This window comes from Nostoc sp. (assembly GCF_036917135.1).
In the GTDB taxonomy this organism is placed as follows: domain Bacteria; phylum Cyanobacteriota; class Cyanobacteriia; order Cyanobacteriales; family Nostocaceae; genus Nostoc.
On record NZ_JBALEA010000076.1, the window covers coordinates 115,344 to 173,014 of the forward strand.

A 57,671-nucleotide genomic window follows, 5' to 3' on the forward strand; every position below is an offset into this window, starting at 1 on the left:
CTGCTAAAAGAAAAGCGAATAAAACTGAACAAAACTGTTTTTGTGAAGGATCGCTCAAGGGAGAGCGAATAATTTTTAGCAGTCGCAGTAGTTGTACTCCCAGAAACAAAAGAAATAAAACCAGACCTACAATTCCTTCCTCAACTAGTGCCCGAACATAATCATTATGTGCCCAAGCAAACATAGGTCCAAAAGCATTTGTTGTTTGGAGTCCATAGCCAAGCAGGGGAAAATGTTGCCAGTGCCCGACGAGTGAACTCCATTGAGCAATTCTCCAATTAAAGCTATTGTCATCGGACGCAGCAAGCAAGACGGCACGCGATACATCAATATCTGGATTGAGCAATGGAGTTTGTGTAATAGAAGTTAGGCGTTCTCTGCCGTAATCGGTACTTGCAAATAACCCAACCATGACAGCAAGCAATAAAATTCCTCCAAATATTTTGGCAAAATTTAGGCGAGGAATGACCAGTGTAGCAATCAAAACTACCAGCATCGCAATGCCTACTAATACCTTAGTAGTCACCAAATAAAACACGAGTATACCAAGCAAAATAAACCAAGGAAGGCGTTTTTGGGCAATGCTAAGTTTCCAGTAAACTAAGCCGATGAAAAAAATTAAAAAGGTTACAAATGTGTTTGCTAAACCTAATGTTCCATTAATGCGAAAATCATGCTGATTAGGATTAACCGCAAGAAACGATGGCAGAAACTGGCCAGGAACGACAAGTTGCAGAAAGGCTGTTGAGAGTGGGATAACCAGCGCGAGAAAGAGACTGTTAACGATTTGCTCCGGATGCAACCGTTCTTTCAACTGAAGTGTCAGTAGGTAAGACATCAACCAAGACAAAACTCGCACCCACTCACGAACCGCATCTGACAAATATGCGCTACCCAATCCTAAGCCATCTAAAGGAAGCAGAACAACCCATATTCCTTGAATGACTAACCATCCTGCGAAAAAGCACCAGAAACTGTCGATATGTACAGTCTGTTTGGATAAAAGGCGAACAATCACATAGATTAGCGTCAAGGCTGAAATTCCAATCGCAAATGCACCAGTCAGTCCTTGATCTGAAAAAGGATCAAGCGTACTTCGTAGAATTAAAAGCCCAATAACAGTCAGCTCAAAGTTTTTGAAAAAGAAGATAATAAATGCAATAACAAATAGAATTAGACCGACATAGAGAGGGTTAACTCCAATGAGAAAGCCGGCCACAATTCCCATCAATATGCCAATTAATCCAATCCAATACCTTGAATATGCCATTTGTATTTTTCTGATTGGCCTAAGCAGTTTTTGAGCAGTTGTGGTTTACTATTTAATGAAATTAAAGTCTTTTATTGCTAAACTTCCCAATGTCCGCGACTGCCGTCGGGTAAACTCACTAACTGACTGATTACCATCTGGATTCACTACACCCTGTACCTGTTGCCACATTTCTTGCTGTGCGATCGAAAGATCATACGTCTGCTTTCCTGTTTTGCGAACATGATACCATTGAGTTTTATTACATATTTTGCACCAAAAAGCTTCTAACCACTCGTCCTTCAGAGGGACAGTGGACTTCTTCGATAGCAACAATAAAGCAGTCTTGCGACTAACTCCACGTTGTTGAAGCTGAACCGAGAGATCGGCAAATAAGAGATATTTTTGGCTAACGCTATCTAAATAAGAACCATCGATTGAGCAGTTGATTTTGCGTCGTTTTGAACGTTTCCGGTTGAGATCACATCTTTGCTGCATTCGATTTTACTCCACAGAACTTGGAATGGGCTATTTAACAGTATTAAATGGGTGGAAATAAATAAGCAAGATTATATAAACAAAGGTTAAGGAAGAAATTACGATGATGCTACGCGCCATCGGCATCTACAATCTATTTACTTTTTTACACCCACTGTCGATAACTTCATTGACGATTTTGGCAGTCAGAGCCGGATCAATAAGTTCTAAGTATTTCTGAATATTTACTTCTTCAAAGTTGGGGAGAAATTCCATTGTCATAATATATATAAATTTTGGAAAAAAACACTATTTAATTACAGCAGATTTTTCTCAGTATTTTCCTGGCAGTAGCGCTGTAGTCTACTTTTGGCTCGTACATATTTGCGTTAATTGTCAGCAGCTAATGCCTTTTTGTTGAGGTTGTTCAATATCTCAAGCAAACTAATAGTTTTATCAGTCGCAAAATCAACTGAAATTGCTTGATATTATCCTGACAGCAAAAACACGATTACTCACAATTTTATCCCTTGTTTAGAGGCTCTCCATTGTTTGGTTAACTTACTTTGGTGTTATTACTGATGCAAATATTGATTAGTAATCTAATATTCAACATCATATTATGTAAAAAGACTTAATTGAATAACTTTACAAACAATTCATACATGGCAGTATATTCCGATATTTTGAAAAGACAAGATAAATTAATAGTTTAAGAGTAAGGAATAAGTCAACCAGTTCTCATCACAATACTGCACCCACCAAACCCACGAATTCAATCTACTATGCTCTGTCACCAGTTTTGCACTTTATTTAATCCTCATTCCTAAGTAAGTGATAAAAACTACTAACCTGATGGAATATAAATATCTTTAACTACTTAAGTAAAGATACTGTAAAATACATGTATCGCCTAACCAGAGATGTTAGATTATGGGAAAGCAAGGCTCATAAGTTAAATCGGGGTAAACACGAAATTATGTAAAGCTAGATAAACAGTATAGATTATATCTACCCAGGAATACTTAGATTCTAATTCCCGAAGCTGCGTACAATATAGATGCTCATTTAAGGTTGTTTCGCACTCGTGAGTCAGAAAAAACCCTAATCAAAGGTTATATCTGTTGATGTTTCGCAGAAATAACCAGATTAAAGGTAGATGGCTGAATATTTGAAAAATAGCAGATGATTTAAATTGGATTGCACAAATACTAAAATAAAAAAGTTAGTTTAGCAGAGATGTTAGGAACTAGTAGAGTGAGAGAGAAAACCAAGCTTTGTTGAAATTGGATTCACAAAACCTCATTGTTGAAAAATTTATCATAAATTAAGCATATCTTGATGCTTAGGAGTGAGCTTTGATGGTCATTTTGATCTCAGTTTCTCCAACGTAACCTTCAATTTTTTTGCGTTTTTGCTGAAAAAAGGAGGTCGAATGACAGAATTCGTGTAACAAAAATTATTGGTTATTTAAACTTATCTAAACAAGTATTTTGGTGTTTCCAGCACTAGGCAATTGAAAAACTTTAAACAAATTTGGACATGATAAATAGATATGAAAAACAAGAAGTAGTAGTTGCAAAGCAATTGCACATTTACTCGGATCGATGTTATTTGCCTGAAGGGATACAACATATTCCTATGTTGTATCCCTTTTGGGGCAAAAGCGATGAAGTCTCATTGAATCCCATGAGCCGTCGCTACAACACCTACATTGATGCTGCTTCTCATTTATTCAAGCTGACTCAGCTAGAAAACGCTCAAATAGCACTGCTGCCTTTTGATTGGTCAAAATTTACCACTCATCCTGAGTCTTTAAAGATTGTTCAACAAATGTCTCAAGAAACAATGAGCCGAGGTATTCCGCTCGTTGTTTTTTACTTGGACGATGCGACCACATCTGTTAAACTCGACAATGCTTTAGTCTTTCGCACATCTATCAATCGTTCAACTCGTCTGCACAACGAGTTCGTCATTCCCGCTTGGAGTGAAGATTTTGTAGAAAACTACTGTCAGGGAAAAATACCATTGCGGAGCAAGTCTAGTCAGCCAATTGTGGGCTATTGCGGTTATGGCTCACTTGTGCAGCCGAGGAATCCGATCATAAATCAGCTACGTTTGCAACTTGGCGCAACTCCGAAAGCAGCTGACATTGTATCGAAATTTGGAATTGAACTTGTAAAACACGACTTACCCTGGCTATATGGTTCGCGGATTAGGGAGCAAGCATTGTTCATTCTTTCTAAGAGTCGAGGCTTGCAATGCAACTTTAGAATTCACGATGTGCTTCATCACACCGAAAAACTGACTCTGCCTCAACGTGAGCAATTTGTCGATAACATGCTCAACAGTGACTATATTCTCTGTACTAGAGGCGGCGGCAATTTTTCCTATCGTTTCTACGAGACCCTTAGTTGTGGTCGAATTCCGGTCTTCATCAATACTGACTGCGAACTACCATTTGAGCAATATATTGATTGGAAGCGCTATTGCGTATGGGTTGAAGAAGCCGATTTGCCCTATCTAGGCGATCGCATCCGCGAGTTTCACGCTCGATTGACACCGCAACAATTTCAAGACCTTCAAATTGAATGTCGGAAACTCTGGTTAGAGTGGCTTTCCCCCGAAGGCTTTTTCGCTAATTTCCATCGTTACTTTTAGAACATAATCGAACGGCTGTTACAGAACATTTATTATGACACGCATCCATGCTATCTGTTTAGCTAAAAACGAAGGCGACGTGATCGCTGAGACTTTGCAGTTTGCTAGCAACTTCTGCCATAAAATCTACGTTTTTGATACGGGAAGCATAGATGATACCTGGCAGCAAGTTCAAAAAGCTGCTAATAACGTAGTTGTTCCATTCCGACAAGAAAGTGTCCCGTTTTCTGATGGTCTACGCGCTCAAGTTTTTAATGCAGTGCGCGATAACTTTACGATCGGCGACTGGTTATATATTCTTGATGCTGATGAGTTTCTGGCAAAAGACCCACGTCAAGCAATTCGCATTGCAGAACAAGAAGGTGCCCAGCAAATTAATACGATTCAATACAACTTCCACTTTACTGAAGTAGATTGGCAAAGATATCAAAAAGGATTAGAGTCGCGGGAAACACCAATTACCCAGCGACGCCGATACTACCGCTTTACCAATATTGAGCAACGCTTGTTTAAGATCGACGCAGATTTAACGTGGACTGAACAGAGCGATGCAGGTAATCCCCACGGCTATATGGCTCCGAAAGGACAGAAAAAACTTAAAAAGTGTTCTTATAAAATTCCTAATTGCCACTATCAATATCGCGATCCGGAGCAAATACAATTGCGGTTGAAGACACGCCGATCTGCCAGGGATGTTAACCCACATAATTTCATCCACTATTTATCACTGGATATGGATATGAACTGGGAGCGCTACATCGCTTCTAGTAAGGAGTTGAACTACTACAACAACGATCGGATCTTCCAGATTCGCCTTGATGAGCGAATTGCCATTTTCAAAGAAAGATTTGGCACCCGCGACTTTTTTCGCTTTGATTTTCTAGCAGGTTGAGGCAACAATAAGATTCTATGTTTACTTGGCTTCGTCAGCAAAAAAATACGCTTGTAACTCGATGGGCATTGCGAGGTTGTAGTTCGGTTGGTACTGCGCCAAAATGTTGGGGGATTCCCCTAATCCAAAATGCTGGACAGCTAATCATTGGTGATGACTTCAGTATCTGGTCACATTTGAATCGTAGTCAACTGGAGGTTGGTGCTGATGGTGTGTTGCAAATTGGCAATCACGTTTTTATCAACACCGGCACCACGATTTCAGCCAAAGTTGAGGTCATAATTGGCGATCGCGTCCAAATTGCCAATGGCGTATCGATTCTAGACAGCGACTTTCATGGATTAGAAGATCGGCATAGTCCTTCCCCGGCGGAACCGATTCGGATTGAAGAAGATGTGTGGATTGCGACAAGAGCGATCGTGCTTAAAGGTGTCACAATTGGACGCGGAGCCGTAGTTGCAGCAGGTGCAGTGGTAACTTCCGATGTCGCGCCTTACACTTTGGTAGGTGGAGTGCCTGCTCGTTTGATTCGCCCTTTACAAAAGCCAGCCTATCAGCCTTTGTCTTTGTAGTCATGCCTAATTTTACTATTATCATCCCGGTTTACAATGCCAGCGCTTATATTGAGCAGTCTTTGGCTTCAGTTTTTGCTCAAAGCTATGGTGATTTTGAAGTAATTGTTGTTGATGATGGTTCAACCGACGATACGGTTGATCGAGTACACAAGTTCTCCCATCATCAGTCGCTGCGTTATGTCTATCAAAGCAATGCAGGACCTGCTGCGGCTCGCAATACAGGCTTACAACTAGCAAAAGGAGAGTTGATTGCCTTTTTAGATGCAGATGATCTATGGCATCCTCGCAAACTTGAAGCTCATTTTGAGCGAATGCAGACGAATGGCAAAATTGGCTTGAGTTTCAACTGGTTTGAAGTTTTCTATGATCGTCCAGAAGGCGATCGCTTGATGCCTTGGTTTGCACCACCGACTAAATCTACCCTGCAATGGCAAGATTTTCTCATCCGTAACTGGACAGGAACCAGCAGCACAGTTGTAATTCGTGCCGATTGTCTCAAAGGTAAACGGGGTTTTGATGCTCGGTTTCGCACAGGTGAAGATTATCAACTCTGGTTAGAAATTGCTCAAGATGGATGGGAAGTTAGTTTTATTGCTGATGCTCTCACCATTTACCGCAAGCGTCCGAGTAGTCTCACCGTCGATTATCTCCAGATTGCCCTCGATGAACTCTTGGTGATGAAACAAGGCGTTCAAAGTGACAATCCCAGCGCTAAGGCCGCAATCAATCTAGCGATCGCTCGTCGCCAAGTAGATGTGGCTTGGGCTTACTTCCGCTCAGGTAAAAAGCAACTGGCTTGGGAATCGCTCAAACAAGGCTACCGAGCAATTCCGGAATTTATTGTTGAACGTCTGACACGCAAATGGTTACATCGTCCCCGCAATCTTCTGATTTCTGCCAAAGCGCTATGAATACTGACCTGCCTTTAATTTCTGTTGTTGTCCCGATTTATAACGAGGAACAAGAACTTACTAACCTGCTGGATTCGCTGATGGCGCTCAACTGGCCGCCCGATCGCTTAGAGATTTTGGGCGTTGATAACAATTCAAGCGATCAAAGTTTGAGTATTCTACACACTTATCCAATTACAGTGCTGCAAGAGCCAGTACCTGGTCCTTATGCAGCGCGCAACACAGCTATCCGCCAAGCTAAAGGAGAGTTTATCGCCCTTACCGATGCCGATTGCATTGTCAGTCCTAATTGGTTACTAGAACTTTGGCAAGCATTTGATAACGCCCAGGTTGGTGCTGTCGGGGGTAGTTTAGTACCACGCACGATTACCAACTATGTCAATTACTTTGAAGGATGCGTTTTCAAAAGCCCAAATCATAGCCGAGGAACGGCTCGGATTCAGCCCTATGTGGTGACGGCTAATGTTATGTATCGCAAAGCGGTTTTCGATGAACTCGGACTGTTTGATCAAGAAAATTTTTCTGGGCCAGATGTTGAGATGAGTTGGCGGGTAGTGCAATCAGGACACTATACGCTAAAGATTTGCGAAGAAGGTCAGGCAGTCGTGGAGCACTCCTACCGCACACAACTGAAAGATTTTACTTACGTTTTAGAACGAGATGCCTATGGCTGGTTTTTTCTAACTGCAAGTCATCCCCAAATGGCTCCAGTTCCACAACCACTAAAGTACTTCATCAAGTTTTTAATTGGTTTAGCCGTTTATCCTTGGACAACGATCGCTCGCGTGATTATCGCTCCGATTAAGCGATCGCCCAGATGGGAATTACCACAAGATTTGCTCCGCCTGGCTGTGTTGTGGCATCACTTTGTGGGCACTTGGACAGCAAAACTAGCTTATCAAGGACGACAAGCGCCACGCCTACTTCGTTAATTAATCATGTTGAGATTACCACCAGATATAGAAAACGCCGAACATTGGATAGTTATAGAAATCAGGGAAATAAGTATCTTATGAATCCTGTCATTAGTATCGTGATTTGCAGTCACAATCCTCAGCCTGCCTATCTCGACCGAGTTATAGAAGCGCTCAAAGTTCAGACACTTCCTCGAACACAATGGGAGCTGCTCTTAGTTGATAACGCAAGTCTTTTGCCCTTGGCAGACTCCATCGACCTCAGTTGGCATCCTCATGCTAGACACATTCTTGAACCCCAGTTAGGGACAGTCTTTGCTCGCTTCCGGGGTTTAAAAGAAAGTCAAGGAGCTATTTCAATATTTGTGGATGATGACAATGTTTTAGACCCAAGTTACTTGCACCATGCGCTCAAAATTTCCGAGAATCATCCGCATTTAGGTGTTTGGGGCGGACAATCAACTGCCGATTTTCAAGGTGGAACACCAGAAGACTGGACTCATCCGATGTGGCCATTACTGGCAATCATTCAGTTTGACAAAGACGCTTGGTCAAACCTAGATTTAACCGAAACCATGCCTGTAGGGGCGGGTATGTGTATTCGGAAGCCGGTGGCGCAAAAGTACATTGATTTAGTACAGTCAGATCCGCGTCGCTTGAGTTTAGGGCAACGCGGTGAATTATTGCTGCGCTGCGAAGATTTTGATATTGCTTTAGCTGCGTTAGATGTGGAGCTAGGATTAGGTCGGTTTTCACGCTTAAAACTCGTCCACATCATGCCGATCGAGCGTCTGAGTGAGGGCTATTTGCTCAAGTTGGTCAAAGGAATCGTTTATTCTAGAGCGATCATGGATTTTTTAAGAAACAGACCACAAGCTCAACTTTCTTGGCGTACAAAAGTCCGCTATTTCCTCTCCTCTTGGCTGATGAGTCCACGCGATCGCAGGTTTTTGAAAGCAACCAAACAAGCTCAAGACCTGGCGGCGAAGCAAATTCAAAAAATGCAGGTCGATCCAGATGATTCCAGTGTGGCTCTACCCGTTTATCAACACGTAAAAATTTAGCGATCGCTAAATTTTTAGGATTCAATCATGGACAAAATACCAGTTTTGATTTGATCTCACCTTTTCACATTACTCCGATCGCGATCGCAAAATCGCCTTCATTAGAATGGAACCTACGCCCAAAGTTTCAGTTATCATTCCTGCTTACAATGCAATGAGTTTTCTGCCCCAGGCGTTAGATACTCTCTTCAATCAAACTTTTCAAGATTTTGAAGTTCTAATTATTGATGATGGAAGTTCAGACAATATTGCAACTTGGGCTGCTGAAATCACACATCCAAATGTTAAGCTCATATCTCAAGCTAATCAAGGACAGTCAGTAGCACGCAATAATGGAATTCGATTGAGTCAGAGTGAGTACATCGCCTTTCTAGATGCCGATGATTTATGGGAACCGACTAAACTCGAAAAACAAGTATCTGCTTTTATTAATAATCCTGAACTCGGATTAGTTGATACTTGGGTATTTGTAGTTGATGAGCAAGATAACATTCTCTCCAAAACCGAAATTTATTATGACGAAGGTAATGTTTGGCTACAAATGCTGGAATTGAATTTGGTAATGTGTGGTAGTTCTCCGATGGTTCGCCGTGAATGCTTTGAAACTGTTGGATACTTTAATCAAACCATTAAAGGGCCTGAAGACTGGCATATGTGGACGCGGATTGCGGCTCACTATCCATTTAAGATAATTTGCGAACCCTTAGTTCACTATAGACAGCATCCTCACAGTACCAGTCGCAATCTGGAGTTAATGGTTTCAAACATAATTAAAGCGATCGAAGATCTGTTTGAATCTGTGCCACTACAATTCCAGTGGAAAAAACGCCGAGCCTATGGTCGGGGATATCTTTACATGGCTTCCCTAGCTCAAAAAAGCAATAACTATCGTCAAGCAAGTTACTTTTTCTGGCGCGCCCTTTTGACCTATCCTCAGTTTTGTTTTTCCAAAGATAAACTTTATTTCATCATTAACAATCTGATTCATTGGGGGCTAGAGTATCAGAGCAATCACAAGGTCAATAGATTGATTGAACGGATTCCAGATTATCGTTCTAAAAAACAGTTTGAAAAACTTAGTTAACTATTAAGACTTCACGCTCAATAGGGTTGTTATAGTTATGGGAAAGCAAAAAGTTTATGATGCTATCGTCGTTGGTGCAGGAGCCAGTGGTGGTTGGGCTGCGAAACAACTTACTGAAGGAGGAATGGAGGTTTGCTTGCTTGATGCAGGTGAAACACCCCGCCAGAAAGAATGGTTGATTTTCAAGCAAGATATTTTACGTAAATTGAAGTATCGAGGTAAGGTTGATCAGCGATCGCTCTCGCTCCAACGCCAACCGATTCAATCCAAAACATTCGCTTGGGAATGGAATTATGAAAATTTTGTCGATGATATCGACAATCCCTACACCACCCCAGAGGATAAAGCGTTTATCTGGCTACGCAGCCGACAAGTTGGTGGGCGCATGGTTGTTAAAGCTCATGGGCGACAACTTTATCGGCTCTCAGACTACGACTTCAAAGCAGCCAGTCGTGATGGATATGGAGAAAATTGGCCAATCAGTCATCAAGACCTGGCTCCTTACTATGCTCGCGTCGAACGCTGGGTGGGTGTGCGAGGAACTCTCGAAGGAATTCCCCACCTTCCTGATTCAGTCGTTCTTCCCCATAGAGTATTGAGCGATGGCGAAGAACTTTTCAAAATTGCTGTCGAAAGTCGATGGAGCGATCGCCGAGTTATTCCTGGGCGCTTTGCACCGCCACCATCTACTGTCCCAATCGCTCAAAAAACCGGGCGACTGAAGCTGCGCTCAAACACTATTGCCAGCCAAATCATAGTCGATTCTGATACAGGTAAGGCCAAGGGAGTGGCAGTCATTGATCGTTATACTCACAAGAGTTACGAAATCTATGCCAAAGTCGTGATTCTATCTGCCTCATCGATTGAATCGACCCGTCTACTGCTCAATTCTACAACTCGTCAGCATCCAAACGGGTTAGGCAATTCTTCAGGTGTGCTGGGTCATTATCTGATGGATCATCTCAATTCCATGCTAGTCAGTGGCATCATTCCCAACCCAGAATCCTTTGCACGCAACCAGCCGACAGGTGGGTTTTACGTTCCCCAGTTTCGCAACATTGGTGATCGACATCCTAACTTTATTCGCGGTTACGGAATACAAGGTTCGGCTGCGCGCGAAGTTCCTGAAGACTCTGATCGAGTCCCCTTCACTATGACTGCTTTTGGCGAAATGCTACCTCGATTTGAAAACTATGTCACACTAGACCCTGATCACAAAGATGCTTGGGGAATTCCTGTTGCTCATATTTCTTGTGCCTTTTCAGACAACGAAGTTGCAATGGCTCAAGACCAGCTACAAACCCTCAAAGAAATGGCAGAGGAGACTGGGTTTTTAGTGGAATCAGAAAGCCGTACATTAGCTCCTCCTGGCACCGCTTTTCATGAAGTTGGAACGGCACGTATGGGAAACGACCCAAAGACCTCTGTGCTGAATCGCTTTAATCAAAGCTGGGATATATCGAATTTATTTATTACCGATGGTTCCTGCTTTCCCTCACAAGGCTGCCAGAATCCAACGTTAACGATTATGGCTTTGACAGTTCGTGCTTGCGATTACATTTTAGACCAGTCCCGTAAAGGAAATCTGTAAGTTCCACGGACATATGAAATCTCAAACCTACAATCTACTTGCAGTATCGCCTAGTGAAAAAGTTCCCTGTATTTCGGTGGCAATTTGCACCTATAACCGCGCCGATCGCCTGCAACTTGCCCTAGAAGCCTTATGCCATCAAACCTTAGAAGCATCTCGGTTTGAGATTTTGGTAATAGACAATGCCTCAACGGATAGCACCCACAGCGTCTGCCAAGCCTTTGAGACATCTCTGCCCCATTTACGCTATGTTTTTGAGCCGATTCAGGGGTTATCAAAAGCACGCAATACTGCTCTCCAGGAAGTGAAGAGTTCTTACATTGCTTTTCTTGATGATGATGCCATTCCTTGTCCTGCTTGGTTGGCTTCGTTACTGCACGCATTTCAAACTGTGCAGCCTGAGCCTGTTTGTGTGGGTGGATTGATCCGCCCACTTTGGGAGTTACCTAAACCGGATTGGGTTCATCCCACGATGGAGAGTCTATTTACGATCCTCGATGGCGGCGATCAGCCTCGCTGGTTCCGCCCCAATGAATTTCCTTGGGGTGCAAATGTAGCTTACCAGCGTGATGCGCTCTTGAAAATCGGCGGCTTTCACGAGAAGCTAGGGCGCAGAGGTAAGAGTCTACTTTCCGGCGAAGAATATTTACTCAATGCTACTCTCCAGAATCAGGGAGGGGGTTTCTATTACCATCCCGAAGCCGCGATCGAGCATTGGATTCCTAAAGAACGCATTGATCCCGAATGGTTAGTGCGGCGCAACTTTTGGCAAGGGCGCTCAGTTGCATTGATCGAAAATATGTTGGGTAAATCGAGAATTCGACAGCAAATCAGTAGTTTGTGGAGACTCCTGCTAGCGTTGCTTGATTCTTGGAAACTTATCAACCCGTTTGAGTCAGCTTTGCAAATCCGTATTCCGCTAAAGATGGAGTTATCCCTGCGTTGGGGATATTTTGTAGAAACTTGGTTGCCTCCTTCTACTTGAGCGATCGCTGATTAAATTGTTTAGCGTTCATTGTCACAGATGATTTTGACTGCTTACTGACTAAGCAACTATTGTCAGTTTAACCATTCATCCAGTTTAAGAATTTATTGTGAAAATTAGAAGCCTTCGATTGGGTCGCCGCCAACACCGCAAAAAAATCCGATGGAATTTCCCAGTGAATTCCCACTGGCAAAGCATGGAACGCCTGGTGCAGATGGGTATGAACGTTCCTCGCCAGCGTCTTTACTTGGGAATGATCGCAATGATCTTAGCGGCGCTGCTAGACGGCTTAGGCATCGGTCTCACAATTCCCTTTTTGCGGCTGCTGCTCAATGAGGGAAATGGCATTCACTTGCCTGCGGGGATTTTGCCAGGTGTTGATCTCTGGGTAAGTCAACAGCCTAAAGCAACGCTGATCGAACTTTTGGTGTTGACGATGCTAGTATCCCTTGCCCTAAAAAGCTACTTTAGCTACATGGCTGAGGTTTTAACTAGCGTTTATCGCGAGAAACTCATCGCTTTATTTAGAATGCGCCTTTACGAGAAATATATCAACGCGCCGATCGCATTCTTTGACAACCAAAAGTTAGGCACGTTGTCAAGCACCCTAGGAGAAGTGATTAGCATTAACATTATGCTGTCATTTCTGATTTCATTGATCACTGCTGGTTTTATTTTAATGGCCTATCTCGGAACTATGGTGCTGGTTTCGTGGCAACTGACGCTACTAATTGTCCTGCTAATTGGCAGTGTGGGCTTAGGGTTAAACCAACTGCTGCGTCGAATTAGAAAGTTTGGTAAAGCAGTAGTTAATGCGCGACATGATCTTAACATTCGCATTCTCGATACCTTGGCGGGCATCCGCGTTGTAAAATCTTACGCAGCAGAACGCTACGAGTTAGATCGCTTTGAACGCATCTCCAATGAAGTCACAGACACTAGCATACTAGTTGCTAAAAAAGTTGGACTAGTCGAGCCGTTGACTGAATTTTCCACTATGGCAGTAGCTATGGTGATTTTAATCGTCAGCTATGTACTGCTGATTTCACGAGGGTTGCTGTCAACCTCCGAACTAATGGCATTCATGCTGACGCTGATCAAAGTTGTGCCAGTCACAAAACGGATTAATACCGCGCGCGGCGCAATTCATCAATATCTACCTTCGGTGAGTATTGTGTGTGACGCACTGTTTTCTACGCAATCTGAGCAACCTCAGTCAGGCTTACGCAATTTTTCTCATCTGCGCGAGGGAGTTCAGTTTCGCAAAGTCAGCTTTGGTTACAATGATCACACAACCATTCTTAAAAATATTGATTTAGACATTCCCTGCGGTCAGACTATAGCGTTGGTTGGCTCGTCTGGAGCCGGTAAGTCAACGGTGGCAGCACTTTTACCACGTTTTTATGACGTGACAAGAGGTACGATTTATATTGATGGCGAAGATATTCGGAATTATGATGTCGCGTCGTTACGGCGGCAATTCGGAATCGTCAGCCAAGACACATACATTTTCAATGCTTCGATTCGCGATAACATTGGCTATGGTCTCGAAACGGTAAGCGATGATGCGATCCTCAAGGCTGCTTCTTTAGCCAATGCGGATGAATTCATTCAGCAATTACCGCGTGGTTATGATACCTTAATCGGCGATCGCGGTGTACAGCTTTCGGGTGGTCAGCGTCAACGTCTCTCAATCGCACGCGCAATTCTACGAGACCCAGAAATTCTCATTCTTGATGAAGCAACCAGCGCACTAGATTCTCAGTCTGAACGGCTTGTCCAAGAAGCCATTGAGCGCTTACGCCAAAATCGAACCGTCATTGTCATTGCCCACCGCTTGTCTACGATCCGCAATGCAGATTGGATCATCGTTATGAAGAACGGTGAAATCGTTGAGGCGGGCACTCACGATCAACTGTTCAACAATCGCGGCGTTTACTGGTCTTTTCATAACGTGCAATCTATACCGATGTCATCATAAACCCATAGATTTGGGTTTCCTTTTTGTTTTCTTTTTAAGTAGTAAAGAACAAATTTAATGCCAATTTTAAAGAGGAAAATGAATAGGTCTTTTTTCAAAAATACAATGGGATTCCTCTAGAAGCCGATTCCCAATCCAAAATCCAAAAGGGTATAAGTTATTGGACATCTAACCTACAATAACAGTCTTACTCTTGTGCTTAATTTCGTGTTCCATTGAATTCTCCACTCACTGTATTATGCACTTATCTATAAATAAGACAATGCAATCTGCGATCGCCCGAATTACATTTGTTGCCTCAATGGTTGTGCTGGGCAGCTGTTTCGCTCAAAACTCGCCCTTGATAACGGTTAATACAGCAAATGCCTCCCTTTCAGGTAAACTTAGTTTCACTCAAGCCCAATATAATGAAGCTATAAATTGGGATTTTGCGGGGGAAAATGGCAAATTCCAGTCCAATCCTTCTTTACCCAGTGCAGGATATCCCTGCGGAGTACCTAATGGCAACGGATGGAAGTTTGGGATTAGCAGTAATGAAAATGTTGGGGTCCTTGTTGCAGGAAGGGGGCTGCAATTAGCAGGCGCTGGTTATGACCAAGTATACAATGCGTGTACTGGTCCCAATACTCGTAAATCTATGCCTAATGCTCGAATCGAGTTGACTGACATTGTTGTAGACTATTATTCAATCAGCCAAAATACATGGGTCAGGGCAGTCAAACAGGCTGTAAGTGGTTCTGCCTTTACCGAAGACTTTATAAATAATGAGTCCACCGGAGCTGATTACAGAGCCGAAGCACAAGAGCATAACTCTGTGCGGTCTGGGATTGGCAATGCTGCTGGTAACGCTGGAGGTACCACTGGTCGTTTTGTACAGGATGGTTCAGTTGGCTATAACTTCCATGGCTTCGCCTATAGGTTTAATATTCGCTGGTCAGACGTCAAGGCTGTGGTCGTTTCTCAAGCCATGCGTTGTATTCCCCATCAGGGTACTGACTTAAGCGATTGCAACAAATTGGGGTACATCGCGAATGTCGGTATTGATTCTTGGGCAACCACTACAAGTCCCTTTAATGGATTTGCAACTCACGGTGGAGTAAGCTCAGGGAGATTTAAGCCAGTTACCACTGATTGGCAAATATTTACCAATTACACCGGACCCAAAGATTTTGTGGGTATTACGCCTCCGCCCGTGCCTCAGTTCTAGACTATAGCATTTCTCATTTGGATGCAGTACGCTTTTACCCCACCCTCACCGCAGTCCTACGGTCTACACACATCGCTCGTCTTGCAGCCTATCTTCAACATGGACATAAAAATCTTATTGGTATCCAGTTACTGTGGCGAGGTTAGTTAAAATTGTAAGACCTCTGGCAACACTTGTCGGTTACAACCTCTAAGGAAGGAACTAAAGCCCCTTAAAAAAGCGGCTTTGGTGGATCTAATAATTTTGTTTCATTCCTTAACCAAGCAGTATTGCTACCTCTGGTTACTCCTCTTGTTAAAACCTAGATAGCAGATTTATGAGAAATAGCTTAAGGGAATGTAAACTACTCAATGAGACTACTAGTTAAATGAATATAAATTGAATTCTTTCATGTAGTTAATCATTAAAAAAATGGCAAAGAAAATTGTTATCGCTGGCACAGTTCGCAACTGTGAAAAAAGTTTACACAAAACATTTAAAACTTTAGATAAAATCTCAGTATTATTCGATCAATGCCAATTTATAATTATTGAGAGTGATTCTAACGATAAAACTGTAGAGATGTTAAAGGGTTATCAAAGAAAAAATCCAAATATCATGATAGTTTCTTTAGGCTCTTTATTGAAGGATTTACCATTAAGAACACATAGAATTGCCTATTGTAGGAATAAGTTTTTAGAAATAATCGAGAGTTGTCATAAGTTAAGAGCCTTTGATTACCTGGGCGTTTTTGATATGGATGGGATTAATAACCTTCTTAGCCCTAAAAGTGTTTTCAGTTGCTTTCAATATGATGATTGGGATGTCATGACTGCAAACCAACTCATAAACTATTATGATATTTGGGCTTTGAGACATCCAGAATGGTGCCCAGGAGATTGCTGGACTGAAATTAACGCTTGCAAAGATATATTTGGATATATCCCTTGTGAGAAGTTATTTATTAAAAGACGGCAAATATTTATTCCTAAAGAGACACCACCTATCGAAGTTGAATCTGCATTTGGTGGATTTGCACTTTATAAGATGAACTCAATTTTAGGTTGTAGATATAGCGGCGGAAATGAAAATAATGAAGTTTGTGAACATGTTGAATTTCATAGACAAATTAGAAAAAATGGAGGGAAAATTTACATTAATCCTCAACTAATTAATTCTTATGGAAACACACCATATGATTCCTGGTCAGATTTGATCCGCCCGAGAACTATAACCTATTTAATGAAGTCAGGCTTAATTAAAATGATCGCATAACGCTCTATAGAAATCAAAATAGTAATCTACTTTAAACAGTTCTATTTGCCTATAGATACTGGCTTTGTTAAGGTAGGCGAAAAAACCATGTTTTTATCCTTCAAAAGTAATATTTAGTTATCACGATACACCATAATAATTCTTCATATCAGAGACTCATGCGTAGACCTGTTGTAACAGTTTTTTATCAGTTTGACCCGTGGAGTAAGAGCTTAGGTGGTATCCAGACTGTTATTCGTTCTTTCATCAAGTATGCACCTGACACTTTTGAGGTGCGGCTAGTCGGAACCCAAGTAGAGAAGCGGGTTGAACCCGGAATCTGGCAAAAAATGAATTTGATGGGTCGAAATATTCAGTTCATGCCTTTATTTACACAGCCGAAAGAAAACGGCAAAAGTTTGATTCCAGACTCGGTTCGCTATACTGCTGCATTGTTTCGTCGTTCCCTCGCGTCGGATTTTATGCACTTTCATCGGCTAGAACCGACGTTAGCAACGCGGCACTGGTCAGGAGACAAAACCCTGTTTATTCACAACGATATTCAACAACAGATCCAAACTTCTACCCAGAAAGGCAGTATCCTTTGGCAGTATTTTCCATCTGCTTATTTTGCGATTGAACGTCAAGTTGTGCCTCAGTTTACCGAAATTTTTTCTTGCAACACTGCTTCGGCAGCCTTTTACAAAGAGCGCTATCCGATGTATGCCGATCGCGTGCAATATTTGCGAAATACGGTTGATGATGATGTGTTCTTTGCACTGTCTGCGACCGAGCGTGTACAAGCTCAACGAGCGATCGCGCGATCGCTTGGTCTTAAAGAGCAGACTCGATTCATTCTCTTTGCGGGTAGACTGCACGCCCAGAAAGATCCTTTGTTACTAATCCAAGCAATGGCAATACTTGCCGATGCCAACGCTCACTTACTGATTGCTGGAGAAGGCGATCTGGAAAACCCGATTCGCGCCGAAATTGCCCGCCTCAACTTGAGCGATCGCATCACGATGCTAGGAGCACTAGCACACAGCGAATTAGCAAAACTACAGCGTGTTGCCAGTATCTTTGTACTGTCAAGCGTCTATGAAGGCTTACCAGTCGTAGTATTAGAAGCGCTCTCTAGTGGTACACCCATCGTCACAACTCATTGCGGTGAAACGCCCAACTTGCTGACGCCTCAATCTGGCGTAGTTTGCAAGGAGCGAACATCTGAAGCGCTGGCTGCTGCTATCAAGCAAGTGCTTGCCTGCCCGCAAAATTTTCCAGTACAAGCCTGTACTGATGCGGCTAAACCTTTTCACGCCAGCGCGATCGTCAAAGATGTTTGTGCCAGAATGATGCAGCGTTGGCAGGCACGCCAAGTACACGAACGATTGTCTGTCTAAAACTGCTGATTTAACTCAGGCTTGAATAGCATTGTCTGGCGTTGCGAAATCATGGGATGATTTCGCCAAGTTTGTCACGAATTTTCAATGGTTTCAACCGCAAATTCATCCCGCATTTATGCAAAGCCGCATTGTTTCTATTCAATAGATTTTCTTTTTACTATTCTTTAAGTCTTTCATCACCATGCAAGTTCAGCTCACAGCCAAGCTAGAAAAGTTAGCTCATGCTATTCAAAAGCGTAAGGTTTTAGGATTGTCTGCCAGGGACAAGCAAAAACGAGGAATTGAAGTCACAGTTCGCTTGATTTCTAACTTTCCAACACTTTGGGAAAGAATCACCGATCAAACTCCCAAAGGATCTTGTCAGTGGGGAAACACATTGTTTTTGGGAGAAGGAGAGGCAGATATATACGTAATCTTAAATACGAGTACGCACGATTATGCCGGAAACCCTTTACCTGTGATTGACTTACCTACGCCAGATAAAGTGTGGGGCTTACACATGGAACCACCGGACTATGTAAAACTGTTTCACTTGGATCAACCGAATGAACATGACAAAATTTCCCGTTTTTATACCAACTGCCCAGATTTATACGAACAAGACCCAACTAAATATGTGCCTTCCCCACCCTACGTTTTGATGCATGTTGATCGTAGTTGGGACTTTCTTGCGAAAGCTTCCTTACCTCAAAAGACGGAAACGCTGTGTATGATTTCTTCGGGTCTCAAAACTCTAGAAGGGCATAAAGCGCGGTTGGACTTTATTGAACGCTTAGTTTCTAGCAATTTAGAGTTCTCCCTTTGGGGAAGAAGCAATCAATTCAATAAATATTCAAATTATCGGGGAATTGCACCAACAAAATGGGAAGTCCTTTCTCCTTGTAAATACTCGATTGTTGTCGAAAACAGTATTGTTCCTTTTTACTGGACTGAAAAAATTGCAGACTGTCTGCTTTCTTTCTCGCTACCGCTATATTATGGCAGCCCAAATATCAACAAGTATTTACCCGAAGAGTGCTATATTCCCATTGATATTCACGATCCAAACTGCTCGGAAAAAATTAAAGAGATTATTGAATCTGGTGAATATGAAAAACGCCTTCCTGCTATCTTAGAAGCTCGCAATAAGATTCTTTACGAGCAAAATTTATTTGCTTTTTTAGATCGAGAAATAAAAGCATATTTCTAAGATATATAGAATCAATAACTTATCCCATAATACTTTTTTGAGTCCAATTTATTTTTTGAATTGGTCTAATTTAAGTGCGGATTAGTATTATTTTCCAAAAGTCCCATTTACCTGAATAGAACATGAAGATTGCAGTTATCGGTGCAAAAGGGTTGCCCCCAGAAGAAGGCGGTATCGAACATCATTGTGCAGAAATTTATCCACGTATGGTTGCTCAGGGTCACTCGGTAGACCTCTTTGCTCGCTCTTTTTACACAAGAATGCCTGCATTTAGACAATATGATTTCAAAGGGGTTCGAGTGATTTCTCTACCGTGTCCCAAAGTGGGCGGTTCAGATGTAATCATTAGTTCAGCATTCGGCGCTATGCTAACAGCTGGAGATTATGACATTGTTCACTTTCATGCTTTAGGACCATCGTTATTCAGTTGGTTAACGCGCATGATCTCACCAGCTAAGGTTGTGGTCACTTGCCACGGTTTAGACTGGCAACGTGCGAAATGGGGAAAACTGGCGCGGTTGTCTATCTTGCTGGGTGAAAAAATTGCTGTTTCCAGTGCCCATGAAATGGTTGTAGTGTCTGGTGCATTGCAATCATACTTTATTAACAACTACAGTCGAGACTCTGCCTATATTCCTAACGCCCCAGCCAGCTATCCTGCTTCTGATACTAAATTTACTTGGACTTCCTCGTTGGGTTTGGAGCGAGGACGGTACATGGTGTTCTTAGGCCGGCTAGTTCCTGAAAAGTGTCCTGATCTGTTGATAAAAGCATTTCAATCACTTCAAAAATCAGGTTGGAAACTGGTTTTAGTCGGAGGAGATGATTCTCCCACCTTTAAAGCAAAGTTGCTCAGTTTAGCTAACAATAATCCAAATATTCTTTTTACTGGTCCACTCTTGGGTGCTTACCTGGCGGAAATTGTCAGAGGTTCGGGGTTGTTTGTGCTACCTTCAGATATTGAAGGATTACCGATGGCAATGCTAGAAGCTATGGCAGAGGGTGTTCCAATTATTGCCAGCGATATTTTGCCTCATAGGCAACTTCTCGGACAAAATCGAGGCGTACTTTTCCGGAAAGGAGATGTTGATTCATGTATTGAGAAGCTAGATTGGGCAATCCATAACACTCAAGAAATTCAAAAATTCGCTGAACAAGCAAAAATTTATGTCAGCGCGAACTATAACTGGGAGCAAATTACAAACAAGTTTATTGATCTGTACAATAGAATCTTAACAAAACCACTTACTGTTCCTACTTCGACACTAGCCTCACTATATACAGATCAGGTAAAATCTGCTACATTAATGGAGTCAGGACTCGGTACGAAGTATTTGGAAGCAGACAGCTAATCTAAATTAGTGAAGATATCCACATTTGGTGAAGTCAACACAGCATTAAAAATAGACACTCTTCTACAATTTATAGCCTTGACTATTTCTCTCAAAAGCTATGAATATTGGAGAATAAAAGCTGGAAGCGACAACAATGCAATCCTCAATCCAGCCGATTAATAGCTTCGATAGCACGAAAAATATTTCTCATAACAGGAAAGATTTCATGAAAAGTATGCCAGTGTTAGCGTTCTCACTAAAACGCAATTTTTGGAGTGCGCTTGCTTCCTTTGCCTCAGTGCTCGTCGGATCATATTTATACTTAAAAATGACCCCACCAGTTTACGAAGGTTCAGCTCGGTTGATTCTTGATGATCGAAGAGTTAGCGTTTCTGATCTGGGACAAGCGTTAGCGGCAAATACAACCTCAGGAAATGCAAACCCGATTGCAACTCAAGCGGAATTAGTTTCCTCGAAGCGCGTTTTAAAACGAGCATTGGAGATTCTATCTCATAAAAAATTATCTCATAAAATTACCTCAATTGATAAAGTTGGTTCTAGACTCAGAGTAAAAATTGTGCCCGCTACCAATATTCTGGAATTGCGATACAAGGATTCAGATCCTGAGTTAGTTGCAGCTATGCTAAACGCGATATCTAACGCAATGGTGCAAGAAAATGGAGAGTCCATTCGTCAACAAGCTTCATCAGTTCGGAAGTTTATTGAGGGGCGAATCCCGGAGCAGCAAGAAAAGCTAGTGCGTGCGGAAACGGCTGAAAGTCGGTTCAAACAAGCTAACAGCATTGTTTCTCTGGAAACTCAAGATACCAGTTTGACTAACAGCTTAACCACTTTGGAAGATCAAGAACGCACATTGATGGCACAACTTCAAGAAGCACAACGAAAAAGTGAACAACTTCAAAAAGTTATTGGCAGCAAAAATATTCAAAGTGCTTATACAGCATCACGTGCTGGTCAAGATGACGAACTTAAAGGTTTGCGAGCTAGGCTTGCTGAACTAGACTTGCAAATTAGTGAGGCTCGGAGTCGTTTCTCCGATCAACATCCATCGGTGATTAACTTGCTTCAAAAGCGAGATGAGATCCGCGCTCTATATAATCAAAGTCTTAGGCGGATTGTTCCTGTTGAATCATCGATTCCTGCAAACGAAGTTGCATCTGATGACTTGAGCCGTAGCTTGATCTCTACGTATATTACAGGTAATATTGACTACAACGCATTAATAGATAAGCTAAAAGTTATCAGAAGCCAAAAAGCTGCTTTGGAATCGCGCGTGACTGAGTTACCTGCTAAACAACGAATTCTCTCTGCTTTAGTGCGTAGGCACGAACAGGAAGCCACAACTCTCAAGTTACTACAAAATAAGTTAGAAGAAGCACGGATCGCGGAAGCGCAACTCGTCAGTAATATTCATATTGTCGGGCTGGCTTCCGTTCCGACTTCGCCTGCAAACCCGAAGCCAATGGTTATTTTGCTGTTAGGAACAACAGCAGGTTTAGTGTTAGCGATCGGTGTAATTCTTTTGGGTGAAATGCTAAATACAAAGATTGGCAGCGCAGAGGAAGTAGAAGATCAGATTAAGCTACCAGTGTTGGGAAATCTTACCGAGCGATTACCAATACAACCGGGTCAGTTAGACCGCTTTTTGAACAATCCAAAAGCAGTTGAACCTTATCGTCGGTTGCTCAAAAAGTTACAACTCAATAACAAAAACCAGCTGAAGTCTATTCTCATCAGTAGTAGTATCAGTGGCGAGGGAAAATCGAGTGTCTCTGTCTATTTAGCAAGTGTAGCAACAATGTTGTCTAAAAGAACACTGCTGATTGATGCTGATTTGACTAATCCATTACAGCACTACTTTTTTAACTTGTCGGCTCAGCCTGGTTTGACTGATGCTGTATGTGAAGAAGCATCGCTGCTGTCTGTGGTACAACACACTGAGATCGAGGGTCTTGATGTATTGACATATGGCGGATTCCCCAATCGTCATGCCCAAGTTATAGAAGCGACGGCGATGAAAAAATTGATTGCGACTGCAATGACCCTTTATGATTTAGTAATTATTTGCACTTCACCTTTACGGGAGTACACGGATGCGATGACCTTAAGTGGTGAGACGGATGGAGTTGTGTTAGTTGTGCGCCCTGACTTTACGCCTAAAGCGATCGCACAGCAAATGATTGATGATTTACAACGCAGTGGTGCTTCGATTTTGGGAACAGTAGTGAATGTGACTCCTGACCCCATAAACCCCTTGCGTGTATCAAACAAAGAGGGTAAGCTCATGATGGAAGAAACGGCAAAACATGAGATTAAAGCAAACAAAGGCGATCACTTCCAACATATTGAGGGACAAAGGTTTTTCTAAACATATACAATATAGTACTTATACTATATTGTATAGACAATAAAATCTCGACAAATCAGTGATTTGATTATTAATCGGAAGATTCTTCAATCATTCATACTTGATAAATCGTAATTCGTAATTAAAGCCAGTTACTAATAACGCAAGTTGCTAGTGACTCTTATAGACACTCACTTGGGGACAGTTAAGCAATAAAATGCCCTCCAAGAAGAGAAAATGAGAAGGACTATATGCTAAACGAAATAATTTCCATATATGCTATCACAGACGATTTGTTAAAGGCGATTGGACATAATGAAGATTGTCGTCGAAAAAGGTGGTTGTAGCACCGGACTGCTTCAAATTAGAAAGCCACTGCGGTGAGGTATCCGGGGCTATGCCTTTTTCGATGAAGTATTCAATTTGACAACGGGATTGGTGACTTATACCGTCGTTGTCAGTCCAGACGTGCCAGTATTCAATTGTTGGTTTGGGTGATGAGTTATTCTGCATAATAATGGCTCTTTTTGATCCGAAATGTATTGAAAGGCGAATTAGAAATTACGAATTACGAAATTCTAACCGTATAATTAGGGACTTCCCATTTGTTGCTTTCAATCCAGAAAAAGGTAGGTTTTTGAGTACTTAGGGACTTCCAGAAAATAAACTATTCCATCAGCAAGAATGATAATCATTTTAAATGAGGGATGAAGGGGCTGCGCCTTCATCCCCCTTTTGTAGTAATTTGAATAATGACAGAGTTTTTGAGTGTGGTAACTGGTGGCTATAGTATTAACTGATTCTCTCAAAAAGTTGTTAATTAAAACTGCATGTCAATTACAGCACTTCCAGCAGCTATGAGGTACATCCTCAAATCTGAAAGCTTTGATAGGAGAGGGCAAGGAGAAAAACTGTATTGCATAATAGCCGGAAGCGCTGTAAAAGGTGCAGCAAAGCGTAAATTTAGCTTACTATCCGCCCTATCATAAGTAGGTGGGCGCTAAAAAACACAACTAGATTAAGAAATGTAAATCGCTTAAAAGCTTACATTCAAAGCGTTTCTGGTGCTTTACATAAGTTTACGTAGTTCGGTTTAATTGTGCCTACCTACTTAGTAAATATAATCCGATAGAAAGGACATGGGCAATACTAGAGAATCATTGGAATGGCAGCATTTTAGATGAAGTGGAGACGGCTTTAAAGTTTGCTAGTACTATGAAATGGAAAGGTTCTCATCCAGTAGTTAAGCTAGTATACAAAACTTATGATAATGGGGTAAAGCTTACAAAAAAAGCTATGGCTCAAATTGAAAAACAGATTGAGCGGCTAACCGATTCTACTCATGAAGTTTTCCCAAATTTAGGTAATTGCTTTATTGATATTTGTTGTAGTAAAACAAAAGTTATTTGATTTTAATAACAGCATTTATTTAGCTACAAAACATACTAATCTTACACTGTTTAACTTCAAAGCAGACACACAGTGTATAGATTCTTCATGCATAGATGAGGGGGAGAAAAGGGGTTGCCGAGGGCAACCCCTTTTCTCCCCCTTAAAATGATTATCATTCTTGAGAAAACCTGTCTCTTGTTTTTCTTGGAAAATTTATTCTTTGGAAGTCCCTTGGCGCAAATATCGTGATTGGCAGTATTGCTCTGCGAACAGTACGACTGTTGCTGCAAGGGAAACTAGTACCATTGCCTGCGATCGCCTGTCGCAGCAAATAAGCAATATCGTTCAGCGAGCGTGATGGCAGGGCAAAGGCATCTAAATATTGACGAGTCGGAATCATAGTGAAATTTAGCAAAACTCTAATCAGATAAGACTTTCAGGAAATTAAATATTCACTCACATGGTAATGATAATCATTTTTTAAAATTCTCATGAAACTCATCTCTGTAAACGTCGGACTTCGGACTGCCGCCTGAAGTGAACTGGAAAGGGAAAACAGTTAGCACTGGAATTTTTAAAGAACCAGTTAGCAAACGGGTGATGCTGCGATGCCTTCGGGGGGCGTAGCCAACGCTCAATTTAGACGGTGATGGGCAAGCCGATCTAACCGTTCATGGAGGAGCAGACAAAGCAGTCTATGTCTATCCCTTCGAGCATTACAATTACTGGCAAGGTGAATTGCCTGATATAGAACTGCCTCTAGGCATCTTTGGTGAAAATTTCACGACTACTGGACTCAGAGAAGAAGAACTGAACATTGGCGATCGCTTCCATATCGGCACTGTCAAAAAGCAATGCGACGCGACAGGCATCTTCGTTTCAGTTTTTGTCTAATAGTGATTAATTACTGACAACTAGTGCGGGTGCGCGATCGTAGTAAACCAATCTTAAAAAAGTCAAAAAGTTATCAGACCAAGGGTTTGGGAATTTTGAATGCCGCAAAATAGCTAAAATATTCTGTGCTAACTCATCACGTTGGACGCTAGACTAGAGTTTGGCATTTGATGTTAGCTGCAATCTTTAAGGACTTGGCTAGCATTCATCGACAATATCAAATAAAACGCGCTGAAAAATATAAAAATTTCCTTAAAATCCTGATGAGGACGATACCTGCTCATGTTTCTTAACAGAGAAAAGCAGGTCGTCTGACCGTTGGGCATCTTAGTATTGAATTTATTACGAGGTATGTTGAGAGCTCATGGTTTGGCCGTTTAAGCCCAAGTTTAAAAAACAAATTGCGCGGATTGAAATTACTGGTGCGATCGCCGGTGCTACTCGCAAACGCGTCCTAGAAGCCCTGAAAACTGTAGAAGAAAAAAAGTTTCCGGCATTATTGCTCCGTATCGATAGCCCTGGCGGTACAGTCGGAGATTCCCAAGAAATCTACAGCGCCCTGAAGCGTTTGCGCGAAAAAATCAAAATCGTCGCTAGCTTTGGGAATATTTCGGCTTCTGGAGGAGTCTACATCGGTATGGGAGCCGAACACATCGTCGCCAACCCTGGGACGATTACAGGTAGTATTGGTGTGATTCTGCGCGGGAATAACTTGGAACGCTTGCTAGAAAAAATTGGTGTTTCCTTCCAGGTAATTAAGTCTGGCCCTTTCAAAGACATTTTGGCTTTTGATCGGCAACTTACTCAACCAGAAGAAATCATCCTGCAAGAGTTAATTGATACAAGTTATCAGCAGTTTGTGCAAACGGTAGCTGATGGCCGTTCTTTAACAGTAGAAGCTGTAAAAAGTTTCGCCGATGGTCGGATTTTTACTGGACAGCAAGCCCTAGAATTGGGTGTTGTAGACCGACTGGGCACAGAAGAAGATGCCCGTCGCTGGACAGCCGAACTGGTTGGTCTTGACCCAGAAAAAACTCTCTGCTATACCCTAGAAGAACGTAAACCCTTATTGAGTCGCGTTCTACCAGGGAGTCGTCAGTTTTCATCAGGAATTGGAGCCGGCATTGATTGGCTCGAATTTGAAATGTCTACTAGTGGTTTACCGTTGTGGTTATATCGACCCTAATATGAGTTAGGAGGAGCCAGTGCGGTCTTGGGGTTTCCCCAAGTGGAGCAACTGGCGTTTATGAGTGAGGAGTTAGGAGTTAAAAATCTTAACTTCTCATTCTCAACTCCTAATTCCTCACTCTTGTGTTTTAAGGAGGATTTTGGCGTGGACTGGCAAATGCGGGCGATTCGCGGAGCAACAACCGCTTCAGAAAATACTGTTGAGGTAATGCAAGAGGTGGTTACAGAACTACTAAATGAACTGGAAAACCGGAATCAATTCCAGCCGAGGGACATGATTAGTGTGACTTTTTCGGTGACACGCGATTTGGATGCTATTTTTCCAGCTGCGATCGCGAGATCGCGTCCTGGTTGGGATAATGTGGCCATGTTGGATGTGCAGCAAATGCACGTTGAAGGCAGCTTACAGCGCTGTATTCGGTTCTTAATCCACGCTTATCTGCCAGCCTCCGCCTCAATTCATCATATTTATTTACGCAACGCCGCCAGCTTGCGTCCCGACTGGAGTTTACCCCAGACTTTACAAACATCACAGCCAGCAGTTAAGTCAAAAGTGTAAATTACTTAAATAAAATATATTTAACAAACAGCACAAAAGTATAATTATGTGCTGACGCGGCTGCTCAACCTACTGCTGATGGGAGAATATTACTAAGTTTGCCGTAGTGATTTGAGGTCTATTGGTGAGGCGATCGCGCCCAAAATCAATCGCATTTATCATAAAGTACTATCCACATCTTTGGAATCACCCTGCTCTTCCTCAATTTCCAAATCCAGAGCAAATATCAAAGCTTGTTTGATTTTTAGTAGTGTTTCATCTGGCAATTTGCCGAGTTTACGTTCCAGTCTTACAGCAGGGATTGAACCTAAACCTTGAATATTAGCGACAGAACCTTGTCGTAAAAACAGCAGTGTAGGCAGTTCAACTTCGTATGCGCTACCCCTATTTTGCATAGTTACTGGTACATACAGAACTAAAGCGCGGGGTGGAGTGGGATCATAGCGAGACACAACGATAACAGGACGCGTCTTGGCTGCAAGTCCTAAATCGACTAGCCACACTTCACCAGGTTTCGGGTTCATCAATCAAATCCAATACTTCTTGTTCAACCACTCTGGAACGAAGAATATCTAAAGCATCCTGATCTGCCAGTTCAATAATCTCTGCAAGGCATTGTCGCACTTGTTGAGCAATGTCAGGTTGCCATTGACGTAGTTTTGTGTCGAGTTCTTGGACTAAAGCATCCATTTCAAGTTTCCATAACAAGATGTCGTATTTGCTTCTATATTAAGGTATATGCTGGCATTTCTGAGATGACGCAAGTTAGGATCAGATCAACAATTAATAATTCGATTGAACAATAACCTCTAAGAGGATGTTTGAAAAGTGGTTGGCTGTGACTTTAGGTACTTCTAGATCCCCCCTAACCCCCCTTAAAAAAGGGGGGAACCGGAATCAAAGTCCCCCTTCTTTAAGGGGGATTTAGGGGGATATAAAACTTTTTATACCGGCAATAGGACTTTTCAAACATCCTCTAAAGTATACTATTGTACCAATTAAAGGTGCGATCGCTTCGAGAGGTTATTTTTATGGTTGTTGAAAAATCTTTTTAGTTTAATTGAGCGTAATATTCTTCGCAACACCGTTGCTATGTTCAAACTTGTTTTGACTTAGCGGTAAAGACTCTTGAGAAAGGGATTCTAAAAATTTAACTGCTTTTAGTAAAGATTCTCCCGATAATTGTTCCAGCAGTGTTATTGCTCTTGAGCGAATTTCTTCAGGTGGAGTCATGGGCAAGTTGACCTCATTTACATCTAGCTTCAACTGTAATCCAATTTTTTTGTCCTCTTCTCTGCCTAAAGTCTTATCCTTACAGGTTTCTCTGTGTTGTAACTCTAGGGGAAACGCACCTTATTTACTAATAAAATCTAAGAGAGATTTAAAAATGACATAGATAATTGTAAAAATCGATAAAATGATCAATAAAATGAATAAATTCTCTCTGAAAGGTATGATTCAGCTTATCTAATGCTAAATCATTATTTATAAATACTAAAATAATTCAATATTTGAGTCTATAAAAGTATGTTTATCTAAAGGAAAAATGAAATTTTCCCTAAAAAGCCAAATTCAAATTTTGATATGTGAGTTTAAGCTAGCTCTAAGACTCTTGATAAATAATTGTTATCCAGCCCAGGGAGAAACTATTTATTTTTTATTCCACGTTTGACACGCTTCTCTTGACCTAAAAGATTGACTGCAATATGTCTGAGAATTGCAAAATTCTGTGGAGGATTATCTTTTCTAATGCGACAGTCATCTTCCTTCAAGGCGACATCTAATAACGGCAGTCGCTACAACGGGGGGAACCCCCGCAACGCGCTGCCTCTCCAATGTAATGAATTCTCAATTCCCCAATGACTGCGAATAGAATTACCAAACTGTTTAGCATTTGATTCCAGGCTACTGATAAAATAATGGGTTTCAACCGTTGTTTCACCATTTAATGAACGGACGGATTCTACCATTCCAACACGATTAAATTTTGACCAAACTGAATCTGGATTAAGCCGAGGTTCCATTAACATTACGTAATTGCGGATTTCATGACGACCATGCCCTGTTTCTTCTGTTTTATATGTGCTATGTGCAATCCCCTCAAACCCTGTAGCTATGCCTGAAGAGAATAGTTTTTCAACTTCATCATAAAGGTTGCCTTAGTTCTTCTTTTCCAACCATCCGCTCCACAAATCACAGCAGATACAGCAATGGTCATGATATCAATTAAATTGTGTCGTTTAGTGCGGTCAATTCGTGGGTCTTCTATTCCCCAAAAATGGTCAGCAATCGTGATTTTTGGTTTGAGCTTCATCTTAAGAACTGGGAGAATGTAATTCTTCTTTCTGATAAATGTGAGAATACCATGTTCTCTGACAAGCAGCCGTCCTGACTTTTCACGCCATCTGTAATAAGTCACTTTGAAGAGTTTTCGATGGCGTAACCGCCCTTCTTGGTAGCGATCGCATAAATTGAGTTTTTCTTTGGGCTGATCTTCTTGTAATTCCTAGTCATTCATCTAAAACTATTGAGAATCAGACTGTGAGAAAACCTACGCTATTAAGTGGGGAAGTGACCGTGAAAATTCAGGCAGCCGTCGGCTGCCTCTAACTCCCCATCATAATGATTATTATTTTCATATTTATTGAGATTTAATTTCCTCAAAGCCTTATGTAGTTTGAGTCTTGGTGTATTTTATCTTGATTCAAGCTCGTCAATATTTAGATGCGTTTGCCCTGCTTACTACAAACCCTCAAAACTAACTTGACAGTACGAAAAATGTGCTTTTTACCTTTATCTATATTTGGTATTTATTATCAATAGACTCCCAAAAAGAATTGTTTTGACGTAGCACTGCTACGTCAAAACAAAGGTTCTGGGTAACGCATATTTAATTTCTGTAGATGTCTAATGCGTAAGTCCTAAAAATTATAAATTTTTGCTTTAGTTCTGAAATCGCTTGCAAAAATACCAATCTCTAAGATTGACAATGTTCAAAGGTGTCCCAACTACGCTCGTTGTAGACATCGCTCCTCTTAACGTCAAGGTATTATGTACTCGAACACCGTGCAGCATACAATCTGAGGTTTTGCATGAAAGTAGCAGTTTTCAGTACAAAAGCCTATGATCGGCAGTTTTTGTCAGCTGCAAATTCTCCCACCCAACACGAGTTAGTGTTTTTTGAACCCCGTTTAAATCGGGATACAGCTATCCTTGCTGCTGGATTTCCGGCGGTTTGCGTATTTGTGCATGATCAGGTTGATGCCCCAACCTTGGAACTTCTCGCCTCTCAGGGAAATCGCCTGGTTGTTCTTCGTTGTGCAGGGTTTAACAATGTAGACTTAAAAGCCGCAGCAGACTTAGGAATTACCGTTGTTCGTGTTCCTGCCTATTCGCCTTATGGGGTAGCAGAACACGCCGTAGGATTGATTTTGAGCCTAAATCGCAAAATTCATCGTGCCTATAACCGTGTCCGAGAAGGCAATTTTTCCCTAGATGGACTGTTGGGATTTAATTTGCATGAGCGCACAGTGGGGATTATCGGCACCGGCAAAATCGGTCTGATTTTAGGGCAGATTATGAAGGGATTTGGCTGTCACCTACTCGCTTATGACGTTTATCGCAATCCCGAATTGGAGGCGCTAGGTGGAAAGTATGTAGAACTACCTGAGCTATTTGCCAACTCCGATATTATCTCTCTCCATTGTCCCCTAACTCCCGAAACCCATCACTTGATTAATACTGAGTCCATAGAACAGATTAAGCCAGGTGTGATGCTAATTAATACTAGCCGAGGAGCGCTGATTGATACCCAAGCAGTGATTGAGGGATTGAAGTCTGGTAAAATTGGCTATCTTGGTGTGGATGTTTACGAACAAGAATCGGAATTGTTTTTTGAGGATTTGTCTGGCGAAATTATTCAAGATGATATTTTTCAGCGTCTAACAACGTTCCCCAATGTATTGATTACCGGACATCAAGCCTTTTTTACCGCAGAAGCTCTCTACAATATTGCAGAAACAACTTTTGCTAATATTACTGATGTTGAACAGGGTCGTCTTTGTGCGAATGAAATTCACCCTTAACTGTGAGCTAATATCAATTCAATACAGCAGATTTCAGGTAAATGAAGTACATAAAACCCAAAACCTTGTGGAGACGTAGAAATACTACGTCTCTAGGTCTATTCGATTAGAGCGCAATCTGCTGTATGAAGCTGCCTGTGGGGAGGTTATGATAGTTTAGCTGAACAAGTACGATTACATTTACATTTAGAGAAAATAATTAAACTAGAATTAAAAAGTTTGCTTGAGGAAATTATTGGTAAACCTGGCCTCGAACTCATGACAAACACAAATTTAGCAACAGGCCGTACTGGAATTATCGTAAATCAAAGGGTTTAAGAACCTGCAATCTATATGTTGTAGCACCCATTTCAGTCCTTCTCTACGAGAGGCTGCGCCAACGGCTACGCTCAGGAACCATCGGGGTTTAAATCCCCCGGAGTTGCTCCTCTTGGGGAGACCCCAGACTTTTGAATTTTGAATTGTTAATGTGGTTTTCAATCAATTACCTGAGGTTCGTAATCCCGAATTTATTCCCAAGGGAAATTTCAAGAATTTAGCTGACTGATGTGGCGATTGATTACCACTTCTAATTGATTAAAATCATAGGGTTTAGTGATGCAACCATCAAATCCTATCAGTAAAGTTGAGTCCTGATCTTCTGACATTGTTAGAGATGTTATTGCAATTATTGGGATAGTAGCAGTTTTTGAGTCGTGTTTGAGGTCATCAATTACTTGGTTCGCACTCAAATTAGATAGCATCAAATCTAGCAGGATTAAATCTGGTTGATGAGTTTGTGCCAATATCACAGCCCTCACCCCTTGTTTGGTACAAATGCATGATAAATTTAATATTCCTAAATGAGAATTAAGTAGCTCTAAATCATGTAGACTATGTTCTACAACCAAAATTAAAGGCTGTCCATTCATAAGCAGTTAATGCTGTCCAAGAAAGGTTACGCATAAAGATTAAACCCATCAGGTAACCCTGCAAGTATTTTTTCTTGCAAGTTACTAAGTAAATGTACGAAGGTATCTTTAAGCGACTAATCAGGGCATGAAATGAATAGCATGGTGTATACTCATACAGAGTATTTGTAAAGTCAAGCAAATAGTATCATATTTGATGTATCTATTTGCAAGGATAGACTTTGACGCTCTCAGCGTCTTTAGACGCTGAGATTCTTGATTCAATGAAGTCACTTGCTGATGCAGGATTACTCCAGCAAAAGTAGAGGTGTCTTCTCGACAAGCGTTGCTCGGATCTAGTCCGAAAGTGACCGTATCCCTATTGCAATCCTGAGTTAAGGATATTAATAGCAGCGTTGTGATCTTTGTCCAACTTACACCCATAAAGGAACTGAGTTTTACGCTTACCGAGTCTTTTCTATAAAATTGTTGTAGAGAGCCTGTGGATTGGATTGTGCCGACACTGCCAGGAAGAAACAGGAAGAAAAAGCGGACAATTGTTAGTAATTGTTAGTATTTTTGTATCGGAGAAAATTTTAGACCACTCCCTGCGAAACGGCGTGAAGGTGATTAAGCAACAATGAGACGTAAACCCACTGGTAAATCGGCTACTACTTCTAAACCCTCTTTTTTCCAATCCCCGATGTTTAACCTCTTCACCATCGCAATTATGGGAGGGGTGTTGATTTTGGGAATTGGCATTGGCATTGCTTTTAGTTCCACAGCCACCTTAGCTCCATCAAATGTGGCTTCCCGTGAATTCATTGATTTGAAAGCACCAAACCCGGAAATTTGTGTGCAGTACGGAGCTAGCGCGATGGTGATGGACGCTAGACTGTTCGTAACTCTCAACCCCTTCAATGTCTATGTTGCCCAGCCGAGTATGCGTCCTGGATGTGTGATTAGACAAAACAACTGGGCGCTTTTAGAGCAACGAAAACTGGTGACATCTGAGCAGGTAAATGAGTGCAAAAATCGCCTCAACACCTTTGGCTTTACAGGTAACTTGGACAGTGATAAACCTGATATTAGATGCATATATCAGAATGAAGCTGCTCAAAACTTCTTCACGGCTCAACCCGGAGCAGTCGGAACACCTCAGGAAACGGATAGATTTTAGATTTATTTGGGCATTAGGAAAGAGGAGGCAGGAGGCAGGAGGCAGAAATAAATTCTTTAATTTTGAATTTTGAATTTTGAATTGATTTCTCCCTCATCCCCCTATCTACTTTTAGGAAGAGGTTGACCAAACTCGATCACCTGGGGATCGGGAAAATTGGGGATTGTTGGAACTGGAAATTGGGACATACCGAAAGCAGGAATGTTATTCAATTTACCAGGTTGACTTGGGAAAGAAGGAGGGGGAAGAATCAAAGCAGGTTGTTCTGAAGATGTATTCGTAGTTAGGGGAGGTACGGTGACAAAAGGCTGCCCTGAGTTATTAGTAATTGTTGTGGGCAGTTCATTGGATGGAGGCGGAACTGTGAGGGAAGACGGTTGTAGATTAGTAGTGGTTACGGGTAGGTTAATCGGCGGCTGTGAGTACTTATACAGTGTTTGAGTTTGTTTCTTAGTTGAAGATAGAGAGTTTGCTGGTTTTACGGCAGTAGTTTTACCAGAAATAACCGGACGTAATACCCAGCGAGTGGAGTTTTTTCGGGAAACGGGTTGCAGTTGTACTTGTTTGGGATTTAAAACAGTCCCTGGAGCTAAATCTAAGACAATGCGTGTGTCCTTTGCGTTCAGTTGAGAAAGGCGGATGCTTTTAATTGCTCCAGAATAATTTTGTTGTGTGGTAACTTTGCCCAATTTAGTATTCGGTAAATCTACAACTAGCCGAGAGGGTTGGGCTAGGTAGAAATAATGGGGGGTTGTACCTGCTGAGAGGGTGATTTCTAGTTGCTGTGTCTTGGGGGAAAAACTCCACTTATCTAGCTTTGCTGGTGGTGTAGCAGCAGTAGTGCTATTTTCGAGGGCGATCGCTGCATAAAAGCCTAGTAGACTGATACTAAATAGCTGCTTGCGCCATTGGCAAAATTGCCTAGTCTTTAGTGCATGATCCATTCTTTTTATCTCACATTGCTATTTACTTCGCGCTTTAAGATTTGGTTGGGGTCTGAATCCCCATCTAAATCTTCCCAGTCCCCAATCCCCAATTCAATGAGCTTTTTGAGGCACAGCCGTAAATTTCAGAGTTTGGGGAATGCCATTTACGGTTAATTCACCTGTAATACTACCTTTATCCACAAGTTGCATTTGAATTGTGACTGAGTTCAAAGGATCGTTTTGGGGTTGAGGAATATTACAAAGGATTGATCTACCAACTTTTCCAGATAAATTTAATTGTTGATTTTTCAAGATTCCTGCCAGAGAGTGCTTTTCGTCAGTATCGGCGTTAGCGTTTGCGGGTAATACAGAGGCATTTAAGTAAATTCCCGACTGCTCAATGTTTAAAGTTAGGGTATCCGATTTTTCACAGTTCGGCAAATTTTCCGCTAGGGTTAGACGATACCGACCGTTAACGGTTGGAGGAGCCTTGAGATTGTTTTCTCCGTAAACGCTGACAGTTTTAAACAATACCAGCACTGAAACTATTGCTACTCCGTAAAAACCTAAAGATTTGAAGTTGAAATGATTCATGTTCTCAACTCCTGAATGTTGGCTCTTGACTACTAGCTTCAGAAAGCACGAAAGCCAGATGAGCGGTGACTTGACTGTAGCGGCGGGTAATCAGTAGGGAGGAGCAACATTGCATAGCTAGTTGATCTGTATATCTTCCCAAGGTTTGACGCTCGATACCCCAAGTGCGGCTGGTGCCTGCAATTGTTAGGTCTACATTTTTTGAGGCTTCGACTACTGTTTGGATTGCCTCTGGAACTGGGACAATTTTGATTTCTATGCGATCGCGGACACTGCTCGGTAATTGCTGCATCATTGTATGTAACTCGTAAGTTAATTCATCCTTGACGTGATTTTCGGGTACAACCTGTAAAACTTGTAACATACAAGTCTCATGGTTAATTAACAGTCTCAAAGCCAGTATTAATGCCAAATCATCATGAATATTTGCCGAATAAGGCACCAACAAGCTTTGTAAGCGATCGCCTCCTTTGTCCACAAATACTGCAACATCTACTGGCGCAGTGGTGAGCATTTGACCGACTCTTCCACCTAAGCGGTTGCTACTAAAAGCTGGGCGATGCCATCCCACCAGAATTAAATCAACTTGTTTGAGTGCGGCAATCTGTGCTGTTTCCCGTGCGACATTACTAGATATGCGAACGATGGGATGCACATGAGAGCGTGTTTCTGGCGGTTCGAGAGTATTAATCAATTCTTCTAGCTGCTGACGGCGCTGGGCAATTAATCGGTCTGCTTCAACTGGCGTACTTTCAAAGGCATAATCTTCTTCAAATTCAATCAAACTTAGAGGGTTGACAACGGCGGGATGTCGGTAGTTGAGAGCGATGCTTGTTGCCAACTGTACCAAACCTTTTTGGGTACTGGGATTCGCCACTGGCACCAAAATTCGGTAGGGACGAATGTAAGTTTCGGCATCAGTACCGCTTGTAGCTGTTTCTGCTTCCAACTCCGGTTCCACCACATCTAACCTGATCAGCCTCTTCGGATATGTCCATTCCAGCAGTGGCGAGGTCATGAATGTAGTTACCAATGCCATAATTACCAGCATGGTAAATATTAAGGGAGAAATTACCCCTAACTCTAGACCAATATTTAGCACTATCAGTTCAGTCAAGCCGCGAGTATTCATTAACCAACCGAGTGCTGAGGCTTCCCGTTTATTAATGCCACTGACACGAGCCGCTACATAAGTACCAACATATTTACCTGCGATCGCCACTCCTAAAACCAACGCACACAAAAGCCACAATTCGGGACGGTTGAGTAAGCCAATCTGCGTCTTTAAGCCACTGTAAGCAAAAAATATTGGTAGCAAGAAAATCAGCACAAAATCTTCGGTTTTTACTGCCAATTCCCGCACTAAATCTTCATTTTTGGGCATAGCTGCTCCCAGCAAAAATGCTCCAAAAATTAAGTGAATCCCAATTAGTTCGGTGATTAATGCCGACGCAACCACGCCCATATAAATCCCAGCCAGCAGCAATTGGCTGAGTCTTCCTGCACGGAGGTAGTGTTTGGCTAGGCGTTGGAGAAACCAGCGTCCCACCGTCAACATCAAGCCGATGTAGACTATACTGGCGATAATTGTGGGTATGGCACCAGCGAAGTCACCAGTCCGAGCAACTGCGATCGCAACTGCCAAGAGACACCAAGCTGTTACATCATCTACGGCTGCACAAGTTAACGCCAAGGTTCCTAAACGCGTTCCTTGTAAATTGTTTTCAGTAATAATTCGGGCCAACACTGGAAAGGCAGTAATCGACATCGCCGCCCCCAAAAACAAAGCAAAGGCGGTGAATGATACACTTGCATTGGAAACTAGAGGATAAAGTAGCACCGCTAGCAATGTTCCGAGAGAAAACGGCACTAAAATGCTGACATGAGAAGTTAAAACTGCAACTTCTAATTGTCCACCGAGGTATTTGGGATTTAGTTCTAGCCCAATCAGAAACATGAAAAATATTAGTCCCACCTGAGACAAAACATTGAGAAAAGGAAAAGTTTCTGGTGGAAACAAGGTAACTGCTAGATGGGGAGCAACTAAACCAAATAAAGATGGACCGAGCATAATGCCGGCGACAATCTCACCAATTACCAACGGTTGCTTAATGGAACGGAATCCTAGCCCTACTAGCCGTGAAAGTCCAATAACAATCAGCACCTCAACCAGAACGAGAACAACTATGTGCATGGTTTCCTCACAATTAACTATCTGGTTTCCCTAAGATAATTCTTTAAAAGACTGGGAAATGTCAAGCTTGTTATAGCAGTTATCGTTTACGTGAGGTACACCCGTAGGGGCACGGCAATGCCGTGCCCCTACACCTCGTGATGTAACGTTGTACTGCATCTGAATGGGAACCGCTATAGATCCAACCAAGAGTAATTTGTGCGTGATTTTCATGTGAATTATTGTTACGATGCAGTTGCAGCCGTAAAACATTAATTCTGATGATTTTAGGAGCTATATCTCCAAGAACCGAGAGGTTCAGATCCGCGACTTCTTGAAGAAGTCGCGAATCTTTATGTTCATAAATTATTTAGGATTGCTAGAGCCAGAGTCAAAACAGAGAATTTTGCCCCATTGCTAGGTAATTAATTTGATAATTAAATTGGCTTAAGCAGAAGATTTATCATAGTTTGTACCCTGCAAGAAAAAGGTAATCAGTGGCGATGCCATCAGGGTAGTAATGACTGCCATAATAACCATTATAGTGAATAAAGTTGGGGTAATTATACCTTGTTCCAGACCAATGTTGAGGATGATTAACTCCATCAAACCACGAGCATTCATCAAAGCGCCGATAGTTGCAGATTCACGCCAATTTTCCCCAGCCAATTTTGCAGCCAACATACAAGCAACCCCTTTACCAAGAATTGCGATCGCAATAATTAACAGCGTAATTCCCCATAAAATAGGCGTATTTACCAATCCGATTTGAGTGTTCAGTCCAGAGAAGACAAAAAACATCGGTAGCAAAAAAGAAGTAGTTAAAAACTCCGTATATTGGCGAATTTGTTGGGCAAATTCTCCGCGTGGTGTCACTGCTCCCAGTACAAAAGCACCAAATATTGCATAGATGCCGGTGGCATCGGTAAACCATGCACAAAACATCAAAATTATCAACATTAAAGTTAGGGTTTGTCTGTTCACACCTGCATCGCGTTTTGTCATGCGTGTGAACACTCTCAGTAGAGGTTGGGCGAGAAAAATTGCAAATAGCACATAGCAAATGCCACCACCAATTGCTAAGATAGCAATACTCAGAGAATTTTTGACGCTAGCAAGGACGATCGCCAGCAAACACCAAGCAACGCCATCATCTACCGATGCTGCACCTAAAGCCAAAGTACCGAAACGGGTTTGTGCAAGACCGCGTTCGTAAAGAATGCGAGCTAACATGGGAAAAGCTGTAATTGTCATCGACGCACCTAGATACAAGGCGGCAGACCAAGGCGTTACCTTTGGTTGAAAGAAATCGCCATTGTGATAAAACCAAAAAGATGCGATCGCTCCTAAGATAAAAGGAGTGAGAATTCCGGCAGCAGATAGCAAACTTGCACTTTTGATATGATGTTTTAAGAGTTTGGTGTTGAACTCCAAACCAATCAAAAACATATAAATCACCAACCCAATTTGGCTGATAGCATATAAAATCGACATCGAAGGGTTGGGAATCTTGAGTCCGACAGCAGTGATGATGGGAAGCTTTGGAAATAACCATTGCTGAAAATCCGGTGCAATCAAGCCCAAAAGTGATGGACCGAGCATTACACCTGCGATCATTTCGCAAACAACATCGGTTTGGCCAAGATAGCGGCGTCCTAAAATCGTAACGATGCGACAAGTAGCTAAAATAACTGTGAGTTGCAGAAATAACTGAATAACCAGATCAAAATTTGACATTGCACTTCCTTAATTTGCGTCTCTGCATTGCAGAATTTCCCCAGACTGCAAAACTTGTCCTGTTTTTCTCATCTATGACTACTACATCAGCACAAGTGCCAATTTTGCAAACATCAGATAGCTGTTTTTAATGTCAATACAACATATTGCATCCAAACTCAAACCGCCATATATACAAACCTCCAAACGATTATCATTATTATTTACCTACTTGGACAGCCAGGAAAAAGCGTCATTAGCGTAGCGCAGCCCAACCCAACCTAGGCATTGCTATGCGGAAAAACTTTTTGGTTTACTGTTGGTTCTTAATCTTGTTTGCGATTGAGATTAGTTTAGATGCGTTCGCCCTGATGCCTATATCTGTACTACCCTAAGTTACAGTTTAATTATCTAAAAATGGCTGTAATTTTTTGATTAAATTAGTTTTAAGTACTTGAGGTTTTATCGTAAATATAAAGGGTTTAAGAACCTGCAATCTACATATAGCAACCATTTCAGCCCTTCTCTACGAGAGGCTGCGCCAACGGCTTCGCTCAGGAACCATCGGGGTTTAAATCCCCCGTTAGCGACGGAGGAGCGTCAGTTGCCACAACACTCTTAACTTATCACTTGGCACTTCTCAACTCTTGGAGACGCACTCGCGTTCGTCTGAAATGTCTTTAATTTTGAATGCGTGAATTTTGAATTTTGAATTGTTAAAACCACTCCCCACCCCGGAAACGCCAACGGGGAAAAATAATTCGCATTAGGCTTTGGGAAGTAATAAAAACTGCTAGCCACACAATGCTATAGTGCAATAAAAAAGCTCCTGGCGACAGTTCTTCCTTAGGTAAAGGTATTGGTAAAAAGCCAAATAGTTTGATTCCACAGAAAACAAATACCAATTCCCATATCCCAGCTAAAAGTTGATAAACTGCCGGCCAATCTCTATCCCATCGGGATTTTTGCAGATAGTCATAAAGCACATCCCAGCCTAAGCCAAAGATGGCGATATAACTAAGTATCCAAAAATAAACTGAGTTAGCACTAGGGCCAATCCAACCCATTGCAAAAGGCAAAGAGACAAGTACACCTACAGTTGCAAGTAATAATAATCGAGTTTGCCAGCGACCAAATAAAGTTGGTGTCATCGGGGTGGGGAGTTAGGAGTTAGGAGTTAGGAGTTTGCAGTTATATTAAGTCTGGCTAATCACTTATCATTAAAATTTCTTTGCGTCCCCACGTCAGCCTAAGAGGATGTCTGAAAAGTTTTTTATATACACTTAACCCTTGGAGATCCCCCTAAATCCATGCCACTTGCTCTACTTGGGGAGATCCCAAGACCGCAGTGGCTCCCCTTAAAAAGGGGGACTTTGAGACTTTTATTTCTCCGTTTTTAAGGGGATCAACAAATATTTGATACTTCTCTGACATCCTCTAAATGATAAGTCTTTCACCAGACATGATACTATGATTTTTATTATTACGATGGTTTAAGGTGATAATCAAAATTAGAACGGTAAACGGCATTGGCAAAGTCCACTGTTTGCGTAGTGTCACGTAAAGAAGGTATAGCATCCCATTTGATTACATCTTCTAACAAAGCTTGATAACCTAGTGTATTGGGATGAAGACCATCTTCACTTAAGCGTTTAAGCCGCCAAGTTTCACCGCGTTCCATCCATTGCTCAAAAATGTCCAAATAGGGAATCTGCCGTTTGGTGCAAGCAATGCGAGTTGCTTCTTTGTAGCGATATTGGTCGGTATGATTATAGTAAAAACAATCTAGAAATGGCATCTTGGCTTCATCTACCGGTACCATGCCCACAAATAATACAGGACAGAGTTGCTGTGCTAAATCTAGCAAAGAAGCAATTTCCTTTTCAAACAATGTAAAATCTGTGTAACTTCGACCATCAAGACGCGCTAACCGCGCTGAGTCGTTCACCCCTACGGATAAAATAATCAAGTCGGGAACACGATTTCGCAGTTCACCTCGATGGCGAAATTCAACTTCTAGTCTTTGTGCTACTTGTTGCGTGCGATCGCCTCTGACCCCTAAATTATAAAGAATATGACCGGCGCTATCCGGCAACATCCACCATCGCCGTAGTTGCTCGATCCACCCTCCTTTTTCGGGATCACCGAATCCATAAATTAAGCTGTCCCCCAGTGCGACAATCTTCATAGGCTGAAAGTGATTTGGCGGTACAGACAGCTGCATTGAGGAAGAAGCTAGAAATGTGTGCATTTAACAACTATATTTTATATCTTTACAAGATTCTATACATTTCTATACCATAGATCACAATCTTTAGCTTAAACAGTAGAAGCCTCTCACCTACCCGATAGGGAGGTGATGAGACGGCACTACAAGTCGGGAAACCCGCCCAAATCGTACTCATATTTTCTTCCCCAATGCCCAATACTTCGACTTCGCGGTAGTTGAGCGTAGCGATGCACTGAGCGTAGCCGAAGTGTCGAAACTCAGTACAAGTCCCCAATCCCCTTCAATCAGCGTTCAAAAATTCCAAATATCCATTGCTAAGTTCTTTCACCGCCAAATCATAAAATTGCTTACCGTGTTCAGGCGTTGCTAAACCCGGATTTGATCCCATACGTCCATCTGGATAACGCACTCGAAAGTCAGCAGCGCTATAAATTTTATGTCCACTTGCAACTTCTGCTGAAAGGGGTGCTTGCTTAATCGCCTCTGGATAAACGTACTGGGTGAGGGCTACTTCACTTGGTGTTGCATGAGATCCTTCTTGATCCCCATATAATTCTTTAGCTAGCTTATATACAGAACCGCACATAAACCAGTTTGCCACTTGACATTGCACCTGTTGAGCATTATTAATGTGCAAATCTTCTAAATGAGCGTAAGTTTCTGAAAAAGCAGCTTTCAGGGTGGCGATGTTACCGCCGTGTCCGTTAATAAAGTAGAATTTGCTAAAACCAGCTTTGGCTAAAGAGGTTACATAATCTCGCACTACTTGAATTAAAGTGCTGGGGCGCAGACTGATTGAGCCAGGAAAAGCAGTATGATGCAGTGCCATCCCCACATTGATTGTCGGGCCAACGATCGCTTGAGTTACATCACCTACACCAGCTGCGATCGCTTCTGCACAAATGGCATCAGTGCCAATTAATCCCGTTGGCCCATGTTGTTCTGTGGAACCAATAGGGAAAATAATCCCCTTTGACTGCTGTAAATAAGCTTCGACTTCTTGCCAAGTACTTAAATGCAGTAACATTTTGATGCTTTTCCTCAATAAAATTGCGGTGGGACGAAACCTTTTTCTGCTAAACTCCCACTAATACGATTATGAACTCTCTGGATTTTTTGTGGTAGCGATCGCACAAGATCCCCGACTTCTTTAAGAAGTGGGGATCTATCTTCACTGCCATATTTGGTAAAAATGAGACTATCTATTTCTAGGAATATTACGCTATGGAGTCGCAACGAGTTTCGGTAGATATGGATATCAGCAATTTACCGATTCTGCCACTTTATCCTCCGAGACTCGCTGCGAACCTCCGCAGAATAGAAATTTAAATGAAGTTATGAGATGTTGTGAGATATTCGCCTTGTGGATCATCAAGTAGACAAAGGGGATCACTCTTATCTATTGACTAATCAAAGTAATAATGTTTTTTCACGTCCCTTGTAATTTCCCAGATGCAAGACATCCCAGCCGGGAAAATCACCAAATCGCCTTCACCCATTTGCACTGGCTGTCCACCATCAGGAGTAACAACTACGTCACCTTCCAAAAAGTAGCAAGTTTCTTGAGAATCATAAGTCCAAGGGAATTTGGAGACTTGCTTTTTCCAAATTTCCCATTTATAGACACCCAATTCATTGAGACGTTCTTCTGTGAGTTGATGCTCAATTTTAATTTCCATATAATGCCTTCTCTAGTTATCTTCAGCAGTAGGATTGAATATCCTCTCCACACTGATCTACTAGATAACACAAAGCGCGAAAACGCAAGTATACAAGTTCGTTATAAAGCGGATTCAGCTTGCACATTGGCGGAATGTGTCCTATTTTGCGACCAAAAAGCATGATATCACGCTCGAATGGACACTGAGCAGGAATCAGTTTAGCAATAAATTTGGCTAATTTCCGATTCTGAATCTCAATTTTGTCCAGCCATTGACGTAATGGTTGCAGTAAATCTAATTTAGGTTGAGGAAATTGCTTTTCACTACCTTTTTGATTGTTTTCTTCTAAAGGTTTAATAAAAGCAGTCAGAAAAATACGCCGATTATTTGTTTTAAGCATAGTGATAGGCAAGGTTTTCCTTGTGTAGATGAACTATTTGCCGATTGGGAATATTACCATGTAATCTGTCTAGTCAATTTGCATTCCGCTTGTAAGTTAACAAGCAAAGTAAGCAGAATGCCAATAATTTACATCCATCTTTGAGGAGAAATTGTTTAACTAATTGTTATTTAAACCCACCAAATCCTGAAGAACTGTCCCGTTAAATACAAAATAACAAAGAAAATATAAAAATGGCATTCCTTTAACTTATGGATTACTAATATTGAAGATAGAAATCTTATATATACTAAATATAAATGCCTGGTCTTGAAACTGCCTGATGTAGTTTATGGCACACAAAGACCGTTCTGTTCTAACCCCAGTTACATTTCGCTAGGATTAGCCCTTAATATATCTCGATTTTAGGGTATTGAATATACATAGATTTGTCTGATATACTACATAAGTTAACCTAGATATTATCTAAATAAGTAGCAATAATTACGACTTAGGCAAGGGCATTGGTTATTCTCCTCAGTCGCCACTCCCCGATTATGAAAAACTTATTTCTTAAAATATCTCAAGCCGTTACGGTCTTGATATTTGTTGATATACTCTACATTCTGTTGCTCTAATTTTGACAGCAATTTAGGTGGAAATGTGTCTGGTGAATATATAGAACTATACCAAGATTGGTTATTAAAGTAATTTTGTAATTCAGCAGTGTCAAAACGGCGACCGTGAACAGCAAAAATCGAATTTCGCATAATATCTAGTTCCAAACCGTTTTTACCATCCAAATCTGCATCAGTTACAAGTCTTTGAGAAAGCCAGAAGTAATTGTTGACAGCCGTGGGATCAACTGGCGGTACTGATGTTGAGGAAGGTGCAGATTGAGTAGTTGGTGTAAATTTCGGACTTTCTATCACCGGGCTGGTGACAGTTGATGGTGTTTCTGAAGCTAATACCGTTATGGGTTGAGAAGATTTTGTTAACAGTTGGCTAATAATCACAGATGCACCGATAAGCCCACCTGCAATCAAACTGCCGATCAGGATATTATTCTGACTATTACTACTTTGAGGGCTAGGCTGTAGTTTAACAGGTACTGTCTGAGGTGGCGGTGCAGAGACTATAGTTGGTTGAGTCAAGAGGGGTTGCGTCGGTGGAATTGGATTTGCTATGCTCTGCAAGGTATCCAGCATTGCTCTAGCTGTGGGGTAGCGATCGCGCGGATGATAAGCGATCGCCTGATCAATTACTCTTGCCATAATTGGACTAATATGACTGGCATACTGTCGCCAGACAATTTCACCCGTCTGGGAATCGGTTTCTAGTTGTTGCGCCTGTTTACCAGTCAGCAAATAAATTACCGTCATTCCTAAACTGTATAAATCACTAGAAAAAACTGGTCTACCTGCGGCTTGTTCACTCGGCATATAGCCAGGTGTACCAATCACAATGGAACTAGTAGGATTGCCTTGAGAATTTACTACTGTTCCCATTGACTCCCGTACAGCGCCAAAATCAATCAGCACTGGTTTACCGTCCCGATGACGCACAATGATGTTATCGGGTTTAATATCGCGGTGAACGATATGCTTAGAGTGAACGTAATCCAGGACAGGTAATAAATTCATGAATAATTCCTGGACAGCGCCTTCACTAAATAGCCCCTGCTTCTGGACTTTTCCAGTTAAGGTATCACCTTCAACCCATTCTTGAACTAAGTAAAATTGCCCGCCTGAGGAGAAGTAAGCATACAATGCCGGAATTTGGTCATTTGCGCCACCAAGTTCTTCTAAAATCGCTGCTTCCCGTTGAAACCTCTCTTGCACTAACTGGTAAATTTGGGGATTGTTATGAATCGGTCTTAGCTGTTTAACCACACAAGGCCGCTTTGAGGGCATATAGGTATCTTCAGCTAAATAGGTTTCACCAAACCCACCAGCGCCCAGTGTGCGGATAACTTGATAGCGATCGTTCAGCAGCTGTATTGTCATAGGAGATTACAAGCGATATTCATTTTAAGAGGTTGTTTGAAAAGTAGTTATACCAATTCTGTATGAAGATGCGCTAAACCATATTTAAGTACAAGAAAGAAAAACGAACCGCAAAGTCCGCAAAGGACACAAAGAAAGAAAGAAAGAAAGAAAGAAAGAAAGAAAGAAGTTAAAAGGGTTTGGCGCAGCCTCACAAAGAAATGGTATTAGCTGTGATTTTAGGCACTTGTTGATCCCCCCTAACCCACGCCAGTCGCTCGACTTGGGATCTCCAAGGGTTAGGCGTATACAAAAAACTTTTCAAACAACCTCTAAGATAGCTTTCTCCAAAACTACCTTCATTTCAAATCTAGTAAACCTTCTTCTTTCAATTTAGGATTAAAGCGAATTTGCATTTGCAAACCACGCACTTCTAGTAATTGCGTTGAAATTTCTGCTTCTACTCTCCGCGCCACGTTTTTAAGAACTTTTATTTGTGCTAATTCATCATTAGCTGGATTTTGATATTTTGCCTGTTCTTCAGGTGTCATTACTACTTTGACATCAATAGGATGAGTCCATTTTTCCTTGCTATCCCCATTTCCCCAGGGCACACTGCCATTTTCAGCAATCCAAGCATTTTCAATATTTTCTAAAACTGTGCGACTAGGGCGTTCAATAGTTTGAACTTTTACCCAATAGCATTGCTGTGGCTGACGGACTAAATGCTGCTTGAGGCTGAGATAAACATCACGGGAGTATCCTACAAATTGCAGCACTTTTTCTTGGTCAAATATAGCATATACTCCGATTTTACCCTGAAATTGTTCGGGTAGTTGACCGCGATCGTCAATATAAGGAATGTATTCCAGAGTTGCTAAAGAAGAAAGATTCGTTTCAAGAGCCATACATCAAATATCAAACTTGCTGTTTGCGTTCAGACTTGAGAATTGCTAATTAGAGAAAAATTATCTTAAAAATTACCCATTACCCAATTTTTGGTAAATTGCACAAAGGCGACTGGGTTTAAAAATCTTAGCACTAAACATGAAATTTGGTGGTACGTTGATGATGGCATATTCATCAGATTCATGATACTTTTCAAATTCTGCTGGCATTCCTTTAGTGGTAGTTAAGCTGTAAGGAACTGGCTGGAAAAGTAATTCTGTAAATTTAAGTTGCTCACACCCCAACTGTTGACAAATTTGGTTTAGGAAAGCTTCACCAGTCAATAAATTGAATAGAGTTTCTTGAGCTTGTGTTTCAAGAGTGAAACTACCATCAAAGTTCTGAACGATTTTAAGAGGCATTTTCTGTATTAATAGCTAGTTATTAACGACTAAATGATGATGGAGAGTAAGCAATATTTTACACATAATTATCGAGAGTGTTGGGCAAGCAAAAAAGCCTATCTTTTTCAGCAGACGAGCTTTGTAAAAGATTACGGCTTTAAAATCAGCCTATTGGATTGTAAGACTTCTTTGAGTTACCAGAGGAAGCTGGCATAGTTAAGAATCGTGAAGTCTAGCAAATTTTCAGGGATAGCTTATTTCACCTTAAGGCTATGCGTGATGCCTTTGGGATTGTGGCGATCATTTATCGACGGTCAGATGTGGGGCTTCTTTTTGTTTCAGCTAAATTTGAGATTTTAGATTAAAAGTCTTTATTACAAGGATTATCTAAATTTGTCATGTTATGGTATAATACCACAGTTTTTAGCTAGCTATAAAACAAATAACAGAAAGTGATACTATAATGAACCCTTTCAAATTGAACAAATATAGTGATCAAGAACCAAGTGAGAAACAACAAAAAAGATTTCCGGGATGGTTTGCTTTAGATTTTGGTACATCCAATTCGACAGTCACACTTTTCGATCCAATTGAAGTACCGATCGCAGAAATTTTACCAAAAGAACAAGAAATGCGGTTGCGCGATCGCTTATCACAATGGCTAAGTTCTCCCGCCTCAGTCGCTTTACCAGATGTCAGCGCTGACGATTGGGCAAAGTTTATCACAGAAATTAGCAAAAATCTGGAGATAGAACCAGAAAACTTGAGTGAAGTTTTTGAAAGTGATAATAAAGAGCGATTTTTGGAAGCAATTCGCCAAATTGAACTTTCTTTAGGAAACAGCGAGAGGTTCCGCCGTGCTGTCAGCAAAAAACTTTACCAAATTTATCATGAGGTGTTCCGCGTTCCTACCCTAGAGTCGCAAAATCTGATCCCAGTTGTGCTGGATATCGATCGCCGCGATACGGAAATTCCCAGCGAGTCGGAAATTTCGCACTTAGGAAACTTACAACTACGCATGGGTAGGGAAGCTAGAGATAACCGGAAAAAAGCGATCGCTCAAGGTACAAGCGGTTCTTTAAAGGAAATTATCAGCAGATTTCACCATTCACCCAAACGCTATTTTGGTCAGGAGCGATCGTTTTCAGTTATTTTGGATGGTGAAGAAGAGACAATTACCGCCAACCAACTAATCCAATCAGCTTGGGCGCATTTAATCGAGTTAACTGAAGATTATCGCCAACGCGCCCGACGCAGGTTTTCGGAAGGAGATTTTTTGACAGCAGTTGTCACCTACCCCACTGTCGCCCCACCAGTTGTTCGTAAGGAAATTAGGGAATTAGTTGAGCAGTTGGGAATCGACGATGTGCAAACTGCTTATGATGAAGCCGTTTCTGTGGCAATATTCTTTTTATGGCGAGAATTTGGTGGTAATCTCAACATTGGTATTGAGTCATTTAAAACCCGTTGTCATCAAGCAGGAAATAAATGGTCACAAAATGTTCTCGTCTTGGATATTGGCGGCGGAACTACAGACTTAGCTTTAATTGAACTGACTTTAGAAGATAAAACCCCAGCTTTTGCTGATTATGAAGACCGAGGTTTAGGAGGACGTTACTATAAACTTACCCCCAAACTATTAGGATCATCTGGTCATTTACAGCTAGGTGGTGAGTTAATTACACTGCGAATTTTTAGATTATTAAAAGTTGCGATCGCAGACTTTTTATTGGCGGCAGTAACAACAGGTGATCTAGAAAACGAAAAGCTAGAAGATTTAATTAGCTCTGAGTTAAACGAGCGCTTCTTAGAACAAGGCAAATTCAAAAATGGCAGTCTTTTAAAATGTCTGGATAGAGAGAATCCCGAAGGCGATATTGCTTACAAAGATGCCCTAGATACTGCCGAGAAAGTATTACCCACCCGTTGGCAACAAGCACCCCAACGTTTGCAATCCTTTTATCTTCTCTGGGATCATGCAGAAGCAGCTAAACTTAAACTTGGGCAAAAGCCAGCAGTAGAGAATTCTCTATCAACCTTTACACTTTCTGAACAGCAAATTTCCGAATTGCTCACCCAAAACGCCGTTAAATTGCAAGTCAAAGATCCAAATAACATCTGCATCACCCTAGACAACCAGCAATTTGAACGAGCCGCCGCTTCAGGAATTAAAGAAGCGATCGGAATTGCCAAAGGATTAATGGAAAGTCGTCTGCGTCCCGATGATATCACCAAAGATTCTTGGAATTCCCAAAAAGTTGATTGGTTAATCTTGTCTGGTAAAACTTGCAATTTAGACATAGTGCAGCGCCAAATCTACCAAGAATTTAGTAAGTCTCCATATTTTGTCTGGAATCCAGAACGGATTACCTTTGTGTTGGAATTTACTAAATTAGCCACCTCAGCCGGTGCTTGCTATGCCGAAAAACTGCGAAGATTAAGATTCGATCCAGAAGAGTCTAAAAGCTTGCTGCGTAAGGGAGCCAACCAGCTAGAAATTGATGTCAAAAACCTATTTTATTATTTGCCCTGCAACTTCAAACGCAAAACCCAAAGCAACGATTTGTTGACTATATTCAAAGCCGGACAAGAACTCTATCAACTCGCGCCTTGGGAAACTGTCGCCAAAGTTCGTACTGCGTGGCAAGGCATACAATTAACTAACATTATCTACCGTCAAGATTACGAAGAGGGAGATTTACGACTATGGGGAAGCTTTGACGGCAAAAACCTGATGAATCAACTGGAAATGCCAGAAGCAGAGTTTCTGAAAAAAATCAAAGTCCAGTTTGAAATTGACCAAACCCTCGAATATAACGTATTGCTTTGTCAGGGAAATCCCCATTATTTGATTGACATTCCTGGCATTGATTTAGAATCAGTAGTTTCAGAAACATCAGCACTATTTTCTGATGGTAAATTGAACTGGAATATTGCTATAGAATGCTTCAATAAAGACTTAAATGATGGTGATATTGCCGTCAACGTTATCGAGTCAGCAACCGTTAATCAACCAGATGCCTATCATCTTGTATTTGAAGTAGGAAATGATGGTAGTAGAACGATTCAAAAATTCCACTATTTGCGCGATGGGGTGACACAACCAGGAATTGGGTTAATTAGTAATCCCTTACCTCCCTTCCCGCAAAGTGGCCAGCACACTTTCTATGTTTATCAAACAGATGCCGAAACCAACAGCAAAAAATGGATCAGAATTGGCGCACTTAGTAAACCAGATGTGACTACAGATTACCCTTGCCAATATCGTGTTACTGTTGACGATCAAGGAATTTTGCGGATGCACGCTGGGGAAGTGCCTTACTGGACATCACAAAATCAAGAATGCCTAAAGGAAGAAGGATGTGTTTATCTTGCTGAATTAGAGTTGCAACCTAATGAAGTTGATAAAGAACGCGATCCCTTTTGCGGTATACATTAACTCTTGGATTAAACCTCTGCGTTGAAAAATTAATATTTTTAAATGCATAGGTGCTTCTCTACGAGACGCTACGCGTAGCTTGCTTCCACGTTCGCGTAGCGTCCCGCAGGGAAGTAGTACGCCTTCGCGCAGGGTAGGGGCGCAGAGTTTTGCCAAATTTAATTCGCTATGAATCACATATAGGTAATATTTGGAGGTGATATTCATGCAGCACTTGCATCAGCTATTAGAAATAGAAAACTCAGAGTTAGCCCGGTTACTGCGGTTTAGTCTGTATGGATTGGAGTCTACTCTAAATCAGGCTCGCGCAGAATTTCCACTAGATCCAGGAGCCAAGCTATGTGATGATGTGCTGCAAGAACTTCATCGGCTGTTGCAACCTGAACCCCCACAGCAAAATGCTGGTTGGGAAGATGCGCCAGATGAATTAAAACTAAGTCATCTCCGAGAAGCTTTCGATTCTGATTCAGAACTTAGTTATTATCTGGGGAATTCCCAACTGCAAAGCCAAACAGACTCAGATTTGTGGAATGAGATTCAACGTAAACTGCTGCGAGTTCCAGAGGATTTAGCTGCATCTTGGCAACAGCGTACCTTGGATTTGGCTCAAGAAGTTGGTGCGATCGCAGATAATTCTAATCTCTATCAACTTCCCTTTATCCGCGATGAAATTATCTATCCCGGTCTTAGTGGTACTGTTAAAACTCAGGGATTGACCTTGTATCAACAAGCACTTTCAAGTTCTCAAGTTCCCGAAGGTAATGCATCCGATTTACCAGCTGCATTCCTATTTTTATATATGAATTTTATCGAAATAGACCCAGATTTACATCATGCTTTAAAGAGCGTTTTTAGCTTCGATGTTATCTCTTTACACTCTAAACCAGAACAGCGCGATCAATATATTGAGGCTTTAAGCGATCGCTTCCAACGCACCCAAAAAGCAGAGAAAAATACTGATCCTCTATCAATTCTACGTGCCTGGATTGACATGGATGAAGCAATACATTCACTTGTATTCGTACCACCGGCTGAACGCTATTCTTGGTGGGGGAAGCTACAACACGAATCACGACGTATTCTGAAGAAAGTGATCGATCAAGCGAATAATGCAGGTAATGAAGTCAGAATTCGCCAATTATCGGGACTTTATGCAGATATCTGTGCTTTATCTAAAGATGACTTACAACTAGACTGTGGTGGTATTCCTGGCGAAGTATTAACTTGTCTTCGGGTATATGCGCGAATTAATCAAGAAGAATCTCCAGGTCGTGTAATATTTCGCTCATCACGGTAGTTGCTGGCAAGTTTTCTAATTCTTGACTTTTTTTTGATTTATGCAAGAAGTCTAATAGAACACGTGTTAGGGGTGCAGCAATGTTACCTACTGTGGTTCAAATACATGAAAAATGCTGTAAGCCTTCCCACAGACAATGGTGACAACTATTTTGAGATTGAATTATACAAGAGTCTCCATGAGGTACGCTCACAAGAAGTAATGAAAATTTCTTTTCCCTACTCCCCATTCACTAGGAAGCGCTAACACTGATAAGATGCGAACAATTGCAGAAATTAACGAGAAAATCAGCCGCCAACGTGCGGTAGTGTTGACAACTGAAGAATTAAAAGCACGAGTTCTAGAAATCGGTGTTACTAAAGCTGCCAAAGAAGTTGATGTAATTACCACTGGCACCTTTGAGCCGATGGAATCAAGTGGTGCAATTATCAATCTGGGACACACTGATCCCCCGATAAAAATTCGCCGTTGCTGGTTAGATGGCGTACCAGCATACTCTGGTTTTGGGGCAGTAGATTTATATTTAGGTGCGAGTTCTGCTGTGGAGACGACGGATGGTGAAGAAGTCCGAGAACGTGGTGGTGGTCATGTCATCGAAGATTTGATTGCTGGTAAACCCATACACGTAAAAGCGCAAGGACAAGTAACAGATTGTTACCCCAGAGCCACTTTTGAAACTACAATTACCAGTGAAACAATTAATCAGTTTTATTTATTCAATCCGCGCAATCTTTATCAAAATTTTATTGTTGGTGTCAATGGTGGCGATCGCCCCCTTTTCACCTATCTCGGTCCCTTACAACCGCGTTTGGGGAATGCCGTTTACTCTAACCCCGGTGCTATTTCCCCTTTATTCAACGATCCCGATTTGCAACTCGTTGGTATAGGTACTCGAATTTTTTTAGGCGGTGGTGTTGGTTATGTCGCCTGGGAAGGCACTCAGCACTTCCCTTTACAAAAGCGTTTAGCTAATCGGACACCGATTGGGCCTTCTGCCACTTTAGCTTTAATTGGTGATGCCAAACAAATGGATGCTCATTGGGTGCGAGGGTGTTACTTCAAAAGTTATGGTCCCTCATTGATGTTGGGCGTTGGTGTACCACTACCGGTATTAAATGAACAAGTCGTTGAACACTGTGCGGTGCAAGATCAAGACTTGGTAGCCCCAATAGTGGATTTTTCCATTCCCCGGCGCGTCCGTCCCACCTTTGGCTTAGTGAGTTACGCCCAACTCAAATCTGGGCGGATCACCATCGAGGGCAAAGCAGTACGCTCTGCCCCCTTAGCGAGTTTGTTTTTTTCTAGGCAAGTCGCCCTAGAACTGAAAAAGTGGATCGAAGCAGGTACGTTTACTCTTACAGAACCAGTTTCTCCAATTCCGATGGACCGATCTTTTCTACCCCAAGATCGTCGGACAGATTTTTAATCTTGGGGACTGGGTACTGGGTACTGGGTGGGGACTGGGGACTGGGGACTGGGGACTGGGGACTGAAAAAATTAGTTGAACCCTTATATTTAATCTAATCCTCAATACCTAATCCCCAATCCCTAATCCCTAATCCCTACTCTTGAGTCGGTTTCGGTCGCTTGATGGGTTTAGGAGCGGGTGTTTTTGGTATAGGTTTTGACACCACAGAGGGGTCGCCGCCTGTACTTGTTTTTTTGATGGGACGAGGGGTTTCGCCACTGCGTCTGGGGGGGAATGGTTTTCTAACACCAACACCACCACCACCACCACCACCGCCAGCACGAGGGCCACCTTTGAATGGTGGTCTGCGTTTTTTGGGCAAGTCAGCGATCGCCTCAGCTTTTTCTACTACCAAAACGTCAGCTTCCCGCTTGGCTTGGAAGTCCCAGAATTTTCCTACTGCTTTGGTGGTCAGCACACCCCTCAATTTCAACTTAAAATACTTGGGTTTATCAGTTGATTTGCGTGGAGCCTGCCTAATTTTGACTACCAAACTTTTAGCATCAAAAGACTGGTATACTACTTCACCACGAACAGAAAAACCACCATCAGTAACTTCTGATGAGGGTATTACGGCAGTTGTACTTAGTTCAGAGTTTTCGGATAAGCCATCATCGGGTGTCTGTAACTCTTGCAACTCCAAATCTGATTCGTCCTCATCTGTTGAGTTTTTAGCGAGATTTTCTGGCTCCCAAACTCCAACGATTTGGATGTGCAAGGTATCATTTTCTTGTCGTGTACGTGGATATACTACCCACAGGTGTTCTTTTTCTAAGTCTAGGTGATTCTTGACTAAGCTCATAATCCGGCCTAGGAGGACGGCATTGAGTTCTACACCATCTGTAGTCAGCAGCGTACCTTGAGTAAATTGTTCGCTGCTAGCATGATACCGACCCCGGACTAACCCGATGGCTCGATACTGCATCGGCTCACTGGGAGGCGGAATCGGTTGCTGTCGATTGACTAAGTTCCCATTTGAGTCGGTCTCAATGGGGTTGACAGGCAAATTTTCAGGTTTAGAGGAGTGGGCTGCTATATGAACATTAGCGGCTGCCTCTATTTTAATTGGGCCTTGGTTAGAGGCAGAAGAATTGGAAGATTCAGGCAACGGCATCAGGTCGGAATTCATAAAAACTCCTTGCGGCGGAGACATATCCCATTGTGGGATTTTACAAAGGCAGCTGGAAAGAGCATTTGTGCGGCTGATGAAAGTATATTTACTTTTCACAAAGTCACACTAGGTTACTCTAGACAATCCTAAAGGCGCTAAATTTAGTGTGTAAACACTAAAAGTCTAATCTAGCGCCCACACACTAGTTTCGGAAGCATATCATAGCTACAATTCTGACGGCTCCTCCTAAAGTCATCACTTACTTTAGCAGTGTAAATAGTTAATTGTTATAAAATTCACAGGCAATTGGCGGTATTCCGCAAAGTTTTGGAAATTTTTAACTTTACGATTTGTGTAAATGATAATGTCATTAAAGTTCAGGAGAAAGACAAAACTGTGGCTCAAACACGCAATCGCTGGATAGTTCAAGTCATCTTGGCGCTGGCAATTCTTGCTTTTGTGGGTGTTTCGGTGATTCCCATAATTGGAGCATTTAACAATACGCCACCTGCAAGCCAGAATACCGCTAGCACCAGAGGTAGTTTGCCCTCCTCTGACCAAAAATCAAAACTGGAAGACGAAGTGCGGGGTTATGAACTGGTTTTACAAAGGGAACCAGAAAATCAGGCGGCGCTTAAGGGTCTCTTACAGGCGCGGCTGCAACTACTGAGTCAAAAAGAAAAAAGTGAGGTTAAAGCAGCTGATATCCAAGTTGTGATTGAACCCCTAGAAAAACTAGCGAAGCTGAATCCCGAACAGTCTGAATATTCGGTGCTACTGGCTCAAGCCAAACAGCAAATTGGCGATCGCGAAGGAGCAGCTCAAGCTTATCGCTCGATTTTATCTACAAAACCAGGCGATTTGAAGGCTTTGCAAGGAATGGTGGCTCTGTTGATGAGTCAGCAACGCCCCGAAGCAGCCATTGGTTTGTTGCAAGAAACCCTCTCTAAGGCAACCCAAGCAAATACAATTCAGCCTGGAAGTGTAGATACAGTAGCCGTGCAGGTGTTGTTAGGTTCTGTTCACGCTTCCCAGAAACGCTATGCTCAAGCTAGCTCTGTATATGACCAGGCAATTAAGAAAGATCCCAAAGATTTTCGCCCCGTTGTCGCAAAAGCAATGCTGCTGAAACAACAGGGCAAAGACGCAGAGGCCAAACCTTTGTTTGATAGTGCCGCAGCTTTAGCACCTGCTCAGTACAGAGACGAAATTAAGAAGGCAGGAACGGTTTCCCCCATTCCTAAATCTGCTGTCTCTCCCGTGCCTTCACCAGAAAGTAAGCCGAAATAATGGGCATTGGGCATGGGGCACTTGTACTGAGTTTCGACACTTCGGCTACGCTCAGTGCATCGCTACGCTCAACTACCGCGTTCGCGTAGCGTCTCGTAGAGAAGTCGTTGGCGCAGCCTCTCCAAGAGTTGTATTGGGCATTGTTTGTTATTCTTCTCCTGCCTCCCCTGCCTCCCCTGCCTCCTCTGCTCCCCTCACGCTCCCTCAATGGCAGCAACGAAGCCAAAGACTAAAAACAGGCATCCGCCAATAAAGGTGATTTGACGCTCAGAAATATGTCCGGCAATCATTTTGCCGCCGATAACTGCGATCGCAGCACAAATTGCATGTCCTAAAATTGCACCTATTGTCACTCCAATGGGATTATTACCTGCTGCTAGGGCAATGGTGGCAATTTGGGTGCGATCGCCCAACTCTCCCATAAATGTCAACACAAAGGCTTCTATGACAATTGCAAAGGAAGTCTTTCGCTTGGGTAACTGCGAATCTGCTTGTTTCACGGCTGCTTCGGCTTCTTCTACAACTTCTGTACCAGAGGCAGCAGAAGACATCTTACTAGCGTCATACAGCAGCTTGATACCAAAGGCAATAAATAAAGCTATTTCGGCGTAATGAATATAAACTTTTGGCAACAAAGATACCGCTTGTCCAAATAGCACCGAAAGGATTGTCATCGCAGCTAAAGCAGCTGTCACACCGATATATACCAACCGCCGTGGGTGGTGCATTGCCAAAATCACAGCAATAAAAAATGTTTTATCGCCTAGTTCTGAAACTGTAATTAGTAATAAAGCTGCGGTAAAAGCTGTTAACACTCTCTCAAGCTCCTGAAGAATCGTTTACCGATGTGAAGCTTGATGAGAACCAAAAGACCTCACCAAGTTTCACACTTTTCGGTGTGAACTTAGTGAAGGTCTCGCTTTCAAATATTGATTACTTGCCACCTGAACCAGGGCTTTATCGCCCAGTATGTTGATTCAGATGTACTGGCTTTTTATTTTTTAGCCAGCAGCTACTCCCCTTCTATGCGATCGTCATTATACATGTTTTCCAAGTATAAGTCAAGAGAGTAGGGAATGGAGAGACTGATTCAGTGCTTACTGTGGTAAAAACTCATCATCTGTGACTTTGCAATTTTTCTACAGTCGTTTCTAGCCATTGCAAGTAATCAGTTTCATATAGCGTTTGGGAATGCGCCTTTAGGGAAGACATGGCAGTTTGTATAAAGAATGGTTAGAGAATTTCTCGCATATCTTGACATTAACATCGGTGCGTTAAAACGTAACGCACCCTATTGGCTAAAGTAAGGAAGAAATACTGCTGTGAAATCGTTAAGCGCCATATCATTTCCTTTGTCTACAACTTTACTAAAGTCAGAGGTAAGTAATAATCACCTCAACTATTACTTACCTGCACATAATGCCAATTCATTCAAAAAAATGAATCGATGAATCATGCACAAGGTTAATGCCACCTCCTGTTCCATCAAGCAAGTCCAACTAACTTGGCGCTGAGTTGCCATAAGCGATCGCCTTTGTCATCATCGCGGGCTTGAGGAGATACCTTCTGCACAAAGGATTTGCCATCTTTCTTCTGGCGATTTCCCCAACTCCAATAAACACCGGATTGATTATACTCGGGATCGGCAACTACCGTAGCAACCCGTTCTCCCGCCAACTCCTGAGACACATATCCCCCAGTGATGTACTTTTGGAATAATGGGAAGATTTTCTGAAACAGGGGATAGTGGTTTCTAAATAGTGGCGTTTCTGCAACACATCCCGGATAGAGAGAATTGAAGACGATACCGGTTGACTCGTGATAACGTTCATGGAGTTCCCGCATAGTTAGCACGTTGCAAACCTTGCTGTCTTTGTAAGCTTTGACTGGTTCAAATTTCTTGCCATCAATCATTGCGATCGGCTCTTTAAATCCTTCTGCAAAGCCTTGCAAATCGCCCAAGTCGGGACGCGGTGGAATCTTCCCACCCAGCTCGTCTGGATTGTGAGTGACGGTTCCTAAAATTACGAGCCTTGGCTCTAAAGATGACTTCTTCAGATCCTCTAACATCAGGTTGCACAATAGGAAATGTCCCAGATGATTTGTGGTGACAGTTAACTCGTAACCTTCGGGACTGCGTAACGGCTCCTTGATTAAAGGCATATAAATTGCGGCGTTGCACACCAAAGCGTCTAGAGACTTTCCAGTTGCTCGGAAGTTCTTCACAAACTCTCGAACGCTTTCCAAGGAGCCAAGGTCGATATGTATGCTGGTATAACTGTTGTAGGGCATTTCCACAGCTTGGGCAGCTTTTTGGGCTTTCGCTAAATCCCGACAGGCCAGTACCACAAACCATCCCTTTTGGGCAAGAGCTTTTGCCGCATACAAACCCACCCCCGAAGATGTACCTGTAATTATAACCGTTGGCTTCTGATGTTGTTCCATTGTGTTCGCACTCCATTGACTATCTCTAGGATCTCACACCAGGGAGCCATCATTAGCCCTGGCAATAGAATAATGCCTCCGGCACGCCAGGGGCGAACGCGGCTACACAAACTCTCGTCCGCCTGCGCGGACTAAGGAAAAATTGAGGGTTTCAAACCTAGATCGGTGGGTTTTACCTCGTGTAGAGGAGCCAGCGTTGTGCGGGGGTTCCCCCTGTTGATGGGACTGGTGTGCAGTTTATAACCCCCCTTTTCACTGTCCAAAGTCAAGAGCCGTTAGGGAAAACTCAGAATAATGGTCATTAAAAAACTTAGCTAGGGACTCAGCTTGAGTTTGGCTAACTTTACGTTGACCATTAA

The 57,671-nt window shown here is 42.0% G+C and carries 52 protein-coding genes and 3 pseudogenes (2 of these 55 cut by a window edge); 27 read left to right on the plus strand and 28 right to left on the minus strand.

All coding sequences use genetic code 11. The annotated features are described in order from the left end of the window. The 3 genes from V7K50_RS24000 to V7K50_RS24010 all read right to left on the minus strand — a co-directional run. Positions 1-1,270 carry the 5' portion of an O-antigen ligase family protein gene (locus V7K50_RS24000; RefSeq protein WP_334964433.1) on the minus strand. Its footprint begins 152 nt before the window's first position, so only the first 1,270 of its 1,422 coding nucleotides appear in the window; its start codon is at positions 1,268-1,270; the stop codon falls past the left edge of the window. A 48-nt stretch (positions 1,271-1,318) separates the two neighbouring features. Beyond that, the gene (locus V7K50_RS24005; RefSeq protein ID WP_334964435.1) at positions 1,319-1,747 is read right to left on the minus strand and encodes a hypothetical protein; all 429 of its coding nucleotides are present in this window, start codon (positions 1,745-1,747) and stop codon (positions 1,319-1,321) included. Positions 1,748-1,873: 126 nt separating this feature from the next. Beyond that, positions 1,874-2,008 (minus strand): hypothetical protein, encoded by a 135-nt coding sequence (locus tag V7K50_RS24010; RefSeq protein WP_334964437.1) that lies wholly within the window; start codon positions 2,006-2,008, stop codon positions 1,874-1,876. A 1,359-nt stretch (positions 2,009-3,367) separates the two neighbouring features. Between V7K50_RS24010 and V7K50_RS24015 the strand changes: the two genes are divergently transcribed. The 16 genes from V7K50_RS24015 (at position 3,368) to V7K50_RS24090 (ending at position 23,139) form a co-directional block, all read left to right on the plus strand. Continuing rightward, positions 3,368-4,387, plus strand: coding sequence for an exostosin domain-containing protein (locus tag V7K50_RS24015; RefSeq protein WP_334964439.1), 1,020 nt, complete (start codon positions 3,368-3,370; stop codon positions 4,385-4,387). A gap of 34 nt (positions 4,388-4,421) precedes the next feature. After that, positions 4,422-5,279 carry a glycosyltransferase family 2 protein gene (locus tag V7K50_RS24020; protein WP_334964441.1) on the plus strand — a complete coding sequence of 286 codons (858 nt, stop codon included), beginning with the start codon at positions 4,422-4,424 and terminating at the stop codon, positions 5,277-5,279. Between the two features lie 17 nt (positions 5,280-5,296). Beyond that, positions 5,297-5,851, plus strand: a complete 555-nt coding sequence (locus V7K50_RS24025; RefSeq protein WP_334964443.1) for an acyltransferase — start codon at positions 5,297-5,299, stop codon at positions 5,849-5,851. Between the two features lie 2 nt (positions 5,852-5,853). Continuing rightward, complete coding sequence (locus tag V7K50_RS24030; RefSeq protein WP_334964445.1) at positions 5,854-6,765, plus strand: glycosyltransferase family 2 protein; 912 nt, start codon at positions 5,854-5,856, stop codon at positions 6,763-6,765. Continuing rightward, on the plus strand, positions 6,762-7,697 hold the full coding sequence (locus V7K50_RS24035) for a glycosyltransferase (protein ID WP_334964447.1): 936 nt from the start codon (positions 6,762-6,764) through the stop codon (positions 7,695-7,697). Before V7K50_RS24030 ends, V7K50_RS24035 begins: the two co-directional genes overlap by 4 nt. An 80-nt stretch (positions 7,698-7,777) precedes the next feature. Then, complete coding sequence (locus V7K50_RS24040) at positions 7,778-8,743, plus strand: glycosyltransferase (RefSeq protein ID WP_334964449.1); 966 nt, start codon at positions 7,778-7,780, stop codon at positions 8,741-8,743. A 106-nt stretch (positions 8,744-8,849) separates the two neighbouring features. After that, a complete protein-coding gene (locus V7K50_RS24045; protein ID WP_334964451.1) occupies positions 8,850-9,827 on the plus strand; it encodes a glycosyltransferase family 2 protein in 978 nt (325 codons plus the stop codon). A gap of 37 nt (positions 9,828-9,864) precedes the next feature. Continuing rightward, entirely contained in the window at positions 9,865-11,418 is a 1,554-nt protein-coding gene (locus tag V7K50_RS24050; RefSeq protein ID WP_334964453.1) for a GMC family oxidoreductase, read from the plus strand. A 13-nt stretch (positions 11,419-11,431) separates the two neighbouring features. Further along, complete coding sequence (locus V7K50_RS24055) at positions 11,432-12,403, plus strand: glycosyltransferase (protein WP_334964455.1); 972 nt, start codon at positions 11,432-11,434, stop codon at positions 12,401-12,403. A 109-nt stretch (positions 12,404-12,512) separates the two neighbouring features. Beyond that, positions 12,513-14,384 carry an ABC transporter ATP-binding protein gene (locus V7K50_RS24060; protein WP_334964457.1) on the plus strand — a complete coding sequence of 624 codons (1,872 nt, stop codon included), beginning with the start codon at positions 12,513-12,515 and terminating at the stop codon, positions 14,382-14,384. Positions 14,385-14,622: 238 nt separating this feature from the next. Further along, entirely contained in the window at positions 14,623-15,591 is a 969-nt protein-coding gene (locus V7K50_RS24065; protein ID WP_334964459.1) for a hypothetical protein, read from the plus strand. Positions 15,592-16,002: 411 nt separating this feature from the next. Next, a complete protein-coding gene (locus tag V7K50_RS24070; RefSeq protein WP_334964461.1) occupies positions 16,003-16,845 on the plus strand; it encodes a hypothetical protein in 843 nt (280 codons plus the stop codon). A 158-nt stretch (positions 16,846-17,003) separates the two neighbouring features. Then, complete coding sequence (locus V7K50_RS24075; protein WP_334964463.1) at positions 17,004-18,224, plus strand: glycosyltransferase family 4 protein; 1,221 nt, start codon at positions 17,004-17,006, stop codon at positions 18,222-18,224. Positions 18,225-18,408: 184 nt separating this feature from the next. After that, positions 18,409-19,416 (plus strand): glycosyltransferase family 10 domain-containing protein, encoded by a 1,008-nt coding sequence (locus V7K50_RS24080; RefSeq protein ID WP_334964465.1) that lies wholly within the window; start codon positions 18,409-18,411, stop codon positions 19,414-19,416. Between the two features lie 122 nt (positions 19,417-19,538). After that, positions 19,539-20,768 (plus strand): glycosyltransferase family 4 protein, encoded by a 1,230-nt coding sequence (locus V7K50_RS24085; RefSeq protein WP_334964467.1) that lies wholly within the window; start codon positions 19,539-19,541, stop codon positions 20,766-20,768. Positions 20,769-21,078: 310 nt separating this feature from the next. Further along, a complete protein-coding gene (locus tag V7K50_RS24090) occupies positions 21,079-23,139 on the plus strand; it encodes a GumC family protein (RefSeq protein ID WP_334964469.1) in 2,061 nt (686 codons plus the stop codon). A gap of 261 nt (positions 23,140-23,400) precedes the next feature. Here V7K50_RS24090 and V7K50_RS24095 read toward each other — a convergent pair whose 3' ends face one another. Beyond that, complete coding sequence (locus tag V7K50_RS24095; protein ID WP_334964471.1) at positions 23,401-23,631, minus strand: hypothetical protein; 231 nt, start codon at positions 23,629-23,631, stop codon at positions 23,401-23,403. 594 nt (positions 23,632-24,225) lie between these two features. Between V7K50_RS24095 and V7K50_RS30815 the strand changes: the two are divergent. Further along, positions 24,226-24,528 (plus strand): annotated as a pseudogene (locus V7K50_RS30815) (ISAzo13-like element transposase-related protein); the annotation flags it as partial. A gap of 154 nt (positions 24,529-24,682) precedes the next feature. On the opposite strand, the gene V7K50_RS24105 reads toward V7K50_RS30815, so the two are convergent. Beyond that, entirely contained in the window at positions 24,683-24,910 is a 228-nt protein-coding gene (locus V7K50_RS24105) for a hypothetical protein (RefSeq protein ID WP_334964473.1), read from the minus strand. A 323-nt stretch (positions 24,911-25,233) separates the two neighbouring features. Between V7K50_RS24105 and V7K50_RS24110 the strand changes: the two are divergent. From V7K50_RS24110 to aroH, 3 genes and pseudogenes are all read left to right on the plus strand, one after another. Continuing rightward, a pseudogene (locus V7K50_RS24110) lies at positions 25,234-25,404 on the plus strand (MOSC domain-containing protein); the annotation flags it as partial. 364 nt (positions 25,405-25,768) lie between these two features. Further along, positions 25,769-26,590, plus strand: a complete 822-nt coding sequence (gene sppA, locus V7K50_RS24115; RefSeq protein WP_334964474.1) for a signal peptide peptidase SppA — start codon at positions 25,769-25,771, stop codon at positions 26,588-26,590. A 147-nt stretch (positions 26,591-26,737) separates the two neighbouring features. After that, on the plus strand, positions 26,738-27,151 hold the full coding sequence (gene aroH / locus V7K50_RS24120; RefSeq protein WP_334964476.1) for a chorismate mutase: 414 nt from the start codon (positions 26,738-26,740) through the stop codon (positions 27,149-27,151). A gap of 158 nt (positions 27,152-27,309) precedes the next feature. On the opposite strand, the gene V7K50_RS24125 is transcribed toward aroH, so the two are convergent. The 5 genes and pseudogenes from V7K50_RS24125 to V7K50_RS30825 all read right to left on the minus strand — a co-directional run. Beyond that, on the minus strand, positions 27,310-27,675 hold the full coding sequence (locus tag V7K50_RS24125) for a type II toxin-antitoxin system PemK/MazF family toxin (RefSeq protein WP_334964478.1): 366 nt from the start codon (positions 27,673-27,675) through the stop codon (positions 27,310-27,312). Beyond that, positions 27,656-27,841, minus strand: coding sequence for a hypothetical protein (locus V7K50_RS24130; protein ID WP_229460353.1), 186 nt, complete (start codon positions 27,839-27,841; stop codon positions 27,656-27,658). The genes V7K50_RS24125 and V7K50_RS24130 overlap by 20 nt, the downstream gene beginning before the upstream one ends. A 366-nt stretch (positions 27,842-28,207) precedes the next feature. Continuing rightward, positions 28,208-28,384, minus strand: a complete 177-nt coding sequence (locus V7K50_RS24135; protein ID WP_334964480.1) for a hypothetical protein — start codon at positions 28,382-28,384, stop codon at positions 28,208-28,210. Between the two features lie 563 nt (positions 28,385-28,947). Further along, positions 28,948-29,268: an ISAs1 family transposase gene (locus V7K50_RS30820; protein WP_442944656.1), complete on the minus strand. Its 321-nt coding sequence runs from the start codon at positions 29,266-29,268 to the stop codon at positions 28,948-28,950. 56 nt (positions 29,269-29,324) lie between these two features. Continuing rightward, positions 29,325-29,465, minus strand: a pseudogene (locus V7K50_RS30825) (transposase family protein); the annotation flags it as partial. Between the two features lie 778 nt (positions 29,466-30,243). Between V7K50_RS30825 and V7K50_RS24145 the strand changes: the two are divergent. Together V7K50_RS24145 and V7K50_RS24150 are read left to right on the plus strand one after the other, a co-directional pair. After that, positions 30,244-31,236 carry a 2-hydroxyacid dehydrogenase gene (locus V7K50_RS24145; protein ID WP_334964482.1) on the plus strand — a complete coding sequence of 331 codons (993 nt, stop codon included), beginning with the start codon at positions 30,244-30,246 and terminating at the stop codon, positions 31,234-31,236. Between the two features lie 135 nt (positions 31,237-31,371). Continuing rightward, positions 31,372-31,554, plus strand: a complete 183-nt coding sequence (locus tag V7K50_RS24150; RefSeq protein ID WP_334964626.1) for a Na-translocating system protein MpsC family protein — start codon at positions 31,372-31,374, stop codon at positions 31,552-31,554. A 209-nt stretch (positions 31,555-31,763) separates the two neighbouring features. Here the strand turns inward: V7K50_RS24150 and V7K50_RS24155 are convergent, their stop codons facing one another. Next, on the minus strand, positions 31,764-32,147 hold the full coding sequence (locus V7K50_RS24155; protein WP_334964484.1) for a response regulator: 384 nt from the start codon (positions 32,145-32,147) through the stop codon (positions 31,764-31,766). A gap of 619 nt (positions 32,148-32,766) precedes the next feature. Between V7K50_RS24155 and V7K50_RS24160 the strand changes: the two genes are divergently transcribed. Next, the gene (locus V7K50_RS24160; RefSeq protein WP_334964486.1) at positions 32,767-33,306 is read left to right on the plus strand and encodes a DUF3172 domain-containing protein; all 540 of its coding nucleotides are present in this window, start codon (positions 32,767-32,769) and stop codon (positions 33,304-33,306) included. A gap of 101 nt (positions 33,307-33,407) precedes the next feature. On the opposite strand, the gene V7K50_RS24165 is transcribed toward V7K50_RS24160, so the two are convergent. From V7K50_RS24165 to V7K50_RS24225, 13 genes are all read right to left on the minus strand, one after another. Beyond that, positions 33,408-34,250, minus strand: a complete 843-nt coding sequence (locus V7K50_RS24165; RefSeq protein ID WP_334964488.1) for an AMIN domain-containing protein — start codon at positions 34,248-34,250, stop codon at positions 33,408-33,410. A 93-nt stretch (positions 34,251-34,343) separates the two neighbouring features. Then, the gene (locus V7K50_RS24170) at positions 34,344-34,826 is read right to left on the minus strand and encodes a hypothetical protein (RefSeq protein WP_334964490.1); all 483 of its coding nucleotides are present in this window, start codon (positions 34,824-34,826) and stop codon (positions 34,344-34,346) included. A gap of 4 nt (positions 34,827-34,830) precedes the next feature. Continuing rightward, a complete protein-coding gene (locus V7K50_RS24175) occupies positions 34,831-37,020 on the minus strand; it encodes a cation:proton antiporter (protein WP_334964492.1) in 2,190 nt (729 codons plus the stop codon). 426 nt (positions 37,021-37,446) lie between these two features. Beyond that, complete coding sequence (locus tag V7K50_RS24180; protein ID WP_334964494.1) at positions 37,447-38,736, minus strand: cation:proton antiporter domain-containing protein; 1,290 nt, start codon at positions 38,734-38,736, stop codon at positions 37,447-37,449. A 695-nt stretch (positions 38,737-39,431) separates the two neighbouring features. After that, entirely contained in the window at positions 39,432-39,866 is a 435-nt protein-coding gene (locus V7K50_RS24185) for a hypothetical protein (RefSeq protein WP_334964496.1), read from the minus strand. Between the two features lie 332 nt (positions 39,867-40,198). Beyond that, positions 40,199-40,966, minus strand: a complete 768-nt coding sequence (locus V7K50_RS24190) for a GDSL-type esterase/lipase family protein (protein WP_334964498.1) — start codon at positions 40,964-40,966, stop codon at positions 40,199-40,201. A gap of 22 nt (positions 40,967-40,988) precedes the next feature. Continuing rightward, complete coding sequence (locus V7K50_RS24195) at positions 40,989-41,219, minus strand: hypothetical protein (protein WP_334964500.1); 231 nt, start codon at positions 41,217-41,219, stop codon at positions 40,989-40,991. 6 nt (positions 41,220-41,225) lie between these two features. After that, positions 41,226-41,972 carry a creatininase family protein gene (locus V7K50_RS24200; RefSeq protein WP_334964502.1) on the minus strand — a complete coding sequence of 249 codons (747 nt, stop codon included), beginning with the start codon at positions 41,970-41,972 and terminating at the stop codon, positions 41,226-41,228. 379 nt (positions 41,973-42,351) lie between these two features. Then, on the minus strand, positions 42,352-42,624 hold the full coding sequence (locus V7K50_RS24205) for a cupin domain-containing protein (protein WP_334964504.1): 273 nt from the start codon (positions 42,622-42,624) through the stop codon (positions 42,352-42,354). 22 nt (positions 42,625-42,646) lie between these two features. Beyond that, the gene (locus V7K50_RS24210; protein WP_334964506.1) at positions 42,647-43,006 is read right to left on the minus strand and encodes a Mo-dependent nitrogenase C-terminal domain-containing protein; all 360 of its coding nucleotides are present in this window, start codon (positions 43,004-43,006) and stop codon (positions 42,647-42,649) included. Positions 43,007-43,551: 545 nt separating this feature from the next. Continuing rightward, complete coding sequence (locus V7K50_RS24215; protein WP_334964508.1) at positions 43,552-44,991, minus strand: protein kinase domain-containing protein; 1,440 nt, start codon at positions 44,989-44,991, stop codon at positions 43,552-43,554. A gap of 338 nt (positions 44,992-45,329) precedes the next feature. Further along, positions 45,330-45,878 carry a GIY-YIG nuclease family protein gene (locus V7K50_RS24220; protein ID WP_334964510.1) on the minus strand — a complete coding sequence of 183 codons (549 nt, stop codon included), beginning with the start codon at positions 45,876-45,878 and terminating at the stop codon, positions 45,330-45,332. Between the two features lie 72 nt (positions 45,879-45,950). Then, positions 45,951-46,280, minus strand: coding sequence for a hypothetical protein (locus tag V7K50_RS24225; RefSeq protein WP_334964512.1), 330 nt, complete (start codon positions 46,278-46,280; stop codon positions 45,951-45,953). Positions 46,281-46,725: 445 nt separating this feature from the next. On the opposite strand from V7K50_RS24225, the gene V7K50_RS24230 reads away from it, so the two are divergent. From V7K50_RS24230 to V7K50_RS24240, 3 genes are all read left to right on the plus strand, one after another. Further along, positions 46,726-49,701: a molecular chaperone gene (locus V7K50_RS24230; protein ID WP_334964514.1), complete on the plus strand. Its 2,976-nt coding sequence runs from the start codon at positions 46,726-46,728 to the stop codon at positions 49,699-49,701. Positions 49,702-49,906: 205 nt separating this feature from the next. Next, the gene (locus V7K50_RS24235; protein ID WP_334964516.1) at positions 49,907-50,998 is read left to right on the plus strand and encodes a hypothetical protein; all 1,092 of its coding nucleotides are present in this window, start codon (positions 49,907-49,909) and stop codon (positions 50,996-50,998) included. A 256-nt stretch (positions 50,999-51,254) separates the two neighbouring features. Beyond that, positions 51,255-52,424, plus strand: a complete 1,170-nt coding sequence (locus V7K50_RS24240) for a homocysteine biosynthesis protein (protein ID WP_334964518.1) — start codon at positions 51,255-51,257, stop codon at positions 52,422-52,424. Between the two features lie 136 nt (positions 52,425-52,560). On the opposite strand, the gene V7K50_RS24245 is transcribed toward V7K50_RS24240, so the two are convergent. Continuing rightward, positions 52,561-53,595, minus strand: a complete 1,035-nt coding sequence (locus V7K50_RS24245; RefSeq protein ID WP_334964520.1) for a hypothetical protein — start codon at positions 53,593-53,595, stop codon at positions 52,561-52,563. Positions 53,596-53,973: 378 nt separating this feature from the next. Between V7K50_RS24245 and V7K50_RS24250 the strand changes: the two genes are divergently transcribed. Then, on the plus strand, positions 53,974-54,867 hold the full coding sequence (locus V7K50_RS24250; protein WP_334964522.1) for a tetratricopeptide repeat protein: 894 nt from the start codon (positions 53,974-53,976) through the stop codon (positions 54,865-54,867). Between the two features lie 194 nt (positions 54,868-55,061). Here V7K50_RS24250 and V7K50_RS24255 read toward each other — a convergent pair whose 3' ends face one another. The 3 genes from V7K50_RS24255 to V7K50_RS24265 all read right to left on the minus strand — a co-directional run. Beyond that, entirely contained in the window at positions 55,062-55,682 is a 621-nt protein-coding gene (locus V7K50_RS24255) for a TMEM165/GDT1 family protein (RefSeq protein ID WP_334964524.1), read from the minus strand. Positions 55,683-56,352: 670 nt separating this feature from the next. Further along, a complete protein-coding gene (locus V7K50_RS24260; protein WP_334964526.1) occupies positions 56,353-57,312 on the minus strand; it encodes a protochlorophyllide reductase in 960 nt (319 codons plus the stop codon). A 252-nt stretch (positions 57,313-57,564) separates the two neighbouring features. Continuing rightward, positions 57,565-57,671, minus strand: the final stretch of a protein-coding gene (locus V7K50_RS24265) for a helix-turn-helix domain-containing protein (protein WP_334964528.1). It continues 313 nt past the right edge of the window; 107 of the gene's 420 nt are visible here — the last part of the coding sequence; its start codon lies beyond the right edge, outside the window; it ends in the stop codon at positions 57,565-57,567.

Coding starts and splice junctions, on each gene's coding strand:
- V7K50_RS24145 (WP_334964482.1), top strand. CDS start 30,244: ATGAAAGTAGCAGTTTTCAGTACAAAAGCCTATGATCGGCAGTTTTTG.
- V7K50_RS24175 (WP_334964492.1), bottom strand. CDS start 37,020: ATGCACATAGTTGTTCTCGTTCTGGTTGAGGTGCTGATTGTTATTGGA.
- V7K50_RS24200 (WP_334964502.1), bottom strand. CDS start 41,972: ATGTTACTGCATTTAAGTACTTGGCAAGAAGTCGAAGCTTATTTACAG.
- V7K50_RS24045 (WP_334964451.1), top strand. CDS start 8,850: ATGGAACCTACGCCCAAAGTTTCAGTTATCATTCCTGCTTACAATGCA.
- V7K50_RS24155 (WP_334964484.1), bottom strand. CDS start 32,147: ATGAATGGACAGCCTTTAATTTTGGTTGTAGAACATAGTCTACATGAT.
- V7K50_RS24070 (WP_334964461.1), top strand. CDS start 16,003: ATGGCAAAGAAAATTGTTATCGCTGGCACAGTTCGCAACTGTGAAAAA.
- V7K50_RS24185 (WP_334964496.1), bottom strand. CDS start 39,866: ATGACACCAACTTTATTTGGTCGCTGGCAAACTCGATTATTATTACTT.
- V7K50_RS24260 (WP_334964526.1), bottom strand. CDS start 57,312: ATGGAACAACATCAGAAGCCAACGGTTATAATTACAGGTACATCTTCG.
- V7K50_RS24075 (WP_334964463.1), top strand. CDS start 17,004: ATGCGTAGACCTGTTGTAACAGTTTTTTATCAGTTTGACCCGTGGAGT.
- V7K50_RS24095 (WP_334964471.1), bottom strand. CDS start 23,631: ATGCAGAATAACTCATCACCCAAACCAACAATTGAATACTGGCACGTC.
- V7K50_RS24005 (WP_334964435.1), bottom strand. CDS start 1,747: ATGCAGCAAAGATGTGATCTCAACCGGAAACGTTCAAAACGACGCAAA.
- V7K50_RS24040 (WP_334964449.1), top strand. CDS start 7,778: ATGAATCCTGTCATTAGTATCGTGATTTGCAGTCACAATCCTCAGCCT.
- V7K50_RS24210 (WP_334964506.1), bottom strand. CDS start 43,006: ATGCTTAAAACAAATAATCGGCGTATTTTTCTGACTGCTTTTATTAAA.
- sppA (WP_334964474.1), top strand. CDS start 25,769: ATGGTTTGGCCGTTTAAGCCCAAGTTTAAAAAACAAATTGCGCGGATT.
- V7K50_RS24205 (WP_334964504.1), bottom strand. CDS start 42,624: ATGGAAATTAAAATTGAGCATCAACTCACAGAAGAACGTCTCAATGAA.
- V7K50_RS24055 (WP_334964455.1), top strand. CDS start 11,432: ATGAAATCTCAAACCTACAATCTACTTGCAGTATCGCCTAGTGAAAAA.
- V7K50_RS24085 (WP_334964467.1), top strand. CDS start 19,539: ATGAAGATTGCAGTTATCGGTGCAAAAGGGTTGCCCCCAGAAGAAGGC.
- V7K50_RS24160 (WP_334964486.1), top strand. CDS start 32,767: ATGAGACGTAAACCCACTGGTAAATCGGCTACTACTTCTAAACCCTCT.
- V7K50_RS24215 (WP_334964508.1), bottom strand. CDS start 44,991: ATGACAATACAGCTGCTGAACGATCGCTATCAAGTTATCCGCACACTG.
- V7K50_RS24245 (WP_334964520.1), bottom strand. CDS start 53,595: ATGAATTCCGACCTGATGCCGTTGCCTGAATCTTCCAATTCTTCTGCC.
- V7K50_RS24165 (WP_334964488.1), bottom strand. CDS start 34,250: ATGGATCATGCACTAAAGACTAGGCAATTTTGCCAATGGCGCAAGCAG.
- V7K50_RS24225 (WP_334964512.1), bottom strand. CDS start 46,280: ATGCCTCTTAAAATCGTTCAGAACTTTGATGGTAGTTTCACTCTTGAA.
- V7K50_RS24190 (WP_334964498.1), bottom strand. CDS start 40,966: ATGCACACATTTCTAGCTTCTTCCTCAATGCAGCTGTCTGTACCGCCA.
- V7K50_RS24125 (WP_334964478.1), bottom strand. CDS start 27,675: ATGAACCCGAAACCTGGTGAAGTGTGGCTAGTCGATTTAGGACTTGCA.
- V7K50_RS24180 (WP_334964494.1), bottom strand. CDS start 38,736: ATGTCAAATTTTGATCTGGTTATTCAGTTATTTCTGCAACTCACAGTT.
- V7K50_RS24050 (WP_334964453.1), top strand. CDS start 9,865: ATGGGAAAGCAAAAAGTTTATGATGCTATCGTCGTTGGTGCAGGAGCC.
- V7K50_RS24020 (WP_334964441.1), top strand. CDS start 4,422: ATGACACGCATCCATGCTATCTGTTTAGCTAAAAACGAAGGCGACGTG.
- V7K50_RS24015 (WP_334964439.1), top strand. CDS start 3,368: ATGTTGTATCCCTTTTGGGGCAAAAGCGATGAAGTCTCATTGAATCCC.
- V7K50_RS24090 (WP_334964469.1), top strand. CDS start 21,079: ATGACCCCACCAGTTTACGAAGGTTCAGCTCGGTTGATTCTTGATGAT.
- V7K50_RS24130 (WP_229460353.1), bottom strand. CDS start 27,841: ATGGATGCTTTAGTCCAAGAACTCGACACAAAACTACGTCAATGGCAA.
- V7K50_RS24170 (WP_334964490.1), bottom strand. CDS start 34,826: ATGAATCATTTCAACTTCAAATCTTTAGGTTTTTACGGAGTAGCAATA.
- V7K50_RS24030 (WP_334964445.1), top strand. CDS start 5,854: ATGCCTAATTTTACTATTATCATCCCGGTTTACAATGCCAGCGCTTAT.
- V7K50_RS24025 (WP_334964443.1), top strand. CDS start 5,297: ATGTTTACTTGGCTTCGTCAGCAAAAAAATACGCTTGTAACTCGATGG.
- V7K50_RS24235 (WP_334964516.1), top strand. CDS start 49,907: ATGCAGCACTTGCATCAGCTATTAGAAATAGAAAACTCAGAGTTAGCC.
- V7K50_RS24080 (WP_334964465.1), top strand. CDS start 18,409: ATGCAAGTTCAGCTCACAGCCAAGCTAGAAAAGTTAGCTCATGCTATT.
- V7K50_RS24135 (WP_334964480.1), bottom strand. CDS start 28,384: ATGACTCCACCTGAAGAAATTCGCTCAAGAGCAATAACACTGCTGGAA.
- V7K50_RS24220 (WP_334964510.1), bottom strand. CDS start 45,878: ATGGCTCTTGAAACGAATCTTTCTTCTTTAGCAACTCTGGAATACATT.
- V7K50_RS24010 (WP_334964437.1), bottom strand. CDS start 2,008: ATGACAATGGAATTTCTCCCCAACTTTGAAGAAGTAAATATTCAGAAA.
- V7K50_RS24035 (WP_334964447.1), top strand. CDS start 6,762: ATGAATACTGACCTGCCTTTAATTTCTGTTGTTGTCCCGATTTATAAC.
- V7K50_RS24105 (WP_334964473.1), bottom strand. CDS start 24,910: ATGATTCCGACTCGTCAATATTTAGATGCCTTTGCCCTGCCATCACGC.
- V7K50_RS24240 (WP_334964518.1), top strand. CDS start 51,255: ATGCGAACAATTGCAGAAATTAACGAGAAAATCAGCCGCCAACGTGCG.
- V7K50_RS24065 (WP_334964459.1), top strand. CDS start 14,623: ATGCACTTATCTATAAATAAGACAATGCAATCTGCGATCGCCCGAATT.
- V7K50_RS24230 (WP_334964514.1), top strand. CDS start 46,726: ATGAACCCTTTCAAATTGAACAAATATAGTGATCAAGAACCAAGTGAG.